At 67.7% G+C, this 55,580-nt stretch carries 57 protein-coding genes (1 of these 57 running past the window's edge); 24 read left to right on the top strand and 33 right to left on the bottom strand.

Features of this window, described 5'->3' with window-relative positions; translation table 11 throughout:
• Positions 1-238: 238 nt before the first annotated feature.
• Positions 239-970, bottom strand: coding sequence for a hypothetical protein (locus tag ATO6_RS19040; RefSeq protein WP_176441013.1), 732 nt, complete (start codon positions 968-970; stop codon positions 239-241).
• 128 nt (positions 971-1,098) lie between these two features.
• On the opposite strand from ATO6_RS19040, the gene ATO6_RS19045 reads away from it, so the two are divergent.
• The gene (locus tag ATO6_RS19045) at positions 1,099-2,469 is read left to right on the top strand and encodes a cytochrome P450 (protein WP_088625633.1); all 1,371 of its coding nucleotides are present in this window, start codon (positions 1,099-1,101) and stop codon (positions 2,467-2,469) included.
• A 16-nt stretch (positions 2,470-2,485) separates the two neighbouring features.
• On the opposite strand, the gene ATO6_RS19050 is transcribed toward ATO6_RS19045, so the two are convergent.
• From ATO6_RS19050 to ATO6_RS19090, 9 genes are all read right to left on the bottom strand, one after another.
• On the bottom strand, positions 2,486-3,391 hold the full coding sequence (locus ATO6_RS19050) for a sulfotransferase domain-containing protein (protein WP_088625634.1): 906 nt from the start codon (positions 3,389-3,391) through the stop codon (positions 2,486-2,488).
• Positions 3,392-3,537: 146 nt separating this feature from the next.
• The gene (locus ATO6_RS19055; protein ID WP_088625635.1) at positions 3,538-3,846 is read right to left on the bottom strand and encodes a Na+/H+ antiporter subunit E; all 309 of its coding nucleotides are present in this window, start codon (positions 3,844-3,846) and stop codon (positions 3,538-3,540) included.
• Positions 3,847-3,943: 97 nt separating this feature from the next.
• Positions 3,944-4,426 (bottom strand): transcription antitermination factor NusB, encoded by a 483-nt coding sequence (gene nusB, locus ATO6_RS19060; protein WP_088625636.1) that lies wholly within the window; start codon positions 4,424-4,426, stop codon positions 3,944-3,946.
• A gap of 15 nt (positions 4,427-4,441) precedes the next feature.
• Positions 4,442-4,996, bottom strand: coding sequence for a 6,7-dimethyl-8-ribityllumazine synthase (locus tag ATO6_RS19065; RefSeq protein WP_088625637.1), 555 nt, complete (start codon positions 4,994-4,996; stop codon positions 4,442-4,444).
• Positions 4,996-6,132, bottom strand: a complete 1,137-nt coding sequence (ribB, locus tag ATO6_RS19070; RefSeq protein WP_088625638.1) for a 3,4-dihydroxy-2-butanone-4-phosphate synthase — start codon at positions 6,130-6,132, stop codon at positions 4,996-4,998. Before ribB ends, ATO6_RS19065 begins: the two co-directional genes overlap by 1 nt.
• Positions 6,133-6,242: 110 nt before the next feature.
• On the bottom strand, positions 6,243-6,890 hold the full coding sequence (locus tag ATO6_RS19075) for a TetR/AcrR family transcriptional regulator (RefSeq protein ID WP_088625639.1): 648 nt from the start codon (positions 6,888-6,890) through the stop codon (positions 6,243-6,245).
• 158 nt (positions 6,891-7,048) lie between these two features.
• Entirely contained in the window at positions 7,049-8,194 is a 1,146-nt protein-coding gene (locus ATO6_RS19080) for a hypothetical protein (RefSeq protein ID WP_088625640.1), read from the bottom strand.
• A 98-nt stretch (positions 8,195-8,292) separates the two neighbouring features.
• Positions 8,293-8,823: a hypothetical protein gene (locus ATO6_RS19085; RefSeq protein ID WP_088625641.1), complete on the bottom strand. Its 531-nt coding sequence runs from the start codon at positions 8,821-8,823 to the stop codon at positions 8,293-8,295.
• Between the two features lie 53 nt (positions 8,824-8,876).
• Positions 8,877-9,473, bottom strand: a complete 597-nt coding sequence (locus tag ATO6_RS19090) for a riboflavin synthase (RefSeq protein WP_088625642.1) — start codon at positions 9,471-9,473, stop codon at positions 8,877-8,879.
• Positions 9,474-9,602: 129 nt separating this feature from the next.
• Between ATO6_RS19090 and ATO6_RS19095 the strand changes: the two genes are divergently transcribed.
• The 8 genes from ATO6_RS19095 (at position 9,603) to glnT (ending at position 19,780) form a co-directional block, all read left to right on the top strand.
• The gene (locus ATO6_RS19095) at positions 9,603-10,331 is read left to right on the top strand and encodes a gamma-glutamylcyclotransferase (RefSeq protein WP_176441014.1); all 729 of its coding nucleotides are present in this window, start codon (positions 9,603-9,605) and stop codon (positions 10,329-10,331) included.
• Positions 10,332-10,423: 92 nt separating this feature from the next.
• On the top strand, positions 10,424-11,716 hold the full coding sequence (locus tag ATO6_RS19100) for a capsule biosynthesis protein (protein ID WP_088625644.1): 1,293 nt from the start codon (positions 10,424-10,426) through the stop codon (positions 11,714-11,716).
• A gap of 150 nt (positions 11,717-11,866) precedes the next feature.
• Positions 11,867-12,958 (top strand): polysaccharide biosynthesis/export family protein, encoded by a 1,092-nt coding sequence (locus tag ATO6_RS19105; protein ID WP_088625645.1) that lies wholly within the window; start codon positions 11,867-11,869, stop codon positions 12,956-12,958.
• 1 nt (position 12,959) lies between these two features.
• Positions 12,960-14,987, top strand: coding sequence for a capsular polysaccharide biosynthesis protein (locus tag ATO6_RS19110; protein WP_088625646.1), 2,028 nt, complete (start codon positions 12,960-12,962; stop codon positions 14,985-14,987).
• A gap of 507 nt (positions 14,988-15,494) precedes the next feature.
• Positions 15,495-16,367 carry a glutamine amidotransferase family protein gene (locus ATO6_RS19115; protein WP_088625647.1) on the top strand — a complete coding sequence of 291 codons (873 nt, stop codon included), beginning with the start codon at positions 15,495-15,497 and terminating at the stop codon, positions 16,365-16,367.
• Positions 16,367-17,050 carry a GXGXG domain-containing protein gene (locus ATO6_RS19120; protein ID WP_088625648.1) on the top strand — a complete coding sequence of 228 codons (684 nt, stop codon included), beginning with the start codon at positions 16,367-16,369 and terminating at the stop codon, positions 17,048-17,050. Before ATO6_RS19115 ends, ATO6_RS19120 begins: the two co-directional genes overlap by 1 nt.
• The gene (locus tag ATO6_RS19125) at positions 17,050-18,375 is read left to right on the top strand and encodes an FMN-binding glutamate synthase family protein (protein ID WP_088625649.1); all 1,326 of its coding nucleotides are present in this window, start codon (positions 17,050-17,052) and stop codon (positions 18,373-18,375) included. The genes ATO6_RS19120 and ATO6_RS19125 overlap by 1 nt, the downstream gene beginning before the upstream one ends.
• Before the next feature lie 97 nt (positions 18,376-18,472).
• A complete protein-coding gene (gene glnT, locus ATO6_RS19130) occupies positions 18,473-19,780 on the top strand; it encodes a type III glutamate--ammonia ligase (protein ID WP_088625650.1) in 1,308 nt (435 codons plus the stop codon).
• Between the two features lie 184 nt (positions 19,781-19,964).
• Here glnT and ATO6_RS19135 read toward each other — a convergent pair whose 3' ends face one another.
• On the bottom strand, positions 19,965-20,753 hold the full coding sequence (locus ATO6_RS19135; protein WP_088625651.1) for an inositol monophosphatase family protein: 789 nt from the start codon (positions 20,751-20,753) through the stop codon (positions 19,965-19,967).
• A gap of 103 nt (positions 20,754-20,856) precedes the next feature.
• Between ATO6_RS19135 and ATO6_RS19140 the strand changes: the two genes are divergently transcribed.
• Positions 20,857-21,156, top strand: a complete 300-nt coding sequence (locus ATO6_RS19140) for a DUF3303 domain-containing protein (protein WP_088625652.1) — start codon at positions 20,857-20,859, stop codon at positions 21,154-21,156.
• A 117-nt stretch (positions 21,157-21,273) separates the two neighbouring features.
• Here ATO6_RS19140 and ATO6_RS19145 read toward each other — a convergent pair whose 3' ends face one another.
• The gene (locus tag ATO6_RS19145; protein WP_088625653.1) at positions 21,274-22,179 is read right to left on the bottom strand and encodes a LysR family transcriptional regulator; all 906 of its coding nucleotides are present in this window, start codon (positions 22,177-22,179) and stop codon (positions 21,274-21,276) included.
• A 92-nt stretch (positions 22,180-22,271) separates the two neighbouring features.
• On the opposite strand from ATO6_RS19145, the gene metF reads away from it, so the two are divergent.
• The 4 genes from metF (at position 22,272) to ATO6_RS19165 (ending at position 24,488) form a co-directional block, all read left to right on the top strand.
• Positions 22,272-23,138 (top strand): methylenetetrahydrofolate reductase [NAD(P)H], encoded by an 867-nt coding sequence (metF, locus tag ATO6_RS19150; RefSeq protein ID WP_088625654.1) that lies wholly within the window; start codon positions 22,272-22,274, stop codon positions 23,136-23,138.
• A 66-nt stretch (positions 23,139-23,204) separates the two neighbouring features.
• Positions 23,205-23,678 carry a PaaI family thioesterase gene (locus ATO6_RS19155; RefSeq protein ID WP_088625655.1) on the top strand — a complete coding sequence of 158 codons (474 nt, stop codon included), beginning with the start codon at positions 23,205-23,207 and terminating at the stop codon, positions 23,676-23,678.
• Position 23,679: 1 nt separating this feature from the next.
• The gene (locus ATO6_RS19160; RefSeq protein WP_088625656.1) at positions 23,680-24,087 is read left to right on the top strand and encodes a PaaI family thioesterase; all 408 of its coding nucleotides are present in this window, start codon (positions 23,680-23,682) and stop codon (positions 24,085-24,087) included.
• Positions 24,084-24,488 (top strand): PaaI family thioesterase, encoded by a 405-nt coding sequence (locus tag ATO6_RS19165; RefSeq protein WP_088625657.1) that lies wholly within the window; start codon positions 24,084-24,086, stop codon positions 24,486-24,488. Before ATO6_RS19160 ends, ATO6_RS19165 begins: the two co-directional genes overlap by 4 nt.
• Before the next feature lie 9 nt (positions 24,489-24,497).
• Here ATO6_RS19165 and ATO6_RS19170 read toward each other — a convergent pair whose 3' ends face one another.
• From ATO6_RS19170 to ATO6_RS19195, 6 genes are all read right to left on the bottom strand, one after another.
• Complete coding sequence (locus ATO6_RS19170; protein ID WP_369597074.1) at positions 24,498-25,472, bottom strand: DUF2235 domain-containing protein; 975 nt, start codon at positions 25,470-25,472, stop codon at positions 24,498-24,500.
• 76 nt (positions 25,473-25,548) lie between these two features.
• Positions 25,549-27,843 (bottom strand): xanthine dehydrogenase family protein molybdopterin-binding subunit, encoded by a 2,295-nt coding sequence (locus ATO6_RS19175; protein WP_088625659.1) that lies wholly within the window; start codon positions 27,841-27,843, stop codon positions 25,549-25,551.
• Positions 27,844-27,916: 73 nt separating this feature from the next.
• Entirely contained in the window at positions 27,917-29,425 is a 1,509-nt protein-coding gene (locus ATO6_RS19180) for a DHA2 family efflux MFS transporter permease subunit (protein WP_088625660.1), read from the bottom strand.
• Positions 29,422-30,576, bottom strand: coding sequence for an HlyD family secretion protein (locus ATO6_RS19185; protein WP_088625661.1), 1,155 nt, complete (start codon positions 30,574-30,576; stop codon positions 29,422-29,424). Before ATO6_RS19185 ends, ATO6_RS19180 begins: the two co-directional genes overlap by 4 nt.
• The gene (locus ATO6_RS19190; protein WP_176441015.1) at positions 30,566-31,015 is read right to left on the bottom strand and encodes a MarR family winged helix-turn-helix transcriptional regulator; all 450 of its coding nucleotides are present in this window, start codon (positions 31,013-31,015) and stop codon (positions 30,566-30,568) included. Before ATO6_RS19190 ends, ATO6_RS19185 begins: the two co-directional genes overlap by 11 nt.
• A gap of 165 nt (positions 31,016-31,180) precedes the next feature.
• Complete coding sequence (locus ATO6_RS19195; protein ID WP_088625663.1) at positions 31,181-32,305, bottom strand: type III PLP-dependent enzyme; 1,125 nt, start codon at positions 32,303-32,305, stop codon at positions 31,181-31,183.
• A gap of 108 nt (positions 32,306-32,413) precedes the next feature.
• Here ATO6_RS19195 and ATO6_RS19200 point away from each other — a divergent pair, with 108 nt between their 5' ends.
• On the top strand, positions 32,414-32,848 hold the full coding sequence (locus tag ATO6_RS19200; RefSeq protein WP_088625786.1) for an Lrp/AsnC family transcriptional regulator: 435 nt from the start codon (positions 32,414-32,416) through the stop codon (positions 32,846-32,848).
• A 15-nt stretch (positions 32,849-32,863) separates the two neighbouring features.
• Here ATO6_RS19200 and ATO6_RS19205 read toward each other — a convergent pair whose 3' ends face one another.
• Entirely contained in the window at positions 32,864-33,304 is a 441-nt protein-coding gene (locus ATO6_RS19205) for a PaaI family thioesterase (RefSeq protein ID WP_088625664.1), read from the bottom strand.
• Between the two features lie 156 nt (positions 33,305-33,460).
• On the opposite strand from ATO6_RS19205, the gene ATO6_RS19210 reads away from it, so the two are divergent.
• Positions 33,461-36,553 carry a valine--tRNA ligase gene (locus ATO6_RS19210; RefSeq protein ID WP_088625665.1) on the top strand — a complete coding sequence of 1,031 codons (3,093 nt, stop codon included), beginning with the start codon at positions 33,461-33,463 and terminating at the stop codon, positions 36,551-36,553.
• Between the two features lie 83 nt (positions 36,554-36,636).
• Positions 36,637-37,527 carry a lysozyme inhibitor LprI family protein gene (locus ATO6_RS25320; RefSeq protein WP_088625666.1) on the top strand — a complete coding sequence of 297 codons (891 nt, stop codon included), beginning with the start codon at positions 36,637-36,639 and terminating at the stop codon, positions 37,525-37,527.
• Positions 37,528-37,584: 57 nt separating this feature from the next.
• Here ATO6_RS25320 and ATO6_RS19220 read toward each other — a convergent pair whose 3' ends face one another.
• Together ATO6_RS19220 and ATO6_RS19225 are read right to left on the bottom strand one after the other, a co-directional pair.
• Positions 37,585-39,546 carry an acetoacetate--CoA ligase gene (locus ATO6_RS19220; RefSeq protein WP_088625667.1) on the bottom strand — a complete coding sequence of 654 codons (1,962 nt, stop codon included), beginning with the start codon at positions 39,544-39,546 and terminating at the stop codon, positions 37,585-37,587.
• Between the two features lie 193 nt (positions 39,547-39,739).
• The gene (locus ATO6_RS19225) at positions 39,740-41,170 is read right to left on the bottom strand and encodes a Glu/Leu/Phe/Val dehydrogenase (protein WP_088625668.1); all 1,431 of its coding nucleotides are present in this window, start codon (positions 41,168-41,170) and stop codon (positions 39,740-39,742) included.
• Positions 41,171-41,503: 333 nt separating this feature from the next.
• On the opposite strand from ATO6_RS19225, the gene ATO6_RS19230 reads away from it, so the two are divergent.
• Genes ATO6_RS19230 through ATO6_RS19240 form a run of 3 tightly spaced genes read left to right on the top strand, consistent with a single transcriptional unit; the run spans position 41,504 to position 44,067 of the window.
• A complete protein-coding gene (locus ATO6_RS19230; protein WP_088625669.1) occupies positions 41,504-42,919 on the top strand; it encodes a Tad domain-containing protein in 1,416 nt (471 codons plus the stop codon).
• An 18-nt stretch (positions 42,920-42,937) separates the two neighbouring features.
• Complete coding sequence (locus ATO6_RS19235; protein WP_088625670.1) at positions 42,938-43,480, top strand: TadE/TadG family type IV pilus assembly protein; 543 nt, start codon at positions 42,938-42,940, stop codon at positions 43,478-43,480.
• A gap of 8 nt (positions 43,481-43,488) precedes the next feature.
• Positions 43,489-44,067 (top strand): TadE/TadG family type IV pilus assembly protein, encoded by a 579-nt coding sequence (locus tag ATO6_RS19240; protein WP_088625671.1) that lies wholly within the window; start codon positions 43,489-43,491, stop codon positions 44,065-44,067.
• 34 nt (positions 44,068-44,101) lie between these two features.
• On the opposite strand, the gene ATO6_RS19245 is transcribed toward ATO6_RS19240, so the two are convergent.
• Complete coding sequence (locus ATO6_RS19245; protein ID WP_088625672.1) at positions 44,102-44,587, bottom strand: hypothetical protein; 486 nt, start codon at positions 44,585-44,587, stop codon at positions 44,102-44,104.
• Positions 44,588-44,755: 168 nt separating this feature from the next.
• On the opposite strand from ATO6_RS19245, the gene ATO6_RS19250 reads away from it, so the two are divergent.
• On the top strand, positions 44,756-45,667 hold the full coding sequence (locus tag ATO6_RS19250; protein WP_088625673.1) for a pirin family protein: 912 nt from the start codon (positions 44,756-44,758) through the stop codon (positions 45,665-45,667).
• 132 nt (positions 45,668-45,799) lie between these two features.
• On the opposite strand, the gene ATO6_RS19255 is transcribed toward ATO6_RS19250, so the two are convergent.
• From ATO6_RS19255 to ATO6_RS19305, 11 genes are all read right to left on the bottom strand, one after another.
• On the bottom strand, positions 45,800-46,336 hold the full coding sequence (locus tag ATO6_RS19255) for a DsbE family thiol:disulfide interchange protein (RefSeq protein ID WP_088625674.1): 537 nt from the start codon (positions 46,334-46,336) through the stop codon (positions 45,800-45,802).
• Positions 46,326-46,481: a heme exporter protein CcmD gene (ccmD, locus tag ATO6_RS19260; protein WP_088625675.1), complete on the bottom strand. Its 156-nt coding sequence runs from the start codon at positions 46,479-46,481 to the stop codon at positions 46,326-46,328. The genes ATO6_RS19255 and ccmD overlap by 11 nt, the downstream gene beginning before the upstream one ends.
• Positions 46,478-47,209 carry a heme ABC transporter permease gene (locus ATO6_RS19265; RefSeq protein ID WP_088625676.1) on the bottom strand — a complete coding sequence of 244 codons (732 nt, stop codon included), beginning with the start codon at positions 47,207-47,209 and terminating at the stop codon, positions 46,478-46,480. The genes ccmD and ATO6_RS19265 overlap by 4 nt, the downstream gene beginning before the upstream one ends.
• Positions 47,210-47,250: 41 nt before the next feature.
• Positions 47,251-47,907 carry a heme exporter protein CcmB gene (ccmB, locus tag ATO6_RS19270; protein WP_088625677.1) on the bottom strand — a complete coding sequence of 219 codons (657 nt, stop codon included), beginning with the start codon at positions 47,905-47,907 and terminating at the stop codon, positions 47,251-47,253.
• On the bottom strand, positions 47,904-48,521 hold the full coding sequence (gene ccmA, locus ATO6_RS19275; protein WP_088625678.1) for a heme ABC exporter ATP-binding protein CcmA: 618 nt from the start codon (positions 48,519-48,521) through the stop codon (positions 47,904-47,906). Before ccmA ends, ccmB begins: the two co-directional genes overlap by 4 nt.
• A gap of 247 nt (positions 48,522-48,768) precedes the next feature.
• The gene (locus ATO6_RS19280) at positions 48,769-49,122 is read right to left on the bottom strand and encodes an Mth938-like domain-containing protein (protein WP_088625679.1); all 354 of its coding nucleotides are present in this window, start codon (positions 49,120-49,122) and stop codon (positions 48,769-48,771) included.
• A gap of 16 nt (positions 49,123-49,138) precedes the next feature.
• The gene (locus ATO6_RS19285) at positions 49,139-49,891 is read right to left on the bottom strand and encodes a sulfite exporter TauE/SafE family protein (RefSeq protein WP_088625680.1); all 753 of its coding nucleotides are present in this window, start codon (positions 49,889-49,891) and stop codon (positions 49,139-49,141) included.
• A complete protein-coding gene (gene secF / locus ATO6_RS19290) occupies positions 49,884-50,852 on the bottom strand; it encodes a protein translocase subunit SecF (RefSeq protein ID WP_088625681.1) in 969 nt (322 codons plus the stop codon). The genes ATO6_RS19285 and secF overlap by 8 nt, the downstream gene beginning before the upstream one ends.
• 1 nt (position 50,853) lies before the next feature.
• Positions 50,854-52,485 (bottom strand): protein translocase subunit SecD, encoded by a 1,632-nt coding sequence (secD, locus tag ATO6_RS19295; RefSeq protein WP_088625682.1) that lies wholly within the window; start codon positions 52,483-52,485, stop codon positions 50,854-50,856.
• 28 nt (positions 52,486-52,513) lie between these two features.
• A complete protein-coding gene (gene yajC / locus ATO6_RS19300) occupies positions 52,514-52,801 on the bottom strand; it encodes a preprotein translocase subunit YajC (RefSeq protein ID WP_088625683.1) in 288 nt (95 codons plus the stop codon).
• A 224-nt stretch (positions 52,802-53,025) separates the two neighbouring features.
• Positions 53,026-53,295 (bottom strand): hypothetical protein, encoded by a 270-nt coding sequence (locus ATO6_RS19305; protein WP_088625684.1) that lies wholly within the window; start codon positions 53,293-53,295, stop codon positions 53,026-53,028.
• A 100-nt stretch (positions 53,296-53,395) separates the two neighbouring features.
• Here ATO6_RS19305 and ATO6_RS19310 point away from each other — a divergent pair, with 100 nt between their 5' ends.
• From ATO6_RS19310 to ATO6_RS19320, 3 genes are all read left to right on the top strand, one after another.
• The gene (locus ATO6_RS19310) at positions 53,396-53,944 is read left to right on the top strand and encodes a pseudouridine synthase (protein WP_088625685.1); all 549 of its coding nucleotides are present in this window, start codon (positions 53,396-53,398) and stop codon (positions 53,942-53,944) included.
• A 102-nt stretch (positions 53,945-54,046) separates the two neighbouring features.
• Positions 54,047-55,252 carry a glycosyltransferase 87 family protein gene (locus ATO6_RS19315; RefSeq protein ID WP_088625686.1) on the top strand — a complete coding sequence of 402 codons (1,206 nt, stop codon included), beginning with the start codon at positions 54,047-54,049 and terminating at the stop codon, positions 55,250-55,252.
• 59 nt (positions 55,253-55,311) lie between these two features.
• Positions 55,312-55,580: the 5' portion of an XRE family transcriptional regulator gene (locus ATO6_RS19320; RefSeq protein WP_088625787.1), read on the top strand. Its footprint extends 373 nt past the window's final position; 269 of the gene's 642 nt are visible here — the first part of the coding sequence; its start codon is at positions 55,312-55,314; the stop codon falls past the right edge of the window.

Genomic DNA, 55,580 nt, shown 5'->3' on the forward strand with positions numbered 1-55,580 from the left:
CGATCGTGCCGATGTTGCAGTGCGGTTTGTTCCGCGCAAACTTTTCCTTTGCCATTGGCTAGGGCGCCTCGTCGTTGGGGGGCATCGCCTGCGTCTCAGGCCGGGCCCGTTTCGTCTCCGCGCGCCGTTTATTGACTCGCGCGGGGAAAATCAAGCGCCCGCGGGCTGAAATGGCCTGCGGGCGACGTGGTTTGCGAGCGATCGAAACCGCGCGAAACCGCGCGGTGCGTGTTGGCCGTCAGCCCGGCGTCACGGCCACGGGCGACAGCGTCGTCGCACCGGCCGGCGGGGGCGTGGTGGTCCGGCGCTGCGGCGTGGTCGTCCGCGCCGGCGTCGTGGCCTGAGCCGGAGGCGTGGCGGTCGTCGTGGCGGCGGGCTGCGTCGCCTCGGGCACCCGGCGGACGACGGTCCCCGGACGATACCCGGCGACCGAGGTCGGAGCCCGCCCCTCTCCGAACCATTCGCGATTTTCCAGCAGGTAGTTCTCGATCAGCTTGGCGCCGTTCGCGGCGAGGTCGGCCAGCTGCTCTTCCTTGCTCTTGGTCAGGCCGGTGCCGATCATGAACTCGCCGCCCAGCGTTTCCCAGACGGTGATCTCGGCGGGCTTCTCGGTCAGCTTCACGCCCTTGGCGTCGTCCCAGACCGTCAGGCGCAGGATGATGACCGATTTCGGCGCGGCCACGACCGGCACACCGGCGACGGCGACGTTGTAGCCTTCGATGCTGACGCCGAGGTGATAGTAGTGGTCGCCGTCATACCGGCTGAACCGCTCGTCGATCGCGGATTTGAACGCGGTGACCAGTTCCTGTTCGCTGACGTCGCGCGACAGCGGACCCTTGGCGGCCTTGGAGGCCACCACGACATTGTGCCCGAGCAGGAAGTTGCCCAGATCCTCGGTCGGCTTGTTCAGATCATCGGCGATGGAACAGCCGGAAAGGGCCATGACGGCGGCGAGGACGAGTTTGCGCAAGGCTCGGGGCTCCCTTGGATTGGACCGGGTTACCGGATAACTCAGCAACCCCTGCGGCGCAACAATCCCTCGGTTTGAAGCGGCGATTGTTTGCACCTATATCGAAATCGAGACACGGAGGAACAGCCATGCCCCGCGACCTCGAGCCGTCCGGACCGGCGCTGCCGGTGCACGTGCCGCTGGTGACCCAGCCGATGGGGTTCTTCGGCAGCTTCCGCGCCGCGCGACGGAACATCCTGTCGATCATCCCCCGCATCGCCACCACGCAGCCCATCGTCTCGGGCCGCAGCGGGGTGCGGTGGCACATGGTGATGGACCCCGGCGCGCTGCGGCATATCCTGCTGGAAAAGCTGGATAATTACCCGAAGTCCACGGTGACGAAGAACCTGCTGAAACCGGCCATCGGCGAGTCACTCTTCATCGCCGAGGGCGCGCACTGGCGCTGGCAGCGCCGCGCCGCCGCGCCCGCCTTCAGCCATCGCAATGTCGCCAACCTCGGCCCCTTCATGACCCGCGCGGCCGAGGCGGCGGCGGACCGCATCGCGGCCGCCGGACCCCGCGCGGTCAACCTGCATGACGAAATGGTGAGGGCGACCTTCGACGTGATCTCGGACGTCACCTTCACCGGCGGCGGCGGTTTCGACCGGGATGGCGTCCACCGCGCCATCGACGCCTATATCGACGAGGCCGCCCGCATCTCGCTGTTCGACATGCTGGGCCTGCCCGACTGGGTGCCCCGTCCGGGGCGCGTGTTCTCGGGCCAGGCGCTGAAGCAGATGAAGAGCGTGGCGGACGAGGCCGTGCAGGCGCGCCGCGACCGGCCGCATGACGGGGTGCCCGACCTCCTGGACCTGCTGCTGGCGGGCGAGGATTCCGAGACCAGGCGAAAGATGAACACCGCCGAGCTGCGGGACAACCTGCTGACCTTCATCGTCGCGGGGCACGAGACGACGGCGCTGGCGCTGTCATGGGCGCTCTACCTCTGCGCCTTCGCGCCCGAGGAGCAGGACAAGGCGGCGGAGGAGGCGCGCGCGGTCCTTGGCGACCGTGCGGCCACGGCGGCGGATGTGGCCGCCCTGCCCCTGACCCGCCGGATCGTGGACGAGGCTTTGCGTCTCTACCCGCCTGCCGCGCTGGTGTCGCGGACGGCGCTCAAGGCCGACACGCTGTGCGGGCGCGAGGTTCGGCCGGGCGACACGGTGATGATTCCGATCTACGCGCTTCACCGGAACCACCTGCTTTGGGAGGATCCTGACAGCTTCCGCCCCGACCGCTTCGCCGATCCCAAGGCGATCGACCGCTACGCCTACCTGCCCTTCGGCGACGGCCCCCGGATCTGCATCGGTGCCAGCTTTGCCATACAGGAGGCGGTGATCATCCTCGCCACCCTGCTGGCCCGGTTCCGGTTCCGCACCGTGCCCGGACGCACCCCCGACCCGGTGATGATCATCACGCTGCGCCCCGAAGGCGGCGTCTGGCTGGAGGCCGGGGCGCGCTGACCCGGCCTCCGCCGCGTCAGGATGTGGCGAGGTTGCCGCCCTCGAACCACGCCCGCGCCTCGGGGTCGGGCACCAGTTCGTCCATCCTGGCGTCGTAGGCGGCCAGTTCGTCCTCGGTCAGCTGGCCTTTCCACTTCTGCGAGCTGGCGGAATCGAAGAACCCCGCGTCCGACCGCCAGAAACCCGTCCCCGCGACCGGGGCAAACCGGTCGGCATTCGCCTTCATCGCCCCGAACGAGGTCGCGGCGGCCACGCGGTCGACCAGCGCCGGATCGTCGATCCCGATCGCCTGCGCCAGCCGCTCCACGGCGGCGCGACCGTCACGCACCATGCCCGCGTAATGGAACAGGACCATGTCCGTCCGGCGGCCCGAGCAGACGGTTTCCGTGTAGTGCAGGCAGAACTTGGCCAGCGTGTCGTGGCCGAAATCCTCGCGATCCACGCCGCCCTCGACGAAGGCGCGGAAGGACTCGGGCACCGGGGCGAGGTAGATGCGGTCGATCTCGTGCACGTTGGCGGTGTTGGCGACGTGCTTGCGGAGCGAAAAGAAGATGTCGAGCGGATGGCGATAGACGGCGATGACCGGTATCCCCTCCCAGATCGGAAAGCCGTCGCCGGGGGTGTGGGTCTTGAGCACGCGCCGCCCGGTCTGCGCGGCGATGGCCGCCGTCACCTCGTCCGCCGGCACGCCCAGATCGGCGTCGACCCAGGGCGAGATGACGGGCACCGGCGCGGACAGGTCGGGGCCGCCGTTGACCAGCATGCACAGCATGCTCTGCGTCCAGGTGGTCCCGCATTTCGGCGGGGTGCAGACGACGATGTCGCCCTGCCTCGGCTGCCAGGTGTTCCACCGCTCGGGCGTGGTGACGCCCCCGCGATACGTCCTCAGTCCCGGCGCAAGGACCTTGGCCTCAGTCAGCATCGCAACTCTCCCCCTCGTTACCCAGTGACACAGGGAAGCCTAAACGCTGAACCGGTCCGGCACGAAGCGCAAACTTGTTGCAGGAAAGGAAGGCGCCGCGATCTTCCCCAAGATCGCGGCGCCGGAATGTCGCGTGAGTGGCGACCTCAGCGCCTCGGGGCCCGCGCCTCTGCACGGACCGGCGCCAAGCCTCGGAGCGTCACCGGGGCACGGGTGCCGCCGCGCGGCCCCTCCGGCTTGTCGGCCATCCGCATGATGCGGTAGGCGAACTGCACGCCCGCAAAGACGATACCGTTGAAGAACCACAGCAGGAACACGGCCAGCACGCCGTCCGGGCCCTGCGCCAGATGCCGCAGGTGGCCCACGTCGAACCAGATCAGCAGCGCCGCGAAGACGGCGGCGATGGCGAAACCGGTGAGAACGCTGGAAATGTAGAGACGGATGAGCTTGGGCATCACGGGCACCTGATGGGTTATACCCTCAGGCTAGGGCAAGCGGACCCGTATGTCACCCACGGCATGCTGTCGCGGGGCGGAACAGGCCGGTGGCCGCTCAGAACGCCTCGGGCCGGGCCTCGCGCGCCATGTGGTCCAGCACCGCGTTGACGAACTTGGATTCCTTCCCCTCGGGGAAGAACGCCTTGGCCACGTCGACGTATTCCACGATCACCACCTTGGGCGGTGCGTCGCCCTCGACCAGCTCGGCCCCGGCGGCGCGGAACAGCGCGCGCAGGGTCGGGTCGATCCGGGCGATCGGCCACTTGGCCACCAGCGCGCGGTCGGTCATCTGGTCGATCTTGGCCTGCCAGTTGACGGCATCCCGCATCACCTTGCGGAAATGGTCGACGTCGCCCTCCAGCATCTCGTCCTCGTCGTAGACGGCGCCGAAGCGGTGATCCTCGAACTCCGCGATCACCCGGTCGACGGTCTGGCTGGCCGCCTCCATCTGGAACAGCGCCTGCACGGCATAGAGCCGCGACGCGCTGCGCATCTTGCGCTTCTGGTTGCCGGATACGGCCGGGGCTTTGTCGGTCATCGGATGCCTGCGGGATCAGGGTTTCGGGTCGGTGAGCGCCGCGATGACCGTGTCCTCTCCCATGGGTCCGACTGGGCGGAACCCGACACCTGCGCGCGGCGCGCCCCACTTGCGCGAAAGCGCGAGCAGATGCAAGGCCGCCGCTGCGGCACCGCCACCCTTGTTCTGATCCGCCACCCGCGCCCGCACCAGCGCCTGGTCGCGGTTCTCGACCGTCAGGATGCCGTTGCCGACCGGATAGCCCGACAGCCCCAGCAGGGTCAGCCCGCGCGAGCTGTCGTTGCAGACCGTCTCGTAATGCGTCGTCTCGCCCCGGATCACGCAGCCAAGCGCGACATAGGCGTCGTAGTTCGACATCCGCCCCGCCATCGCGATGGCCGTCGGCACCTCGAGAGCACCCGGCACCTCGATCAGCTCGTGCGTGGCGCCCCATGCCTCGATCTCGGCCTTGGCGCCCGCGATCAGCTCGTCCGCGATGTCGCGATAGTAGGGCGCGACCACGATCAGGACCTTGGCCGCCTTGCCCAGTTCGCCGCGCGGCAGGGTGTAGTGCAGTTCGTTCCCGGCCATCAGGCGGCTCCCGTGATCTTGCGCGTGCCCGTGATCTCCAGCCCGTAGGCGTCGAGCCCGACGATGGAGGGCTTGGGCGAGTTGGTCAGCAGCACCAGCTTGTGCAGCCCGAGCGACGACAGGATCTGCGCGCCCAGCCCGTATTGCTTCAGCACCTGCGGGCTGACCTCGGCCCCGGTCGCCAGCCGCATGTGCGTATCGCGAAGCAGGACCAGAACGCCGCGACCCTCCTCGGCGATCAGGCGCATCGCGTCGGCGAACTCCGCCGTGCGGCCCTTGCCGCCCAGCCCCGCCACGTCCTTGAGCGGGTCGAGCGCATGCATCCGCACCAGCACCGGATCGTCGCCTTCCACGTCGCCCTTGATCAGCGCGATATGCTCGGCGCCCTGCGTCGAGTCGGTGTAGATCCTGAGCGTCCACTCGCCGCCGAATTCGGACTGGACCGTCTGCTCCTCGCGCACTTTCACGAGGTTGTCGTGACGGCGGCGGTAGGAGATCAGGTCGGAGATCGTGCCGATCTTGAGCCCGTGCATCTGGGCGAAGGCCACCAGTTCCGGCAGGCGGGACATGGTGCCGTCCTCGTTCATGATCTCGCAGATCACGCCCGAGGGGTTCAGCCCGGCCAGCCGCGAGATGTCGACGGCGGCCTCGGTGTGCCCGGCCCGGACCAGCACCCCGCCCTCGCGGGCGCGCAGCGGGAACACGTGGCCCGGCGTGGCGATGTCGGCGGCCCCCTTGGCGGAGTCGATGGCGACGGCGACGGTCCGCGCCCGGTCATGGGCGGAAATCCCGGTCGACACGCCCTCGCGCGCCTCGATCGAGACGGTGAAGGCGGTCTCGTGCCGCGACGAGTTCTGCGAGGCCATCAGCGGCAGACCCAGCTGGTCCACACGCGTGCCGGTCATCGACAGGCAGATCAGCCCGCGCCCGTGCTTGGCCATGAAGTTGATCGCGTCCGGGGTGCACATCTGGGCGGGGATCACCAGATCGCCCTCGTTCTCGCGGTCCTCGTGATCGACGAGGATGAACATACGCCCGTTGCGCGCGTCGTCGATGATCTCCTCGACGGACGAGATCGCGTCGCGCCAGTTCTCTTCGACCGGACCCGGCGTTTCGTAGGTGGCACTGTCGGGCATGGGACCCTCCCCGTTCAACGTGTGGGGCCGAGATAGAGCACCCAAGTCAGTTTTGCCAGAGGGACGCCGCGAACAACGGGTGTGTGAACCTGCGGGAAACGGATCGCCGTTCAGTCCGCCCTGCCCCACGGCTTTTCCACGATGGCCTTCGGCTCCGGCTCGTCGACATAGGACCGGATCAGCCGGTCGATGGCGTTCCGGGTCAGGCGGCTGTGCTCGCGCGAATAGCCCAGCGTCGCAACGAAGCTCCAGTGCGCATGCATCATCGAGACGAAGAGATAGGACAGTTCCTCGCACCGTTTGCCGCCAAGGTCGGGATAGGCGATGGCAAGCTCATGCACGATCACCTGCCCGAGGGTCAGGTATTGCGCGCAGAGCCGGTCCTTGAGCCGGTCCGACCCCACGGCGAAGGCGACGAATGAATCGTAGACCTCCAGATCGTCCGGCATCGGATGGTCGTCGAGCAGGTCGAAGAAGAAATCCAGAAAGAAATCCAGCCGCTCGACCTGGTTGGTGTTGATGATTCCCTCGACCAGCAGGTCGCGATAGCGGCTGGCCAGATAGTCGCACAGGTCGACAACGATACTTTCCTGATCGGGGTAGTAGTACCGCAGCAGCTGGCGCGACAGACCGGCCTGGTGCGCGATCCGGTCATAGGTCAGCCCCTGCAGGCCATGATCGCGGATCACGTCCTTGGCCGCACTCAGGATCTCGGCTTTCCGCGCCTGCGTCACTTCGGTGTCAGTCGTGCGTGCCATGATGCAGGTCCGGCCTCCGCTGCAGTCGTCCGGTTGCAATCATGCCCCAGCGGGTGCGCGTTGTGTAGGCGTTACCGGCCGCTGCAGGGCACGGCCACGGACATGAAGACAGCCGCCGGAGGTCCGGCGGCTGTCCGTGTTTCCAAGGGCCCGGAGGCTTACAGGATGGCCCGCGCGATGCGGATCATCTGCAGGATTTCATATTCCGGGTCATTCAGCTGCACGATCTGACCGTTCACGACCGAGTAGTTCTGGCCGGCCCCGAGTTGCGGCAGCCGGTACAGGCTCATCAGCTCACTCTGCGACAGCGCCGCCGTCGGCGAGATCGGGACGCCCGGCGCGATGTTCGCCACCTGCGCCATCTGGTTCACCAGCAGCAGCGAGGTGTAATCCTGCTCGTCCAGCAGGACCGGCAGGCCGTCGATCAGGCCATAGCGCTGCCCGGCGGGCGCGGGGGCGAGGTTGAACAGCGATGCGATCTGGTCGGACTGAAGCAGCAGGTAGTCCGGATCCGGATCGAAGCCGAAATCCGAGCCCAGCCAGCTGTCGCGCCGCTCCAGCCAGATCTCGTCATAGCGGTCGCGGTCGTAGGACACCCAGTCGTCATAGGTCACGCCCTTCTTGGCCAGCCCCGGCGGGACGCAGGGCGGGTCCTTCTTGGCAAGGCCCGGCGGGCAATTGCTGTAGGCGATCAGCTGATCCTCGGGAATGTCGCTCCAGACCATCTGGGGCGTCAGCAGGGCGAGCGAGGTCGCGCCGATGATCCGTGTCATGTCGCGGCCCGCGGGCGCCGGGGTGCCGACGATGCGGGTCACCACTTCTTCGCGCTCGGCCGCGCTGTAGGGGCCACGGGCCTTGGCGGCCTTGCCATTGCCGTTCGACGCCTTTTCGACGCCGTTGCCGTTGGCCTTGGGCTTCGGCCCGCCCGCATGTTCGGGCTTGCCGTTGCCCTTGCCGTTGCCGCCATTGCCGTTTCCGGCATTGGCCTGCCGTTCGGCCTTGTCGGGCTTGCCTTTCGCCTTGCCGGCATTGGCGTTTCCGTTGCCATTGCCCTTGCCGTTGCCTTTTCCGGCATTGCCGTTGGCCTTGCCTTCCTTGATCAGCTTGCCATTGCCGCCCTTGTTGCCATTGCCATTGCCGCCGCCATTGCCATTGCCGCCGCCATTGCCCTTGGCGAGCCAGACCTGCGCGTCATGCGCCGGGGCGAAGCCTGCAATCTCGCCTTGTTTGTGGGTCGGAGCGGCAGACAGGGTCGTCGTGCCGAGGGCAAGCGCAACGGCGCTGCCGAGGAGAAATTTGTACATAACGGTCACCTTTGATTTGGAAAGGTAACGCCGCACGTCCCCCGAGTGTTCCACGCCACCGCCTGTCCCGCGCCGCGGGCCTGCCGCGAGCCGCTCCGTCAGGCGCGGTCGAGCGCCCCGCCCAGATAGGTCCCGGCCGCGAGGTAGGCCCCGAGCCGGCCCGCCGCGACCCAGCCCTCTTCCCACGGGGCACGACCGACCAGCACGAAGGACGACGCCGGCCGCCCCTCCTGCACCCGCGCCAGCGCCGCGCGCAGCGCGGGCCACGAGGCATGGGCGGGCGGTGCGCGATAGACCCGGTCCAGCGGCAGGACCTCGGCCATCTCCACCGGATCGAGCGGCGCGGACAGCAGACCGATCCGCAGGCACCGCCGGATCCCGGCGAGCCGCTCCGCCCAGGAGCGGTCGAGCGGCCCGCCCCCCTGCAGCCCGAGCGCGTTCGACGTGAAGACCAGCGCATCCACGTCCCGCCCTGCCGTCGCGCGGACCGAGGCATAGGTGGCATAGCTCATCCCCAGCTCTGCCGCGCGCGTGCGGCGGCGGCGGACCTGTTCGACCGTCAGGCTTTCACGGCGCGCGGCCTGCGCGTGCTTCCATGTGTAGATGCGTACCGCGCGCCCGTCGTCCATCGACGGGCCGCGGTTGTGCCCGATGCCGGGCAGCGGGACAGCGGCGCGGTCGCTCAGTCCTCGAACTCCCGCAGGCGTGCGACGTAGCGGGCCATCGTGTCGATCTCGAGGTTGATCCGGTCGCCGACCTTCACGTCACCCCATGTCGTCACGGTCTTGGTGTGCGGGATCAGGTTCACCCCGAATTCCGACCCGTTCACGTCGTTCACCGTCAGCGAGGTCCCGTTCAGCGCGACCGATCCCTTGGGCGCGATGAACCGCGCCAGAGCGTCCGGCGCGCGGAAGGTCACCCGCGTGCTGTCGCCCTCGTCGTCCATCGCGATCACCTCGGCCATGCCGTCGACATGGCCCGACACGATATGCCCGCCCAGCTCGTCCCCGACCTTGAGCGCACGTTCGAGGTTCACCCGACGCCCGCCTTCCCAGCCGTTGTGGCCGATGGTGGTCTTGTCCTGCGTCTCGGCGCTGATCTCCACGTCGAACCAGTCCGGCCCGGTCTCGATCGCGGTCAGGCAGACCCCGTCGCAGGCGATCGAGGCCCCGATCTCGATGGTCGAGGTGTCATAGGCCGTCCCGATCCGCGCCTTCAGGTCGCCGCGCTTTTCCACGCTGCGCACGATGCCGACATCGGTGATGATCCCAGTGAACATGGCCGCCTCCGTTTGCTGCATCGGACCTACCTGTGCGGAGGCGCGCGGACAAGGGGGCTTCCCATTCCGGCAGGGGCCGTCATGCTGGCCGCGCCCAATCCGACAGCGCCCCCAATCCGAAAGCGCCCCATGCCCATCGACCCCGCCGCCTTCCGGCACCATCCCCGCCTGCAGGGCCAGATCACGGACCCCGACACCTCGTTCTTCCGCACCTTCAGCCCGGCGGAATTCGACAACGTGATCCGCGAACAGGGCGGGCGGGCGGACTGGCGCTATCCGGACGAGGTGCGGACGGCGATGATGGCCGAGACGCTGGGCGACCGGCTGAACGACGACATCTGGGTCTTCGGCTACGGCTCGCTGATGTGGGATCCCGGTTTTCACTTCTCGGAAATCCGCCGCGCCCGGATCACCGGCTACCGCCGCGCGATGGCGCTCTACGACGCGCAGGGCGCCCGTGGCACGGCGGAGGCGCCCGGCCTCATGGCCGCGCTGGTCGAGGGCGGGACGGTCGACGGCGTGGTGTTCCGCATCGACGCGGCCCATGCGGCGGACGAGGTTGAGGTCGTCTGGCGGCGCGAGATGGTGGGCCCCGGCTACCTCGCCCGGTTCCTGCCCGCCGAGACGGATCAGGGCAGGGTCGAGGCACTGGCCTTCGTCGGCGACACCACGCAGGAGGACATCCGCCCCGACCTGCCCCGCGCCGACATCGTCCGCTACATCGCGACGGGCGAAGGCATCCTCGGATCCAGCCTCGATTACCTGCGCAACATGCTGATTCATTTCCGCGAGATGGGGATCCCCGATCCCGACCTCGAAGCGCTTATGGACGAAGTCCTCGCCTATCGGGCGGATTGATCCCCCAGCGTCGACAATCACCCCCTTGTGGTCACATTTCTGCCCCCCTCCCCATCTAGTCCGATGGGCAGGCAATCGGGTAAAGCAGAACCATGGCTGCGATCACGGGACATAACCGCACTTTCCTTTTCCTTCAGGGACCTCACGGGCCGTTCTTCTACCGGCTCGGACGGATGCTGCGGATCGCGGGCTCCGATGTCTGGCGCGTCGGCTTCAACGCGGGGGACCGGGCGTTCTGGTTCAACAGCAAGAGCTACATACCCTATCGCGGCCGGGTCGAGGACTGGCCCGACACCTTCGACGCGCTCTGCGCCGAGAAGGGCATCACCGACATCGTCCTCTACGGCGACACCCGCGCCATCCATGCCGAGGCCGTGACCCGCGCCCGCAAGCGCGGCCTGTCGGTGCACGTGTTCGAGGAAGGCTACATGCGGCCCTACTGGGTCACCTACGAACGCGGCGGCGCGAACGGGCATTCCCGGCTGATGGACATGAGCGTGGACGAGATGCGCGTGGCGCTGGAAAACTCGGACATGGACACCCCGCTGCCGCCCGCACGCTGGGGCGACATGCGCCACCACGTCTTCTACGGCGCGCTCTACCACTGGTTCGTGATGTTCCGGAACGGCGACTACCGCAACTTCCGCCCGCACCGGTCGCTGACCGTGACCAAGGAATTCCAGCTCTATCTGCGCCGCCTGCTGCTGATGCCGTTCCAGGCGCTGGACCGCTGGTGGTCCAGCCTGCGCATCCGCCACGGCGGCTTCCCCTATCACCTCGCCCTGCTGCAGCTGGAACACGACAGTTCGTTTCAGATGCATTCGCCTTTCGACACGATGACCGACTTCCTCGACGTCGTCATGAAAGGCTTTGCCGAGGGCGCGCCGCAGCACCATCACCTCGTCTTCAAGGCGCATCCGCTGGAAGACGGCCGCGTGCCGCTCCGGCGCGAGATCCGGCGGCTGAAGAAAGCCTACGGTCTCGGCGGCCGCGTGCATTACGTCCGCGGCGGCAAGCTGGCCCAGCTTCTGGAAGACGCCCGCACGGCGGTGACGGTCAATTCGACCGCCGCGCAGCAGGTGCTGTTCCGCGGCATACCGATCAAGGTCTTCGGCCGCGCGGTTTACGCAAAGCCCGAATTCGTCTCGACCCAGCCCCTGCCCGACTTCTTCGCGGGCGCCAGCCGCCCCGACCGCCGCGCCTATCAGGATTACCGCCGCTACCTGCTGGAAACCAGCCAGATCGCCGGCGGCTTCTACTCCTCGCGTGCGCGCCGCCAGCTGCTACGACAGGTTGTGGATATGATGCTGTCGGACGAAGATCCCTATGACGCGCTGCAATCGGGCACCGCGGCCCCAAGGCAACAGTTGCGCGCCATCACCTGACGAACAAAAAAAGCCGGACTGGCGTTTTCGGACCTATTCCGATAACTTGCCGGAAAAAGCTGAGGCATAAAAACAGGTCGAGGAGACCGGGCAGTGACTTCAAAGGCAAACCCATGGGCGAGATCCGTCGCCCTTCTGGCCATTGCATCCATGGTCGGAGGGTGTTCGCTCCTTCCCCGTGTCGGGCCGAACAAATCCGAAATCTTCGCAGGGTCCGTGCAGCGCGAGGGCGACGCCTTCATCGTGTCGGTCAATGACCGCGTGACACGCGCCACCGCGATCATCCCCGCGCTTGGCTTTTCGCAGGATTTCATCAACGCCGTGGTCATGGGCTCCGACGTGATCCGTCCCGGCGACACGCTGGGCCTGACGATCTGGGAAAACGTCGACGACGGCCTGCTGGCCGGCGAGGGCACCAACGCCACCGTCCTGCAGGAAGTGCAGGTCGACGGCTCGGGCTTTGTCTTCGTCCCCTACGCGGGCCGGGTGAAGGCCGCGGGCAATACGCCGGAAAGCGTGCGCCGCGTCATCACCAACAAGCTCAAGGAACAGACGCCGGACCCGCAGGTCGAGGTGCGCCGCCTTGCCGGCGACGGCTCGACCGTGTCGCTGGTCGGCTCCATCGGCGGCCAGGGCGTCTATGCCATCGAACGTCCGACCCGCACGCTGTCGGCGATGATCGCCCGTGCGGGCGGCATCACCGTGTCGCCCGAAATCGCCAAGATCACCGTGCTGCGCGGCTCGCACAAGTCGACCATCTGGTTCCAGGACCTCTACGAGAACCCGCGCTACGACATCGCCCTGCGCGGCGGCGACCGCATCCTGATCGAGGAAGACACCCGCGCCTTCACCGCGCTCGGCGCCACCGGATCGCAGCGCCGCATGGTCTTTGAAACCCAGACGCTCTCGGCGCTCGAAGCCATCGCGCAGGTCGGCGGCCTCGTCTCCACCGCCTCCGACCCGACCGGCGTCTTCGTCTTCCGCAACGAAGCGGCGGAAATCGCGAACTCCGTCCTCGGGCGCACTGACCTCGTCGGCGCGCAGCGGATGGTCTACGTGCTGAACCTGACGGAACCCAACGGCATGTTCGTGGCCCGCGACTTCGTGATCCGCGACGGCGACACGCTCTACGTCACCGAAGCGCCGTTCACCCAGTGGAACAAGACGATCTCGGCCCTGACCGGCACGCTCGTGTCCGTCGGCAGCGTGACCGACGCCGCCAACACCCTGTCCGGGAACTGATATGACCGGGCGCGATGGCGCCCGCGACGCCGCCGGGGCCGAAGGGTCCCGGCGGCTTTATTATTTCAACGCCGGTTTCCTGCGCCAGCGCCGCCTGCGCCGCATCCTGTCGCTGGCAGGCTACGACCTGACGATCGGCCGCCCCGGCGAGGACGACCTGATCGGCGTCTGGGGCCGCTCGCCCTATGCCGCGCGGGGCGAGGCGATGGCCGCCCGCACCGGGGCCGCCCTGATCCGGATCGAAGACGCCTTCCTCCGCTCGCTCCACCCCGGCCGGGCGGGCGAGCCGCCGACCGGCCTGATCATCGACCGGACGGGGATGCATTTCGACGGCGACGGCCCCTCCGACCTCGAAACCCTGCTGGCCACCCATCCGTTCGACGACACCGCCCTGCTGAACCGCGCCCGCGGCGGCATCGCCCGCCTGCGCGAAGCGCATCTGTCGAAATACAACGCCTTCTCGCCCGAGGCTCCGGTGCCGGAACCGGGCTATGTCCTCGTCATCGACCAGACGCGCGGCGACGCCTCGGTCCGCTTCGGCGGCGCGGACATGAACACCTTCCGCGAGATGCTCTATTACGCGCAGGAGGAGCACCCGGCCGCCCGTGTCCTCATCAAGACGCATCCCGAAACCCGCGCGGGTTTCCGACCCGGCCATTTCGGCCCCGAGGACGCCACCGGCAACGTCCAGCTCCTGACCGACCCCGTCTCGCCCTGGGCGCTGATGGAGGGCGCGATAGCGGTCTACGTCGTCTCCTCCCAACTCGGGTTCGAGGCGATCCTCGCCGGCCACCGCCCGCGCGTCTTCGGCCGTCCGTTCTACGCGGGCTGGGGCCTGACCGACGACCGCCACCCCCTCGCCTATCCGCGCCGGGGCCGCACGCTGACCCGCCCGCAGCTCTTCGCCGGTGCGATGCTGCTCTACCCGACATGGTATGACCCCGCCCGCGACCGCCTTGGCACGTTCGAGGACGCGATGGAGCAACTCGCCGCCCGCGCCCGCGTCTGGCGCGAGGACCGCGACGGCTGGACCGCCTCGGAGATGCGCCTGTGGAAGCGCCCGTTCCTGAACGCCTTCTTCGGCACCGAACGGCGGGTGAAGTTCTCCGAAATCGCCGCGCCCCCGCGCCGCCGGATGATCTGGGCGAGCAAGGCCGCGCCCGAGGACGACGGCGTCCGGGTCGAGGATGGCTTCCTCCGCTCCCGCGGGCTGGGGGCGGAACTGGTCCCGCCGCTGTCGCTGGTGCTGGACGATCTCGGCATCTACTACGACCCGACCCGCGAAAGCCGCCTCGAACGCCTGATCGCGGCCCGCGCCGAGTTGCGCCCGGACCAGACACACCGGGCCGAGGCGCTGATCCGCCGCCTCGTCGCGCTCGGCCTGTCGAAATACAACCTCGCCGGTCCCACGCCCGACCTGTCGGACCTGCCCCCCGGCCGCCGCATCCTCGTGCCCGGACAGGTCGAGGACGACGCCTCAATCCGCCTCGGCGCCGGTCAGGTTTCGACCAACCTCGCCCTGTTGCGCGCCGCGCGGGGGGCGAACCCGGACGCGGTGATCCTCTACAAGCCGCATCCCGATGTTCTGGCGGGCCTGCGCACCGGCGCGGTCGATCCTGCCGACCTCGTCGGTCTCGCCGACGCGATCCCCACCGGGACCGACCCCGCCGCCCTGCTGGAGCAGGTGGACGAGGTCTGGACCATGACCTCGCTCATGGGGTTCGAAGGGCTCCTGCGCGGCAAGCCCGTCACGGTTACCGGCGCGCCCTTCTACGCCGGCTGGGGCCTGACCCGCGACATGGGCCGTATCCCCGACCGTCGCCGCGCGCAGGTCACGCTGGAGGGGCTCGTACACGCCGCGCTGATCGACTACCCGCGCTACCGGGATCCCGTCACCGGGGCCGCCTGCCCGGTCGAAGTCGCGGTGGACCGTCTCGCCACCGGCACGGTCGCCAAGCCCGGCCCCGGAATGCGCCTGCTGAGCAAAGCGCAGGGCGCGCTGGCGGGGTATGCGCACCTTTGGCGGTAGCCCCAGGGTAAAGGTCAGGCCCGCCAAACTCTCCCTCTGCCGAAGGTCCGCGCGCATCGCCTGATCGGGCAGACCAACCGTCCCTGACCGTAATCCCAAGGCCGGGCCACCTGCCCGTGGGTTGGCGCTCCCGACGATTGAGCGAGGCGCTTGATCCCCGCCACACCCCTCCTCTGCCAAAGGTCATCGCGCGGGAGGCAAAGCGCCTACCCGCCGGGACGGGCAGGCGCCAGGCGCGGCGGCTTCGCCTTGATTCCGCGCCCGGTCGGACAGAGCACCCGGCCAACAAAACCGCGCCCTGTGCGCCCTGGGTCAACCAGCTACCGAACGGACGTGAGACCGACCACCTGTTTCGACACTCCCCCCGACCGATCACCCTTTCATCCACCTCCGCCCAATTTCTGACCGCACCCGCCCATCATTCCCTGAAAGAAACATTTTCCCCTGTCAGTAATCTCACCACCAAGCTACGGTCCCCTCAACCCACCACGATTCGAGGACCCACCCATGTGCGGCATCGTCGGCATCTTCACCAAGACCGAAGCCCTCCGCCCCACCCTCGGCCAGCACCTGTCGGACATGCTCATCACCATGTCCGACCGCGGCCCCGACAGCGCCGGGATCGCCGTCTACGGCAGTGATACCCCCGGCATGACCAAGATCACCGTGCAGGCCGACGACCCCGCGCGCCTCGCCGCGCTGGACCTGCCGGGGGCGGAGATCCGGACGATCTCGACCCATGCCGTCATCTCAATGCCCGATGGCAAGGCCGCGGAAACACTCGCCAAACTCCGGGCCACGCCGGGCCTCCGGATCATGGGCAGCGGCGCACGGATCGAGATCTTCAAGGAGGTCGGCCTGCCCGCCGACGTCTCCCGCCACTTCGCGCTGCCCGCGATGTCCGGCACCCATGGGATCGGCCACACCCGCATGGCGACCGAAAGCGCCGTGACCACCGACGGCGCGCACCCGTTCTCCACCGGCCCGGACCAGTGCCTCGTGCACAACGGATCGCTGTCCAACCACAACTCCGTCCGTCGCCGCCTCGCCCGCGACGGCGTGACCGTGAGCTCCGAAAATGACAGCGAAGTCGCAGCGGCTTACCTGACCCACGCGATGTCCAGCGGCAGGAACCTCGGGCAAGCCCTTGAGTCCGCCCTGAAAGACCTCGACGGCTTTTTCACCTTCGTGGTCGGCACGCGCGACGGCTTCGGTGTCCTTCGCGACCCGATCGCCTGCAAGCCCGCCGTTATGGCCGAGACCGCAGACTACGTCGCTTTCGGTAGCGAATACAGGGCTTTGGCGCCCCTTCCTGGCATAGAACATGCAAGGATCTGGGAACCGGAACCGGCGAAAGTCTACTTCTGGGAGGCCGCGTGATGCAGAGCGTCGACCTTTCCTCCAGCGATCTCCGCAGCTTGAACGCCGCCCTTCAGGCACAGGCCGAACAGACCAACCAGACCGTCTGGGAGGTGCTGAATCCCCGCGGCGCCCATGCGATAGCCGTCGGCCTTGATGCACCGATCGAAGTCACCGTGAACGGCTCCACCGGCTACTACTGCGCCGGGATGAACAAGCAGGCGACCGTCACGGTCAAGGGTTCCGCCGGGCCGGGCGTGGCCGAGAACATGATGTCCGGCACCGTCATCGTCGAAGGCGACGCCAGCCAGTATGCCGGTGCGACCGGACGCGGCGGCACGCTGATCATCAGGGGGAACGCCTCGTCCCGCTGCGGCATCTCGATGAAGGGCATCGACATCGTCGTCGGCGGCAACGTCGGCCACATGTCCGCCTTCATGGCTCAGAAGGGCAACCTCGTCGTCTGCGGCGATGCGGGCGACGCGCTCGGCGACTCGCTCTACGAGGCGCGGCTTTTCGTGCGCGGTTCGGTCAAATCCCTTGGCGCGGACTGCGTCGAGAAGGAGATGCGCCCCGAGCATCTGCACGATCTCGCGGCACTTCTGGAAAAAGCGGGCCTCGATCACGATCCGGCCAGCTTCCGCCGCTACGGATCGGCCAGAAAACTCTATAATTTCAACATCGACCACGCAGGTGACTACTGATGGACGCCACTCCGCCCACCCTGCCCAAGCAAAGCTGGACCTTCTCGCGCGAGACGAATGCCGACATCCGCCGCGCGGCGGCGACCGGCATCTACGACATCCGCGGCGGCGGTGCGAAGCGCCGGGTCCCGCATTTCGACGACCTGCTGTTCCTCGGCGCCTCGATCTCGCGCTATCCGCTCGAAGGCTACCGCGAAGCCTGCGGCACCGACGTCGTCCTCGGCACCCGGCACGCCAAGACGCCGATCGAGCTGAAGATCCCGATCACCATCGCCGGCATGTCCTTCGGCTCCCTCTCCGCGCAGGCGAAAGAGGCGCTCGGCCGTGGCGCGACGCTGGCCGGCACCTCGACCACCACCGGCGACGGCGGCATGACCGAAGAGGAGCGCGGCCATTCGGAAAAGCTTGTGTATCAGGTGCTTCCGAGCCGTTACGGCATGAACCCCGACGACCTGCGTCGCGCCGATGCGATCGAGATCGTGGTCGGCCAGGGCGCGAAACCCGGCGGGGGCGGCATGCTCCTGGGCCAGAAAATCACCGACCGCGTCGCCGGGATGCGCGACCTTCCGGTCGGCATCGACCAGCGCTCCGCCTGCCGTCACCCGGACTGGACCGGCCCCGACGACATGGAGATCAAGATCCTCGAACTGCGCGAGATCACCGGCTGGGAAAAGCCGATCTACGTGAAGGTCGGGGGGGCAAGACCCTATTACGACACGGCTTTGGCCGTGAAGGCCGGGGCCGATGTCGTGGTGCTGGACGGCATGCAGGGCGGCACCGCCGCGACGCAGGATGTCTTCATCGAACACGTCGGCCAGCCGACGCTGGCCTGCATCCGCCCCGCCGTGAAGGCGCTGCAGGATCTCGGGATGCACCGCAAGGTGCAGCTGATCGTCTCGGGCGGGATCCGCACCGGGGCCGACGTGGCAAAGGCGCTGGCGCTCGGGGCTGACGCGGTTTCCATCGGATCGGCGGCACTCGTGGCGCTCGGCGACAACGACCCGAAATGGGAGGCCGAGTACCAGAAGCTCGGGACGACGGCGGGCGCTTATGACGACTGGCACGAGGGCCGCGACCCGGCGGGCATCACCACGCAGGACCCTGCGCTCGCCGCCCGGCTTGACCCGGTCGAAGCGGGCCGCCGCCTGCGCAACTACCTCGCCGTGATGACGCTCGAGGCCCAGACCCTCGCCCGCGCCTGCGGCAAGAGCCACCTTCACAACCTCGAACCCGAGGACCTCTGCGCCCTGACGATGGAAGCCGCCGCCATGGCGCAGGTGCCGCTGGCGGGCACAGACTGGTGGCCGGGCAAGGCGGGATTCTAGGCGCGGGAGCGGGGTGCAACCGCCTCCGCCAGGCAGCGGGAAACCGAATGTAAATAGCGCGGCCAGGCCGCCAGAGGGACAGAACCGGAGAGACGACATGACGAAAGACCTCGCCAAGTTCGCCGAGAAGAACGGCGTCAAATACTTCATGATCTCCTACACCGACCTCTTCGGCGGCCAGCGCGCGAAACTGGTGCCGACGCAGGCCATCGCCGGGATGCAGACCGACGGCGCGGGCTTCGCGGGCTTCGCCTCTTGGCTCGACCTGACGCCGGCCCACCCTGATGTGCTCGCCGTCCCCGACCCCGCCTCGGTCGCGCAATTGCCGTGGAAGCCCGAGGTCGCATGGGTCGCCGCAGACTGCACGATGGAGGGCGAACTGGTCGCCCAGGCCCCCCGCAACGTGCTGAAGAAGCTGGTGGCCGAGGCCGCGGACAAGGGCTACCGCGTCAAGACGGGCGTGGAGGCGGAGTTCTTCCTGCTCTCCGCCGACGGATCCGAGATCTCCGACGCCTACGACACCGCCGAGAAACCCTGCTACGACCAGCAGGCCCTGATGCGCCGCTACGACGTGGTGGCCGAGATCTGCGACTACATGCTGGAGCTCGGCTGGGGCCCCTACCAGAACGACCACGAGGACGCGAACGGGCAGTTCGAGATGAACTGGGATTTCGACGACGCCCTCGTCACTGCCGACCGCCATTCCTTCTTCAAGTTCATGGTGAAATCGGTGGCCGAAAAGCACGGCCTGCGCGCCACCTTCATGCCGAAGCCCCTGCCCGGCCTGACCGGCAACGGCTGCCACGCGCATATCTCCGTCTGGGACAAGGCAGGCAAGGTCAACGCCTTCGCCGACGACAACGCCGCGCTTGGCCTCTCCGCCGACGGGATGCACTTCCTCGGCGGCATCGTGGCCCATGCCAAGGGCATGACGGCGCTGACCAACCCGACAGTGAACAGCTTCAAACGCATCAACGCGCCCGTCACCCATTCAGGCGCCACATGGGCCCCCAACACGGTGACGTGGTCCGGCAACAACCGCACCCACATGATCCGCGTCCCCGGCCCCGGCCGGTTCGAGCTGCGCCTGCCCGACGGCGCGGCCAACCCCTACCTCCTGCAGGCCGCGATCATCGCCGCCGGCCTGTCCGGCCTCGCCTCCAAAACCGACCCCGGCCAGCGCCTCGACATCGACATGTATGCCGAAGGCCACCTCGCCAAGGACGCGCCCCGCCTGCCGCTGAACCTGCTCGATGCGATCCGCGCCTTCGAGGCCGACGGCGCCCTGACCGCCGCGCTCGGCGCCGAGTTCTCCGCCGCCTACGCCAAGCTCAAGATGCAGGAATGGGACAGCTACATGCACCATTTCTCGGCCTGGGAAAAAGCCAACACGCTCGATATCTGAGCGCGATCCACGGGCTTCATCTTGCCGGAAGTATGCCCGCCGGAGGCATCGGCGGCGAAGGCCTCCCACCGGGAGGCGTGAGGCGACGATTTCCCGCGCGATGCCCACAGGGGGCGCAATCATTCGACTTTCCCTTGGAAAGCCGAAGCCTCCGGCGGGAGTTTATCCGGCCAGATGAAGCGGATCAGTCGTTGCGGATAATCTTGGCGAACTGTTCGAACAGGTTGGCGTTGGCGCAGATCACCTCGCCCTCGGACAGGATATCGCCCTCGGGGTCGATCGCCTCGACGAAGCCGCCCGCCTCGCGCATGATCACCACGCCCGCCGCGATGTCCCATGCGTTCAGCCGCCGCTCCCAGAACCCCTCGTAGCGGCCCGCCGCGACATAGGCCATGTCGAGCGCCGCGGCGCCCCAGCGACGGACACCGGCGCAGACCGGGCTCAGCCGCGCGAGGTCCTGCAGGACCGCAGGCAGATCGGTTCGGCCGGCGAAGGGCAGGCCCGTCGCGAAAAGCGACTCGATCATCCGGCTGCGGCCCGAAACGCGGATCCGCTGGTCGTTCATCCACGCGCCCTCGCCCTTCTCGGCAAAGAACATCTCGTCCTTGGCGGCGTCATAGATCACGCCCGCCACGACCTGCCCCTTGTGCTCGAGCGCGATCGAGATCGCCCAGTGCGGCAGGCCGTGCAGGAAGTTCGTCGTTCCGTCCAGCGGATCGACGATCCAGCGCCGGGTCGGGTCCTGACCGTCGATCTCCTTCTCCTCCTCGGCCAGCCAGCCATAGGTCGGCCGCGCCCCGAGAAGCTCTTCCTTGAGGATCGCCTGCGCCGCGAGATCGGCCTTGCTGACGAAATCCCCCGCGCCCTTCATCGAGACCTGCAGGTTCTCGACCTCGCGGAAATCCTTCACGAGGCTGCGGCCGGCCTTGCGGGCGGCCTTGAGCATGATGTTGAGATTGGCGCTGCCGGGCATGTCGGGCTCCTGTTCGGTCGAGGGGCGCGTATAGACCCGCGCCCCGCCCTTGCCAAGTGCCCCCCGCCATGCCTCCCTGACAAGGGTGAAACGGAGACAGACGATGCGATTCATGGTGATCGAGCATTTCCCGCCCGGCGACCCGCTGCGCGTCTACCGCGCGCTGGCCGAACGCGGCCGCGGCCTGCCGGACGGCCTGAGCTATGTCGACAGCTGGGTCGAGGCCGGGTTCAACCGCTGTTTCCAGATCATGGAGACGGAGGACGCCGCCCTCTTCCACCAGTGGGCGCTGCACTGGTCCGGCGCTGGCGTGAGGCTGGAAATCACGCCGATCCTGACCAGCGCCGAGACGCAGGCGCTGGTCGCGCCGTATCTCGCCGATCCGCCTGCTTCCTCTGGCTGAAATTACTTTCGGGGGTCCGGGGGCAGACAGCCCCCGGGACTATCCATCTGCACAACGGTGGTGAATCCAGCGCCACCGCAGCGAGGCCGGCGCGCAAGGGCCGGATGAGCGGCCCGCTCAGGCCCGCTGCAGCTTCACCGCCTCGGTCCGCGCCAGCCGGACCACATGGGCCATATAGGGCTTCTCCAGGTCGCCCTCGCGCATCGCCGCGAACATCCGCCGGGTCAGCCCCGTCGCGGTGATCGGCCGCGTGATGTAGTCGCTGTGATACTTCACCTCGCGCAGCACCCAGTCGGGCAGCACCGCGACGCCGCGCCCCGAAGCGACCAGCAGCAGGATCATCTCGGTCAGCTCGACCCTGCGCACCGCCCCCGGCTCCACCCCGGCGGGTTCGAGCAGCATGGTGAAGACGTCCAGCCGCGAGCGGTCCACCGGATAGGTCAGCAACGTCTCGCCCCGGAAATCCTCCGGCTCCACGAATGGCTTGTCGGCCAGCGGATGCCCCGCCGCCGCCACGAAGACAGGCGAATAGTCGAAGAGCGGCGTAAAGGTGATCCCCGGCACATCTTCCGGATCCGAACTGATCACCAGGTCGACCTGCTCCTTGTCCAGCGCATCGAGCGCGGTAAAGGCCAGCCCCGGCCGGATGTCGACATCCACGTCGCCCCAAGCCCGGCGGAACTGCTCCAGCACAGGCAGCAGCCAGTCGAAACAGGCGTGGCACTCGATGGCGATGTGCAGGCGTCCGGCGGACCCGTCGCGCAGGCCCTCGAATTCCTCCTCCAGCGCGGCGATCTCGGGCAGCACCCGTTCCGCCGCCCTGAGAAACCGTTCGCCCGCAGCCGACAGGCGCAGCGGCTTGGACCGGCGCACGAAGAGCTCGATCCCCGTCTGGTCCTCCAACCCCTTGATCTGGTGGGACAAGGCCGATTGCGTGATGTTCAGACGATCCGCCGCACGGGCCAGCCCCCCGGCCTCGTGAATTGCCTTCACGGTCCGCAGATGCCGCAGTTCGATATGCACGATGTGAACGCGCCTCATATTGTGAATGAGAATGTTGAAGTTGTCTCACATCGCCCCATCTGCCACAAGTGGTGAAACTCAGGAGCCACCCGATGTCCGTCCCCGCTGTTTCGTTCGAATTCTTCCCGCCGCAGACCCTCGAGGCGTCGTTCCGTCTGTGGGACACCGTGCAGGTCCTCGCGCCCCTCAAGCCCCGCTTCGTCTCCGTCACCTACGGGGCCGGCGGCACGACCCGCGACCTGACCCGTGACGCCGTGGCGACGCTGCACAAGCATTCCGGCCTGCCGGTTGCCGCGCACCTGACCTGCGTGAACGCGACCAAGGAGGAAACGCTCGCCATCGCCGAAGGCTTCGCCGAGGCCGGCGTGACCGAGATCGTGGCGCTGCGCGGCGACCCGCCCAAGGGCGAGGGCAAGTTCAGCGTCTATCCCGGCGGCTTCGCCCATTCGGTCGAGCTGATCGAGGCGCTGGCGGCGACCGGCAAGTTCACCATCCGTGTCGGCGCCTATCCCGAGAAACACCCCGAGGCCGCCTCCGGTGCCGCCGACGTGGAGTATCTCAAGCGCAAGTTCGACGCCGGTGCGGACGAGGCGCTGACCCAGTTCTTCTTCGACACCGATCACTTCCTGCGGTTCCGCGACGCCTGCGCCAAGGCGGGCATCGACAAGCCGATCGTGCCGGGCATCATGCCGATCGAGAACTGGAAGGGCATCCGCCGCTTCGCGCTCAACACCGGCACCAGCGTCCCCGCCTGGCTGGACGAGGCGTTCGAGAAGGCGATCCGTGACGAGCGTCAGGATCTCTTCGCCACCGCGCTCTGCACCGAGATGTGCACCAAGCTGATGGCCGAGGGCGTGGAAAAGCTGCACTTCTACACGCTGAACCGCCCCGAACTGACCCGCGACGTCTGCCACGCGCTTGGCGTGACGCCCGAGGTTCAGCTCGAAAACGTCGCCTGAAAGCCGCTCTAGGCCTCTGGACCCTCTCCTTGCCGCACACTAACCTGTCGGCAAGGAGGACCTTGGATGAGTCAGCTCAGCAACGTCGCGGCCACGGCACCCGGCATGACCGGGGTGGAACGGCAGCAGGAAACCATCGCGGGACGCCGACAGGGCCCCGGCATCTGGCAGGTGCTGGGCTTGCGGCTGGAAAGCGCCGAGGTCGGGCGCGCGACGCTGGTCGCCACGCCAGGCGCGGAGCTGGCCAATCCCGGCGGCGGCCTGCACGGCGGCTTCTACGGCACCTTCCTCGACAGTTGCATGGCCAGTGCGGTCAGTTCGACGCTGGCCGCCGGACAGGGCTCCACCACGCTGGAATTCAAGGTCAACATCATCCGCCCGATCATGCCCGGCACCCCGGTCCGCGCGATCGGCGTCGCCCAGCACGTGGGCCGATCGACCGGGATCGCCACCGGCGAGATCCGGGGGATCGAGGACGACAAGCTTTACGCCACCGGCTCCACGACCTGCATGGTCTTCCAGATACCGGCGAACGCCTGACATGAACGACAGCGTCTTCGACCGCTTCCCCGCGCCCCCGATCGCCGAGTTCCTCGGCTGGGAGCTGATCTCGGAAAACCCCGAACGGGGCGAGATCGAGGTGGCCTTTCACCCGACCGACGAGATGACCAACGTGCGCGGCGACGTGCAGGGCGGCATGATCGCCGCGATGCTCGACGACACGATGGGCCCTGCCCTACTGTCGATGACCGGCGGCAAGTGCATCGCCTCGTCCATCGACATGAACGTCAGCTACATGCGCCCTATGAAGGCCGGGCGGGTAACGGCCAAGGGCCGCGTCGTCCGCAAGGGCCGCACCATCGCGTTCCTGGAGGCCGAGCTGTTCGGCCCCGACGGCAAGATGATCGCCCGCGCGACCTCCTCGGCCATCCCGGTGGACATGCCATGACCAAGCCTTTCGAGACCCGTTCCAACATCACCAGGCTGCTCGGGATCGAGTTCATATCCTCGGACCCCGAGGCCGGGACCATCGAACTGGCCTATCACCCCGAACAGCGCATGACGAACCCGCGCGGCGATGTGCAGGGCGGTGTTCTGGCGGCGCTGCTGGACAATGCGATGGCCCGCGCGCTGGCGACGGCGAACGAGGACAAGATCGTTGCCTCGACCGTCGACATGAACGTCAGCTTCCTGCGGCCCGTGAAACCGGGCCGGGTCATCGGCATCGGACGGGTGATCCGGCAGGGGCGCACGATCTGTTTTCTGGAAGCGGAACTGTTCGACGTCGCGGGCACCCTGCTCGCGCGCGGCACCTCGACCGCGATCCCGGTGCCGATCCCCGGCACCTGAGCGCGGAGCCTAGACCCGCCAGCCCATCCGCGCGGCATGCGTGTGTAGCCCGCGTTCCACCGTCGTCTCGTGCAGCCGCTCGGACGGGTCGTCGCCCACGGTCCGGCGGTGGCGCAGCAGGAAGAACTTGCCCAGCCCCTGCCAGGTCCCGATGCTCGGCGCCTCGACATCGGTCGGGAAGCGGTCCCGCCACCGGTCCGGCAGGACCAGCCCGCAGGCCTCGGCCTGCGTCAGCATCCACACCAGCGAGATGTTTGACAGCCCGCGCGACCCGTGTTCGCCACCAAGTTGGCCGCCCACATCGCCGTGACTGCCGGGGAACCAGACCTGTTCCAGCCGCCCCGACCACTCCGGGTCGGACGTCCACTTGATCGGCGCATAAGCGTCCCGCGTTTCCTCCAGCGCCAGCGCGTGAAAGCCCGCCCTCACGCAGTGCGACAGGTGCAGGTTATGGAACTCGTGCGCCTTCTCGGTCAGCATCCACACCAGCGGCAGCCGCACCCCGAGCGCCTTGACCGTGTCCCATGCCCCGATCATCTCGACCGTCACATGTTCGTGGCAGTTCGCCCTTGAGAACGCCGCCGACGCCAGACCCGCCGCCCCGGCGCGGTAATGGCGATAGGCCATCTCGACATTGCGCTCGGTCGCCTTGTCGGCCTGCAACAGCCCCACCCGGTCGATGATCCCCGCCAGCGAGCGGACGGCGAAGGCCCCGCGCGAATAGCCGAACAGGAATATCCGGTCGCCGGGCCGGTAACGCGAGGCGAGATAGCCATAGGCGCGCCGGATCTGCCGGTTGATGCCCTTGCCGACCATGACGTCCCACATGTGCCGCCAGCTCTGCAGCTGGATCCCGGCCTCGTAGTAAAGCGACAGGTCCGCCCCGCCCCGGTTCTGGAGCAGGAGGTAAGTCAGGCCAGCGTTGGTCTCGTCCCCCGCGTCCAGCGTCGACATGGTGCCGTCCAGCACGATGACATGCGTCACCGGACCCCGCTGCCGGGATCGCGGCGCGCTGCGTCTTCGTTTCGCGTAGCCCGGAACAAGCCGGGCGAGTAGGTCTCTACTCAGCCGCCTCAGCATGGTTCAGCATCGCCCAGACACGATTGGGTGTGAATGGCATGTCCGCGTCGCGCACACCCCGGTCATAGAGCGCATCGGCCACGGCGTTGTTGACGGCGGCCATCGACCCGACCGTCCCCGCCTCGCCACAGCCCTTCATCCCCATCGGGTTGGCGGTGGAGGGCACCGGTTCGCTGGTGAAGGACACGAAGGGCATGTCCGACGCGCGCGGCATGGCGTAATCCATGAATGTCGCGGTCAGCAGCTGCCCGTCCTCGTCGAAGGCGACGCGCTCCATCAGCACCTGCCCCGCCCCCTGCACGACACCGCCATGCACCTGGCCCTCGGCCAGCATCGGGTTGATCAGGTTGCCGAAATCGTCGACCACCGTGTAGCGCACCAGATCGACCTTGCCGGTGTCGGGATCGACCTCCACCTCGGCCACATGCGCGCCGTTCGGATAGGACCGGCCCGGCAGCTTGGCCGTCGCCTTGTGCTTGAGCAGATCGGCGCGGCCCTTTTCCCGCGCCCATTCCGCGACGTCCAGCATGGTCGGCGCGGCATTCGATCCCTCGACCCGGAAGCTTTCGTCGTCGAAGGTGATCTTGCTCTCGTCGACCTCCATCACCTCGGCGAGGAAGGTCTTGAACGCCGCCGTGATTACGTCGACCGTGGCCAGCGTCGCGTTGGACTGCGTGGTGACGGAGCGCGAGCCACCGGTGCCGCCGCCCTTGGCGATGCGGTCGCTGTCGCCCTGGATCACGCGGATCGCCTCGGTCGGGATGCCGGTCTGGTCGGACAGGAACTGGGCGTGCACCGTTTCGTGCCCCTGCCCGTTCGACTGGGTGCCGACGTAGATGTTCACCGTCCCGTCCTCAAGAAACTCGACTTCCGCGGATTCGCTGGGATCACCGAGGATGGACTCGATGTAATAACAAAGTCCCAAGCCCCGCAGCTTGCCCTGCTTCTCGCTTTCGGCCCGCCGCTCGGCAAAGCCCGCGCGACCGGCCTTTTCCTCGGCCACGTCCAGCAGGCGCTGGAAATCGCCGACATCGTAATGCTCGCCCGAGAAGCTGGTGTAGGGGAAGGCGTCCTTGGGGATGAAGTTCCGCCGCCGCAGCTCCCACGGATCGACACCCAGTTCACGCGCGGCGAAATCCATCGACCGTTCGAGACAGAAGATCGCCTCGGGTCGCCCGGCCCCGCGGTAGGCGTCGGTCTGGGCGGTGTTGGTGTAATAACCCTCGGCCTCCAGATAGATGTTCTGCAGGTCGTAGACCCCGCCGCAGACCCGCGCGAAAAGGTAGGTCTGGATCATCTGGCCGAAGCCGGAGTTGTGCGCGCCGAGGTTGTAGCGCGTCTTCACATGATAGCCGGTCAGCTTGAAGTTCTCGTCGAACCCCATCTCCACGTCATGTTCCAGATCCCGCGCGCCGTTGTCCGACAGCATCGATTCCGTGCGGTCCGCGATCCAGCGCACCGGCTCGGCCAGCTGCTTGGCCGCAAAGCAGACCGCGACATACTCGGGATAGGTCTTGGCCTTCATGCCGAACCCGCCGCCGACGTCGGGGTGGGTGACGCGCACGTTTTCCTCGGCCAGTTCGAACAGCTTGACGAGGTTGCCCTTGGCGCCCCAGACACCCTGCCCGCCAAAACTCAGATGCAGGCGCGTGCCGTCCCATTCGGCGTAGCAGCCGCGCGGCTCCATCGCATTGACCATGCAGCGGCTGTCGACGATATGCGCGCTGACCTTGTGGGCCGCACCCGCGATGGCCGCCTTGACCGTGTCGCCGTCGCCTTCGGCCCAGTCGACGCCGAGGTTGCCGGGCGCTTCGGGATGAATGTCGACCTCGCCCTTCTCCAGCGCCATCTGCGCGGGCAGTTCCTCGATTTCCAGTTCCACCAGTTCGGCCGCGTCGCGGGCCTGCGCCAGCGTTTCGGCCACGATCAGCACCACCGGCTGGCCGACAAAGCGGACACGCCCCTCGGCCAGGATCGGATGCCGGGGATTCGCGGACCGCTCGCCGTCGCGGTTCTTCTGCAGTGTCGCGGCCAGACCGCCGGTCAGCCCGCCCTCCAGCAGATCGTCATTCGAGATCGCCAGATGCACGCCGGCCGCCTCGCGCGCGGCGGTCAGGTCGATGCTCTTGATCTCGCCATGCGCGATGTTGGAGCGCAGGAAATAGCCGTGCAGCGCACCTTCGGGCGCTATGTCGTCCACGTAGCCGCCACGCCCTGTCACAAAGCGCGGATCCTCGACCCGTTTGACCGGTTGGCTCTTGCCGAACTTTTCCATCGCGCGCCCTTTCCTGCTGCCTTAACCCGGACCCTAGCTGCTGCATCCCCCGTGTCCAGTGCCGAACCGGCGATCAGCCCCGTCCGGGTCGTCGCAGGAAAAACACGATGGGAACGACAGCAAGCGTCAGCGCCATCATGAGTACGAAGTTGTCGATGTAGCCCAGCATCGCCGCCTGCTGCGTCACCAGCCCGTCCGCGATCGAGGCCGACAGCGGGTTGCCGATCAACAGACCCGGCATGTCGTGCCGCACCGGATGCGACGCGGCGGTCAGGCGGCTGGCGATTTCCTCGTGGTTCACACTGGTCATCCGCGACAGAACGACCGTCACCATCGAGATGCCGACGCCCGAGCCCACGTTCCGCACGAGGCTGAACATCGCCGTCGCATCGCCCCGGAACTTCGTGTCGATTGTGGCAAAGGTCAGCGTCGACAACGGCACGAAGACGAAGCCCAGCCCGAATCCCTGCAACACGCCCGACCAGATGATCGGCTGCGCGTCCATCCCCGGCTCGAACCCCGACATCATGTGCAGCGACCACGCCGTCACGGCCAGCCCGAACAGCACCAGCCCGCGCGGATCGAACCGCGCCACAAGCCGCCCGACCAGCAGCATGGACACCATCGTCCCCACGCCGCGCGGCGCCATGACGAGGCCGGTCTCGATCACCGGATACCCCATCAGCCTCTGCAACAGCGGCGGCAACAGCGCCAGGCCGGAAAACAGCGTCATCCCGATCATGAAGATGAACAGCAGGCCCATGACGAAGTTGCGGTCCCGGAACATCTTGAGGTTCACGAATGGATCGTCAGAACCCCAGCAATGGATGACGAAGGCCCAGAGCCCCGACACCGCCAGCCCGGCATAGAGCCAGATCTCCACGCTCTCGAACCAGCCCGCCGACTGCCCCCGGTCCAGCATCAGTTGCAGCGCGCCGACCGCGATGGCGAGCATCGCGAAGCCGGTGAAGTCAAACCGCCGCACCTTGGTTTCCTCGCGCGGCATGAAGGCCGCGACGCCGAGGAACGCGATGATCCCGAGCGGCAGGTTGATCAGGAAGACATAGCGCCAGTTGAACACCTCGGTCAGGTAGCCGCCCAGCGTGGGCCCGATGATCGGCCCGACCATGATCCCCGCGCCGTAGATCGCCATCGCCTGGCCGATCTTCTCGCGCGGGTTGATGTCCAGCAGGATCGCCTGTGCCAGCGGGATCAGCACAGCCCCGCAGATGCCCTGCAAAATGCGGAAGACCACCATCTCGGGCAGACCGGTCGCGATCCCGCAGAGCAGCGAGGCCACTGTAAAACCGGCGATCGCGCCGCTCAGCAGCTGCCGCCGCCCGATTCGGTCCGAGGCCCAGCCGGTCAGCGGAGTCGCGATGGCCGAGGCGACGATGTAGCTGGTCAGGACCCAGGTGATTTCCTCCTGCGTCGCGCCGAGGCTGGCCGCCATGTGCGGCAGGGCGACGTTGGCGATCGTGGTGTCCAGCACCTGCATCACCGTCGCCAGCATGATGGTCGCCGTCAGCCAGACCGGCGCCGCCACCACCACGTTGGGTTTGGACAGCGCGGGGGTACTCATCTCAGGGCGTCCAGCCGGTTGTGCCCGGTGTCCACCGCGACATGCACGCTCATCCCGCTGGCCAGTTCGCGGGCGGGGGCGTCGTCCAACGTGATCCGCACCGGCACGCGCTGCACGACCTTGACCCAGTTGCCGGTCGCGTTCTGTGCCGGAATCAGCGAAAACTGCGATCCGGTCGCGGCGCCAAGGCTGTCGAGATGGCCGCGCAGTTCCAGATCGGGATAGGCATCGACCTCTATCCCCACGCTTTGCCCCGGCACCAGCCCCGCCAGCTGTGTTTCCTTGAAGTTCGCCTCGATCCACGTATCCGCGCTGTCCACCAGCGTCGCAACCTCGGTCCCGGCGGTCACGTATTGCCCGACATTCAGGCTGCCGAGCTGAGACACGGTGCCCGCGCTGGCCGCCTTGACCGTCGTCTTGTCCAGATCGCGCGCCGCCGCGTCCCGCGTGGCGATCGCGGCCTTCACGGCGGGCAGCGCGTCCGTCTCCGTCGCCGGATCACCGCCGAGCGCGGCCGCGGCCGCCTCGACCTGACGTTCCGCCACGGCCACGGCGTTGTGCGCCTGACGCGCCTGCATGGTCGCATCGTCCAGCGACGCCTGCGATCCCACGCCCCGCGTGGTCAGCTGCTGCTGGCGCTCCAGTTCCTTGTCCTGCACCGCCGCAATTCCCCTGGCGGCCTCGAGCTGTGCAACAGCCGTCGCATGGGCGGCCCGGCTCTGCGCGATCTGAAGCCGCGCGGTGTCCAGAGCGGCCTCGGCCTGTGCCAGCTTGATACGGTAGGTCTCGTCGTCCAGCCGGAACAGCGGCGCGCCCTGCGCGACCTTCTCGTTCTCGTGGACGTAGACCTCGGTGATCCGCCCGCTTACGTCGGGTGACACGGCCACCAGCGGCAGGTGCACATAGGCGTTGTCAGTCGTCACATAGCGCCCGCCATAGAGCCAGTAGCCGCCGCCCCCGATCAGCAGGATCAGCGGCAGCGCGATCATCAGCAGCCGACGGCGGCGCTTGCCCTGCTTCCCTGCGGCGGGCGACGGCGCATCCGTCGCAGCGGCTTCCGGCACGACACGGGGCTGGGCAGGCGCGGCGCCCGGCAGTTGGGAGGGTTCGGCGCGCCCCTCGGGGGTCGCGCGCTTGGGTTCAGCGGTCATCGTCTCTGTCCTTGTCGCCCGGGATTTCCCCGTGCAGGTTTTCCATCATCCGGGCCATCACCCGCTCCGCCACGTCCAGTTCGGCGGGGTCGATCCCGGCAAAGACCTCGGCGAAGACCGCCCCGGCCACATCACGCATCTGCGCCACCTTGCGCCGCCCCTCCCCGGTCAGCGCCACGTCCTTGGCGCGGCTGTCCTCCACGGAGGCCTCGCGCGTCACCAGCCCCGCCTTCTCCAGCCGGTCGCACAGGTCGCTGACCGTCATCGGCGAGGCTCTGAGCGCCTCGACCAGCGCGCCCTGCCGGAGCGGGCCGCGATCGGCGAGGATGCCGAGCGCCTTCCACTGGTTCAGGGTCAGGCCAAGCGGCTTCGCCGCCTGCTCGAACCGGCGCCGCATCACGGCTGTGGTCTCGTGCATGAGGATGGCGATGCGTTTCACGGGCGGCTCCGGGACTCGATTCATACGGGCTTATATAATATAAGTCCGTATCATTGTAACCCCCGATCGGCGCTCCGGTTCCGCAGCCGCGCACATGGCAAAAAAAGGCGGCCGGGTATGTCCCGACCGCCTTCATATTCCCAGGGATGTCAGATGGTTAACCCATCACAGACGCGCCACCGTCACCGGCTCGCCCAGCCCGTAGCCGTTGAAATGCGTGGCGATGGCCAGCGAATAGGCCCCCATCCCGGCGAAGACCAGGTAATCCCCCTCCTCCGTATCCGACGGCAGTGACAGCCCCCCCGGCAACCGGTCGAGGCTGTCACAGGTCGGGCCGAAGACCACCCGCGTCTGTGCCGCGCCTGTCCGCGCGGCCCCGTCGGGCGCGATGACCCGCAGCCGGTCGGTCGGCCCGATGTCCCGCAATTCGGACAGCCCGCCGTAGATCCCGTCATTCAGGTAGACCCGTCCGTCCGCGCGCAGCGACTTCACCCGGACGGCCAGCGTGAAGGCCTCGGCCACCATCGCCCGCCCCGGCTCGCACACCAGCGCGGGGGCCTCCATGCCGAAGCTGTCGCGCACCGCCGCGCCGATGGCGGCAAAGATGCCCTCCAGATCGGGCGCGCCGCCGTCACGATGCGCCGGGAACCCGCCGCCGACGTTCAGCCGCGCGAGCCGGACCCCCGCCTTCCGCGCGACCTGCGCCGAGGCGCGGATGTAGCTGACCCATGCCGCCGGATCGGCGCATTGCGTGCCCGGATGGAAGGTGATCGCCGGACTCAGCCCCAGCTCGACCACCCGCCGCAGCAACATGGCGGCCTCCTCTGGCCCGACACCGAATTTGGAGCCGAAGTCATAGGCCGCGCCCTTGACCGGCAGCTTCAGCCGCACCGCGACCTCGCCGCCCAGCGCGGCGTCGGCGATCTTCTCCAGCTCGCCCGCATCGTCCACCGACCACGACACGACGCCATGCCGCCGCGCCGTCTCAATCTCCACCCGCGACCGCACAGGGTTGTTGTAATGCAGCGCCGCGTCGGGGGCCGCTCGGCGGACCGCCTCCATCTCAGCCGGGCTCGCCACATCGAACGCCTCCAGACCGGCGGCCACGAGGTTCGCCAGCACTTCGGGCCGGTCGTTCGCCTTGACCGCATAGGTCACCAACCCCGGAAACCCCGCCCGGAACCGCGCGGCGGTGGCCTGCAGCACGTCGGGGCAGAAGTAGATCGCCGGATGATCCGGCTGCATCCGCCGGATATGGCTGACCGGATCGGTCATGGAGAAGTCGCGCATGTCACCTCCGTTCGCTGGATTTCCTCCAGCGTGACCGATTTTCCGGTCGATTTAACGCGTCAACCTGCCCAAACTGACACGGAGATTCGTCATATCGCCGAGATGACCATGCAGATCGACGACACCGACCGCGCGCTTATCGCGATCCTTTCCGACAATGCCCGCCTGCCGGTGATGGATATCGCCCGTCGCGTAGGCCTCGCCCGGACCACGGTTCAGGCGCGGATCGAGCGGCTGGAACAGCGCGGCGTGATCGCGGGCTACACGATCCGCCCCGGCCGCGCCATGTCGCCGCCGCTGCGCGCGACCGCGCTGGTCACCGCCGAGGCGCGGCAGACGCCGGGTCTGCTGACCCGCCTGCGCGCGATGCCCGAGGTTGAGAAGGTGCACACCCTTTCGGGTCGCTTCGACCTGCTGATCCAGATCGCCGCACACGACACCGAGACGCTGGACCGCGTGCTGGACGCGATCCACGAGGCGCCGGGTGTCCGGTCGTCGGAAAGCCTGATCCACCTGACGACCAAGATCGACCGCGCGACCTGAGCGGCGTTCAGGCGATCAGCCCTTCAGCGCCTTTTCCGACGCCGCCCGCGCCCGCGCCGACGACCCCAGCCGGATGGTCGAGCTGGCCTTGGCCACCACCTCGCCGCTTTCCGACTTCAGGTGCCCCTCGGCGAATACCGTGCTGCGCCCCGCCCGTTCCAGCCAGGCCTCGGCCAGCACCAGACCGGGCCGCGCGGCGGAGAAATAGCTGACCTTCATCTCCAGCGTCAGCGGCACAACATCCGCCTGCCCGAGCGAGCGCACCGCATGGGCCATCGCGGCGTCGATCCACGCGGCGACAAAGCCGCCCTGAACGATCCCGCCCGAATGGCACATGTGCATCCCGGCCAGATATTCGACCGACGCGCGGCCATCCTTCATCTCCACCACCCGCTGCAGGCCGAGGGTCTTGGATACCGTGCTCGCCTCGGGGTCGGTCCTGACGTCGTCGCTCATTCGCTGCCTCTCATCATCCAGTCCCGCGCAACCTTCCGCACCGCGGCACGTTCCGCAAGCCACCACCCGCATCGCCCAAGGATGCGCAGGCCACCCGCCCCCTTCCCCTTGCCCCCCGGTTTCGTTATCTGACCCCGGACCGCAGGAGACACGTCGATGGCCATGGAAAAGACCTTCAACGCCGCCGAGGCCGAGGACCGCATCTACAAGGCGTGGGAGGCCGCGAATGCCTTTGCCGCCGGTGCGAACGCGCAGCCCGGCAAGCCCGCCTTTTCGATCATGATCCCGCCGCCGAACGTGACCGGCTCGCTGCACATGGGTCATGCGTTCAACAACACGCTGCAGGACATCCTGATCCGGTGGAAGCGGATGCAAGGCTTCGACACGCTCTGGCAGCCCGGCACCGACCACGCGGGCATCGCGACCCAGATGGTGACCGAACGCGAGATGGCCGCGAACCAGGAACCGTCGCGGACCGAGATGGGGCGCGAAGCCTTCCTCGACCGCGTCTGGCAGCAGAAGGTCAAGTCGCGCGGCACCATCATCGGGCAGCTCAAGCGCATCGGTGCCTCCTGCGACTGGTCGCGCGAGGCGTTCACCATGGGCGGCGCCCCCGGCGATCCGGAGCCGACGCAGCAGAACTTCCACGACGCGGTCATCAAGGTCTTTGTCGACCTCTACAACAAGGGCTTCATCTATCGCGGCAAGCGGCTGGTGAACTGGGACCCGCATTTCGAGACGGCGATTTCCGATCTGGAGGTCGAGAACATCGAGGTCGCGGGCCACATGTGGCACTTCAAGTATCCGCTCGCGGGCGGGGCGACCTACACCTATGTCGAGAAGGACGAGGACGGGAACATCCTGTTCGAGGAAGAGCGCGACTATATCTCCATCGCCACCACGCGCCCGGAAACCATGCTGGGCGACGGCGCGGTCGCGGTTCATCCGTCGGATGAGCGCTATGCGCCAATCGTCGGGAAACTCTGCGAAATTCCGGTCGGCCCGAAAGAGCACCGCCGCCTGATCCCGATCATCACCGACGAATATCCCGACCCGACCTTCGGTTCGGGCGCGGTGAAGATCACCGGCGCGCACGACTTCAACGACTACGGCGTCGCCAGCCGCAACGGCATCCCGATGTACCGCCTGATGGACACCACGGCCAAGATGCGGGACGACGGCCAACCCTATGCCGAGGCTGCGGAAATCGCCCAAGCTGTTGCAAAGGGTGAAAAGACGCTGAGCGTGGCCGAGGCTGACGCGCTGAACCTCGTCCCCGACCACCTGCGGGGCCTCGACCGGTTCGAGGCGCGCAAGAAGGTGGTCGAGGAGATCACCGCCGAGGGCCTCGCCGTGATGACCGAGGCGACCGATCCCCGGCTGGGCAAGGCCGCGATCAAGGCCCCGCTGGAACCCTCCGAGGGCGGCGAGATGCGGACCGAGGAGGAAAACCTCGTCCCGCTGGTCGAGTCCAAGCCGATCATGCAGCCCTTCGGCGACCGCTCCAAGGTCGTGATCGAGCCGATGCTGACCGACCAGTGGTTCGTGGATGCCGCCAAGATCGTCGGCCCCGCGCTGGACAAGGTCCGCGACGGGGCGGTCAGGATCATGCCCGAGAGCGGCGAGCGGACCTACTACCACTGGCTCGACAATATCGAGCCCTGGTGCATCTCGCGCCAGCTGTGGTGGGGGCACCAGATCCCCGTCTGGTATGCGCCCGACCCCGCCGGCGATGACTGGATGTATGTCTGCGCCGCGACCGAGGCCGAGGCGCTGGACAAACTGCGCGCGCATCATGGCGAGGATGCCGATTTCCGTATTGTCGACACCGCACAGGATGCCGCCGCGATCCTCGCGGATGACCTCGACGCGATGAACACCCGGACCGAGGGCAAGATCCGCCAGCCGCAGGGCCCGATCTCGATTCCCGTCTTCCGCGACCCCGACGTCCTCGACACGTGGTTCTCCTCCGGCCTGTGGCCGATCGGCACGCTCGGCTGGCCGGAAAAGACGCCGGAGCTGGAGCGCTACTTCCCGACCTCGGTCCTCGTCACCGGGCAGGACATCCTGTTCTTCTGGGTCGCCCGGATGATGATGATGCAGCTGGCCGTCGTGGGGGAAATCCCCTTCCACGAGGTCTACCTGCACGGGCTCGTCCGCGACGCCAAGGGCAAGAAGATGTCCAAGTCCGTCGGCAACGTCATCGACCCGCTCGACATCGTGGATGAATACGGCGCCGACGCCCTGCGCTTCGCCTCGGCCGCGATGGCGGCGCTCGGGGGGACGCTGAAGCTCGATATGCAGCGGATCGCGGGTTACCGGAACTTCGGCACCAAGCTGTGGAACGCCTCGCGCTTCGCCGAGATGAACGGGGTGTGGGAGGGGCACGCAACACAGGCCACCCCGCCGCAGGCGACCGCCACGCTGAACCGCTGGATCATCGGCGAAACCGCCCGCGTCCGCGAAGAGGTGGACGCGGCGCTGACCGCCTACCGCTTCGATGACGCCGCCGCCGCGCTCTACCGCTTCGTCTGGGGCAAGGTCTGCGACTGGTATGTCGAGTTCTCCAAGCCGCTGCTGCAGGAGGACGCGCCCGAGAAGGCCGAGACGCAGAAGGTCATGGCATGGGTCCTCGACCAGTGCATGATCCTGCTGCAACCCATTATGCCCTTCGTCACCGAGGAGCTGTGGCAGACCACCGGCCAGCGTCCCAAGATGCTGATCCACGCCGACTGGCCGACCTACACCGCCGCCGACCTCGCCGACGCCGCAGCCGACCGCGAGATGTCCTGGGTGATCCAGCTGATCGAGGACATCCGCTCGGCCCGCGCGCAGGTGCATGTGCCCGCCGGTCTGCAGCTGCCGGTCGTCGTCACCGCCATGTCGGACGAGGCGAAGACCGCGTGGGACCGGAACGAGACTCTGATCAAGCGCCTCGCCCGGATCGACAGCCTCACCGCCGTCGACGCCTTCCCCAAGGGCTGCATCACCGTCCCGTCCGAGGGCGCGACCTTTGGCATCCCGCTGGAAGGCGTGATCGACGTGGCCGAGGAAAAGGCGCGGCTGGAGAAATCGCTGCAGAAGCTGGGGAAAGAGATCGGCGGGCTGGAAGGCCGGCTGAAGAACCCGAAGTTCGCCGAAAGCGCGCCGGAGGAGGTGGTCGAGGAAGCCCGCGACAACCTCGCCGCCCGCCAGGGCGAGGCGGCGCAGATCGAGGCCGCGCTGAAGCGACTGGCCGAGATCGGCTGACCCAGCGGGCGGCGCGGTGGCTTTACGCCCCGCGCCGCAGCGCTACACTCGCCTGCATTGATCCCGTGCATTGCGAGCCGCCCATGTCTTTGTCCCGCGCCCTGCCCTTCGCCCTCGGCCTTGCCCTGCTCGCGCCGCCCGCGATGGCCGCCTCCCCCAGTTTCGACTGCACCAAGGCGGGCACACCGACCGAATACGCGATCTGCGACAACGACGAACTGGCCCGCCTCGACGTCGCGCTGGCCGAGGCCTATGCCCGCGCCCGCGCACGGGGCGAACCGGGGCTCAGGGACCGTCAGCGCGCGTGGATCAAGGAGCGCGACCGCTGCGGCGCGAATGTCGCCTGCCTGGCGGGGTCGATGCGCCAGCGCCTCGCGGAACTGGGCGCGCCGGTCCCCGGACAGGGCACGCCTCCGGGTGGCGGCGTTCAACCTCCTCCGGGGGGCGGCATCCAGCCTCCGCCGGGTGGGGGGATCCAGCCCCCGCCGGGTGGGGGGATCCAGCCTCCGGGCTTCAACCCGCAGCCGCCGGGAGGGGGCATCCAGCCCCCCGGCGGCAGTTTCCCCGTCTTTCCCGGCGGCAGCCTGCAGAGCGGCGGCCAGTCCGCGCCCGGCGCGTTCGGCCTGACCGGGCTCTACTGTGTCGGCTCGGCGGCGCTGGCCTTCCGGGACGAAGGCGACCGCGCCACGTTCAATGTCGCGTTGTTCCTGGAGAACGGCCACGCCTGCGGCACGCCGGACCTGAGCGCTACCTTCGAGAACGGCGGCTGGACCGCGCGCGACGGGGCCTGCACCCTGCGTGTCGCGCGCACCGACACCGGCCTGAGCCTGTCGGCGGAACCGATGCTGGACTGCCGGCAGCTCTACTGCGGGGCGCGGGCGATGATCCCGGACCTTGAATTCCCCTATGGCAGCCGGGCCCCCGCCGTGGCCGACCCGCTGGCGTGGAACTTCATGGAACAGGGCTGCGGCTGACACCCCGGCACGGCGCGGCGCCGCGCGCCGTCAGGCGGGACGAGCGCGCCCGTGCCGTCACGCCTGTCCGGCGCGCGATGCCGCATAGGCGAGATAGGCGTCGAAGCTCGCCGGGTTGGCCATGCTGTCGCGATTCACCACCTTCGCCGGATCGCCGCCCAGAAGCAGCTTCTTCACCGGAACCTCCAGCTTCTTGCCGGACAGGGTGCGCGGCACCTCGGCCATCTGGACCATCTCGTCCGGCAGGAACCGGGCCGAGACGCTGTCGCGGATCGCCTGCGCGATCTTCCCCTTGAGCGCATCGTCCAGCGCCACACCTTCGCGCGGGACGACGAACAGCACCATGAAACTGTCCCGCCCGAGGAATTCGAGGTCGATGACGAGACTGTCCATCACCTCGTCCAGCCCCTCGACCGCGCGGTAGATCTCGGACGACCCCAGACGCAACCCGCGCCGGTTGATCGTGGCATCCGAGCGGCCATAGATCACAGATCCGCCCTCGGGGGTGATCTCGATCCAGTCGCCATGCCGCCAGACACCGGGATAGGTGTCGAAATAGCTCTCGTGCAGGCGCGATCCGTCCTCGTCACCCCAGAAGAACAGCGGCATCGAGGGCAGCGGCTCGGTGCAGACCAGTTCGCCGACTTCGCCGATCAGTTCCTTCCCGGCCTCGTCAAAGGCCCGGACCGCGTTGCCAAGCGCCCGGCACTGCATCTCGCCCGCCCTGACGGGCAGCATCGGGTTGCCCAGCACGAAGGCCCCCGCGATGTCCGTCCCGCCGGAAATCGGGGCGAGCCAGAGGTTGCGCTTCACCTCGCGATAAATCCAGTCGTAGCCCTCCTGGCTGAGCGGGGACCCGGTGGAGCCGAGCGAGCGGAGCGCCGAGAAATCCAGTTCCGCGCCGGGTTTCACGCCCGCCTTCTCGCAGCCCATGAAGAAGGCCGCGCCCGCGCCGAAGTAGGTCAGCCCCTCCTCGGCCACCATGCGCCAGACCTGCAGCATGTCGGGATGGTTCGGCGCCCCGTCGAACATCGCCACCCGCGCGCCGCGGCCAAGCGCCATCCACTGGCAGTTCCACATGATCCAGCCGGACGAGGTCATCCAGCAGAACCGGTCGCCGTCGCGGATGTCCATGTGCAGCGCCTGCTTGGTGCCCTCCAGCACCGCGCCGCCATGGCCGTGGACGATGGGCTTGGGGTTGCCGGTGGTGCCCGAGGAATAGACGATCCACAGCGGATGCGAGAACGGCACCATCTCGGCCTGCGGGGCATGGTCGCCCTGCTGCATGTCCTCCCACGCCGACCAGCCCTCGGGCAGGCCGAAGAGCGCTGGCACCATCACCCGGTGCGCCAGCGTCGGCAGCTGCGCCGCGATCTCCTCGGCCGAGGCGCGGCGGTCGTAGGTGCGGCCGCCGTGGACGTAACCGTCCTGCGCGATCAGCACCTTGGGTTCGATCTGGCGGAAGCGGTCGACGATCGCGGCCTGGCCCATGTCCGGGGCGCAGAGCGACCAGACCGCGCCCAGCCCGACGGTGGCGAGGAAGGCGATCAGCGCCTCGGGCGCGTTCGGCAGGATCGCGACGACCCGGTCGCCCTGCCCCACGCCCATGCCCCTCAGCGCCGCCTGCGCCGCGCCGATGCGGGCCGACAGTTCACCCCATGTCATCCGGGTCCGGCCAAAGGTTTCAGACCACAGGACCAGCGCGGTTTCGTCGGATTTGTCGGCGAAATGTCTGAGGAAGGGCGCGAGGTAGCTTGTCGTCGCGCCGGGAAACCAGTCGGCGCCGGGCATCTTGCGCTCGGGCAGCACCTCGGACCATCCGGCGACGGGCAGGTCGAAGAATTCGATGATCGAGGTCCAGAATCCCTCCAGATCGCTGACCGACCAGTCCCAGAGCGCCGGGTAATCCGCGAAGCTCAGGCCGCGTTCTGTTTCGAGCCAGCGGATGTAGTCGGCCATCACGGTGGCCTCGGCGCGCGCGGGCGTCGGGCTCCAGAGTATGGGGCGCGGGTCTGTCATGATGTGGTCCTCCCGGCGGGAAGGTTTCCATGCGGCGCGGGCGGGTGCAAGAGCGGGCGTGCGGCGCGCGTGGCGGGCGGGATTGCGGGGGCTCTGCCCCCGCCGTGGCTGCGCCACGGCTCCCCCGAAGTATTTGTGACCAGAAGAAGCAGGGGACCGGCGCGTGGTCCGCCGGTCCCACCGCGTGGCGGGGTCAGAGGCCCTTGGCGCGGTAGCTGGCCGCGACCTTGCCGATCGACACGAGGTAGGCCGCGGTGCGCAGGTCCTCGACATCGTCGCGACCGTGCCAGACCTCGCGCATCGACTGGTAGGCGCTGCGCATCGTGTCGTCGAGGCCGGAGCGCACCAGCTCGAGCTCGTCGGCGCCGCGCAGGTATTTCTCCTTGAAGCCGGGCGACAGTTCCCAGCCGAGGCCCCGGTCGGCCGACAGGCGTTCTAGTTCGTGCACGATCAGTTCGTGGCGCGCCTCTTCCTGCCGCCGCTGCATCCGGCCGAAGCGGATGTGGCTGAGGTTCTTGACCCATTCGAAATAGCTGACCGTCACACCGCCCGCATTGGCATACATGTCGGGGATGATCACCGTGCCCCTTGCGCGCAGGATCTCGTCCGCGCCCGCCGTGACCGGGCCGTTTGCGGCCTCGATGATCAGCGGCGCCTTGATCCGAGGCGCGTTTTCCATCGTGATCACGCCTTCCAGCGCGGCGGGGATCAGGATGTCGCATTCGGTTTCGAGCAGCGCCGCGCCGTCGACCGAATGGGTCGCGTCGGGATAGTCCGACACGCCACCATGCCGGACGATCCAGTCGCGGACCGCGCGGACATTGAGCCCGTCGGGATTGTGGAGGGCGCCGTCGCGTTCCACGATGCCGGTGATCCGCGCCCCGTCCTCCTCGCTGAGGAACAGCGCGGCGTGGTAGCCCACGTTGCCGAGGCCCTGCACGATGATCCGCTTGCCGTCCAGCGAGCCGGTCAGGCCCGCCGCCGCCATGTCCTCGGGGTGGCGGAAGAATTCGCGCAGGGCATACTGGACCCCGCGGCCCGTCGCCTCGACCCGGCCCTGGATGCCGCCCGCGTTGATCGGCTTGCCCGTCACGCAGGCGCGGGAGTTGATGTCGGCGGTGTTCATCCGGTTGTACTGGTCCGAGATCCACGCCATCTCGCGTTCGCCCGTGCCCATGTCCGGCGCGGGCACGTTCTGGGCCGGGTGGATCAGGTCGCGCTTGATCAGCTCGTAGGCGAAGCGGCGGGTGATCTGTTCCAGCTCGTGCTCCTCCCATTCCCGCGGGTCGATGCAGAGCCCGCCCTTGGAGCCGCCGAACGGCGCCTCGACCAGCGCGCATTTGTAGGTCATCAGCGCCGCCAGCGCCTCGACCTCGTCCTGGTTCACCTCGGGCGCGTAGCGGATGCCGCCCTTGACCGGCTCCATGTGTTCGGAATGGACCGAGCGGTAGCCGGTGAAGGTCTGGACCCGGCCACGCAGGCGGACGCCGAAGCGCACGGTGTAGGTGGCGTTGCAGACGCGGATCTTTTCCTCGAGCCCGGCGGGCAGGTCCATCAGGGCGACCGCCCTGTTGAACATCAGGTCCACTGACTGACGGAATGACGGTTCGGCTGTCTTCTGCATCTCGGCGTTCCTCCCTTGCCGGTCGCGTATCTTTTCAGCCTCCACCTTAATGCCGCAATTTCAACCAATGGATGACCGTTTCTTTAAGGAAATGTCGGAAAAGAACGAGAAACCGGGGCCTGAATTGACGGGATTTTCCGGAAGTGCGGCACCAAGTGCCCCGATTACGACCCAAAGGCATGTCCCCGGTGACATTGCAGCCGCGCTGGAAACGAAACCCCATTTTCGGTCTCGCCGTGGCCGCATTTCGGCCACGTTCCGAGTCTATCCCTTTGGACAAATTCAATAACCGGCGTCCGAGCCGGACCGCGACTTTCGCGAGGTAAGGTAGAGATGCGCAGACCGCGTTCCCTGAGCAGCCTTCAGGCCATTCGTCCCGCCGTCCGGCGGCACCTGTTCCGTTTCGCCCGCGAAGAGGACGGCGTGATGATCGCGCTGGTCATCTTCCTGCTGCTGATCCTGCTGACCGTGGGCGGCGTCGGCGTGGACGTCATGCGGCAGGAAATGAACCGCGCCCGCCTGCAGGACGTGCTGGACCGCGCGATCCTCGCCGCGGCGGACCTCGACCAGACCTATGCCCCCAAGGACGTGGTGGAGGACTATTTCGAAAAGTCCGGCATGAAGGACTTCCTCACCAACGTCTCGGTGGATCAGGGATCGACCTACCGGATCGTGAACGCGACCGCGTCCACCCAGATGAAGACGCAGTTCCTCGGCAAGATCGGCTTTCCGACCTTCACCGTGAACGCCTATGGCCAGGCCGAAGAGAGCATCGGCGACGCGGAAGTCGCACTGGTGCTCGACATCTCCGGGTCCATGGGGTCGAACCAGCGGCTGCAGCGGATGCAGACGGCCGCCAAGGACTTCGTGGACACCGTGATCCTCGACGAGTCTCTGGACGCCGTTTCGCTGTCGGTCGTGCCCTACACGTCTCAGGTGAACGCCGGCGCCAAGATCATGGACCGCATGAACGTCCTGCGGAAACACGCCTTCTCGAACTGCATCATCTTCACGGATGAGGATTACGACCGCACCGATATCGGCACCACCCGGTTCTACGAACAAGGCGAACATTTCGAACTGACCGGCCACCTGAACGGGACGATCACGAACCCGAGCTGCCCGATGCGCAGCTACGAGGAAATCGCGGCGTTCAGCAACAACCGGCAGCAGCTCAAGCAGCAGATCAGCCAGTTCAACTCCCGCGCCAACACCTCGATCCACATCGGGATGAAATGGGCGACCGGCATGCTCGATCCGTCCTTCCGTCCCGTCGTGACCTCGCTCGTCAGCTCCGGCGACGTTCCGGAGGCCTTCCTCGGCCGGCCGACCGCATGGACATCGGGTGCGCTCAAGACAATCATCCTGATGACCGACGGCGAGAACTTCACGACCTACGGCATCCGTCCGCAGGCCTACGGCACGCCCTCGCAGCGCTATCACTGGCACCAGCATTCGCTGATCGACTGGGTGCAGGCCAATGTCGACCAGAGCCTCTGGAACGATTTCTACTTCGTGCGCTCCACGCCGGCGAACTCGGACTCGCTGCTGGACAAGATCTGCACAAGGGCGAAGGAGGCCGGAATCCTCGTCTGGACCGTCGGGTTCGAGACCAGCAACCACGGCGCCAGCGTCATGGCCAAATGCGCGTCGTCCCCCAGCCACTTCTTCCGGGTGGAAGGCGTGGAGATCAGCGAAGCGTTCAAATCCATCGCACGTCAGCTGAACAAGCTGAAGCTGACGCAGTAAGCGGAGGGACGAGAGACCATGACACCGCCCCGCTTCCAGTTCCTGCGCCGTTTTGCCCGCGACACCCGCGGCGCCGTGGCGATCGTGGAATTCGCCATCATGTTCCCGATCTTCCTGACGATCTTCCTGTCGGGGGTCGAGATGGGGATGATGACGGTCCGGCAGACGATGATGGAACACGCGCTGGACCGCTCGGTCCGCGACCTGAGGATCGGCCTGCAGGAAGAGGTGACGCACGACACCCTGCGCGACCGGATCTGCGGCTATGCCGGGCTGCTGCCCGACTGCAAGAACAACCTGCGGCTGGAACTGCGGTCCTCGGACATGCGCGCGGTGGCCACGACACTCGGCGACACGCCGGACTGCATCGACCATTCCGAAGACGTGAACCCCGTGATCGCCTTCAACCCCGGCAAACGCAGCGAAATGATGGTGATGCGGGCGTGCTTCGTCTTTTCGCCGGTCTTCCCGAACATCGGCTTCGGCTTCAGCGCGCAGAAGAACGGCGCCGGGGACATCGCCCTGTACGCCACCACCGCATTCGTCAACGAACCGAGCTGAGGCGCGCCATGTCCAACCGCATCATATCCCGCATCCGGACACGGCTGGCCATCTTCCGGGCCGAGACCGGCGGCAGCGCGGCCATCGAGGCGGTCCTGCTTCTGCCGCTGCTGTTCTGGGCCTACCTGGCGATGTTTTCCTTCTTCGACATGCTCCGGCAGCAGTCGCTGAACTACAAGGCGTCGTCGACCGTGGCCGACATGCTGTCGCGCGAGACGGATTTCATCAACGACACCTACATCTCGAACGCGCACAAGCTCTACAAGTCGATGATCCGGTCGGACAACAATTCGGCGATCCGCATCTCGGTCCTGAAATGGTCCGGCTCGCAGAACCGGTTCACGGTCGACTGGTCCAAGACCGGTGGCCCCGCCACGGCGCTGAGCAATGCCATGGTTGCCGGCTGGCAGACCAAACTCCCGCTGATGCCCTCGGACGAACGCATCATCCTGGTCGAAACCTGGAGCGATTATCACATCCCCTTCAAGATCGGGATGGATGATTTCAAGATGAACACCTTCACCTATGTCCGGCCGCGTTTCGCACCGCAGCTGCCCTTCTCGAACGACGGCGGCGGCAGCGTCTGACACGGCACCATGCGACGCGTCATGGCACCGGGCCTCAGAGCCCGGTGTTGCGTTTCACCAGCATGACCGACAGCGCGTCCGCCATCGCCCGGCACTCCGCCGCATGGGCCACGCCGCCGATCCCGACACGGCGCCCGAAACGCCAGTAGAGGCCGGGCGCCCAGAGGCGGGGCTTCTTTTCCGACAGACGCAGGACAAAGCCGTTCGACGGACGGAAGGCGAAGAGGCCGCGATCGACCGTCTCGATCTCGGCCACCCGCGCGATGACAAGGCCGCTGCCTGTGCGCAGTTCGGTCTCGGTCAGCTCCAGACTGTCGGCCGAGGCCCGGTGCATGACCACCGCGACCCAGAGGACCAGCAGACCGAGCACCGCCATGCCGATCCGCACCGGCACCGCCCCGCCCGGCCCCGCAAGGCCCAGCCACAGCACCATGGCGCCCAGCCCCGACAGCATGACCAGCCCGAAGACCCGCCGCGCGCCCGAGGCCTCGATCCGCGCCACAACCTCCGTGTCGTCCATGTGTCCTGCCCTCCCGCCCGGAATCCTCGCGCCGGAGTAGCGCCTTTGCCCGGACTTGGCCACCGCGAAGCCTGCAGCGGTGCACAGGACTTCCCCCGCCCGCGAACCGAGGCGTATCTTCCGGAACATGCACCCCGCGCCTATCTTCGGGTGCAAAGGAGAACAGCCATGTCCCTCAGACCTACGCTAGAGACCCGCCGCGCCATGCCCACGATGGAAGGCGCCGGGGTGAAACTGCACCGCGCCTTCGGCTTTCAGGACCCGTCCGAACTGGACCCGTTCCTGCTGTTCGACGACTTCCGCAACGAACGGCCCGAGGATTTCATGCGCGGCTTTCCGTGGCACCCGCACCGTGGGATCGAGACGATCACCTACGTGCTGTCCGGCACCGTCGAACATTCCGACAGCCTCGGTAACACCGGGCGGCTCGGCGCGGGCGACGTGCAGTGGATGACCGCCGGTTCGGGCATCATGCACCAGGAGATGCCGCAGGGGAACGCCACGGGGCAGATGCACGGCTTCCAGCTCTGGGCGAACCTGCCGTCGAACCTGAAGATGACCGCGCCGCGCTACCAGGACGTCAAGGGTCGCGACATTCCCGAGATCACGGATGACGACGGCACCATCGTGCGGGTCATCATCGGTTCGTTCTGGGGCAAGACCGGGCCGGTCGACGGCATCGCCGCCGATCCGCAGTATCTCGACATCACCATCCCGCCGGGCGTGAAGAAGACACTGCCGGTCGACACCTACCGCCGCGCCTTCGCCTATGTCTTCGAAGGATCGGCCGCCTTCGCCGATGCCTCCAAACCCTCCGGCGTGCTGCTGGAGAAGGAGGTCAGGGGTGAAGAGGTGAACATCCGCGATATGTCCGGCAACCGGACGCTGATCCGTTTCGGCACCGGGGACGAGATCACCGTTCAGGCGGGCGAACAGGGGGTCCGCTTCCTGCTGATCTCGGGCGCGCCGATCGAGGAGCCGGTCGCATGGCACGGGCCGATCGTGATGAACACGCGCGAGGAACTGATGCAGGCCATGACCGAGCTGCGCAACGGGACCTTCGTGAAGCCCGCGCACTGATCGCGCTGAATACGTGTTGCGCCGCCCCTGCGGGCGGCGCCCAAGAGAACGCGCTGGCCGGGGATCGACCCCGGCCAGCGCGTTGCCTCCGGCGGAAGTATTTTCGGCCAGAGGAAGAAGGGGAACCTGCGCCTAGTTTCCGCGGGCCTGCTCGATGGCCGGGCGGATCGTGCTGGCGATGACACGCTGGGTCACGGGGCCCGCGAACCGGGTGACGACGCGGCCCTCGCCGTCGATGACGTAGGTTTCGGGCACGCCATAGAGACCCCAGTTCAGGCCCATGCGGCCGGCGGCGTCCTGTCCGACCGCCGCGTAGGGATTGCCGAGCTCCTCGAGGAAGCCGAGCGCCTTGGCGGGCTGGTCCTTGTAGTTCACGCCGTAGATGGTGATCCCCTCCTGCGCCAGCGCGTCGAGGTTCGGATGCTCGACCCGGCAGGGCGCGCACCAGCTGGCCCAGAAGTTCACCAGCTTGACCTCTCCGTCCTTCAGCATCGCGCCTTCGAAGACCGGCAGGTCGCCGAGCGGTGTCACCGCCACCTCGGGCGCGGGCTGACCGGCGATGGCGGAGGGCAGCTGGTCAGGATCCTCGCGCTGCATCCCGACGTAGAAGGTGACCGCCAGCACGGCGAAGATCGCCGGCGGCAGCAGCATCAGCGGTTTAACGGCCATCGCGGCGTCCCTCCACCTCGTCCAGTTGCGCCTTGACCCGGCGGGCGCGGATCAGGCTGACCGCCACCAGCGCGACCAGCAGCGCCAGCGAGACGCCGTAGGCCGACAGCACGGCGCCCGCGTATTTGCCCAGATCGGGGATCATGCCATCCGCTCCCGCGCGATCAGGGCGCGCATCCGGCGGGCCCGGATCTCGGTCCGGGTGCGCAGCAGCACCAGCGTCACGAACAGCAGGACGAAGCCCGCGATCGCGACCAGCAAAGGGTAATAGAACACGTCCGCCACGTTCTCCTCCTTGTCCAGCGACAGCGAGGCGCCCTGGTGCAGGCCCTGGTTCCAGAAGTTCACCGCGTAGCGGCTGAGCAGCGCGAAGACCGATCCCACGAGGCAGAGCACCGAGGTCAGGTCGGCCGCCGTGTCGTCATTCTCGATCGCGGCCCAGAGCGCCATGTAGCCGAGGTAGAACAGGAACAGGATCAGGAAGGAGGTCAGCCGCGGATCCCAGGCCCACCACGTGCCCCACATCGGCTGGCCCCAGATCGCCCCCGTCGCCAGCGCGATCAGCGTCATCGTCGCGCCCACGGGGGCTGCGGCGCGGGCGGCCAGCGCGCTGACGTGGTGCCGCCGGACGATCCAGATCAGCGAGGCGACCAGCATCATCAGCCAGGCGTTGATCGCCATCAGCGCCGCCGGTACGTGAAGGTAGATGATCTTGACGGTCGAGCCCTGCTTGTAATCGTCGGGGGTGAAGAAGAACCCCCAGACCAGCCCCACGACCAGCGCCAGAACGGCAGCCACGGAGATCCACGGCAACACCCGGTCGGTGGTCGCCATGAACTTGCGCGGATTGGCATATTCCCAGATCGAGGCCATGTCGTTTCCTTACCGCTTACCCGTCCCGCGCGCCATTCACATCACCGCAGGTTGACCCGCAATACAGCAGCCGAGGCGAAAGGCAAAAGCGCGATCGTGCCGCAGGTCAGCCCGCCGAGCATCAGGAGCGGCGTGACAGGGTCCATGCCCTCGGCCCCGCGCCGCGCCACCTCGGCGCCGAAGATCAGCGTGGGCACGTAAAGCGGCAGGACCAGCAGCGACATGAGCAGGCCCCCGCGCTTGAGCCCAACGGTCAGCGCCGCGCCGAAGGTGCCGATGACCGACAGCGCCGGGGTGCCGATGGCGAGGCTCAGGACCAGCCACAGGTATCCGGGCCCCGGCAGGTTCAGGAGCAGCCCAAGCACCGGGGCGGCGGCGACCAGCGGCAGGCCGGTGGTCAGCCAGTGCGCCAGGGCCTTGACGCTGACGGCGGCCTCCAGCGGCAGCGGCGCGGTGGCGATCAGGTCCAGCGACCCGTCCTCCCAGTCCAGCGCGAGGATGCGGTCGAGCGACAGCAGGCAGGCCAGCAGCGCGCCGAGCCAGAGGATGCCCGGCGCGATCCGGGTCAGCAGCGCTGTTTCCGGCCCCACGCCGAAGGGCACAAGCACCACGACAATCAGGAAGAACGCGAGCCCGAGGCCGAAGCCGCCCCCCGCCCGGACCGCCAGCCTCAGGTCACGCAACAGCAGCGCCCTCACAGGAACGCCTCGTCGAAATCGTCCGCCACGGCCCGGCGCACGGCCCGGAACGGCGCCAGTTCCAGCACCTCGGCCTCGATCCCGAGGTCGATATGCGTGGCGATCACCGCCATGCCGCCGCCCGCCAGATGGCCCCGCACCGCCGCCCCGAACCAGCCGACCGCCTCACGGTCCAGAGACACCGTCGGCTCGTCCAGCACCCAGACCCGGCGCCCGGTCACGATCAGCCGCGCCAGCCCCAGCCGCCGTTTCTGCCCCGCCGACAGCGATCCCGCCAGCCGCCCGGCAAGATCGCCCAGCCGGAACGCCTCCAGTGCGCGCGCGATGTCCCGAAGCCCGTGCAACTCGGCCCAGAAGCGCAGGTTCTCCTCGACGCTCAGCATGGCCTTGATCCCGTCCGCATGGGCGGCATAGGCCATCTCCTCGCGGTCCAGCGAGACCCGCCCGCTCAAGGGCGGCTGCAGCCCGGCCAGCGTGCGCAGCAATGTCGTCTTGCCGATGCCGTTCGGCCCGCGCAGCACCAGCGCATGACCGCCCGTCAGCCGCAGGGACACCCCCTCCAGCACCGGCACACCGCCGCGCGCGACGGCCAGATCCTCGACCACAAGTTCCATGCAATCGCCCCTAGCCGAAAACCCGATGCGGGAAAAGCGCTCTCCCCTGCTTCATCTTGCCCTAAATATGCCCGCCGGAGGCATCACGGGCGAAAGCCTCCCCTTCAGGGGAGGAATTCGATCGTGATTTCCTGCGCGACGCCCACAGGGCGGCGCAACCTGTTCGGGTAGGAATGATTTCGCATTGCCATGCAATGCGAAGCCTCCGGCGGGAGTTTTTCGGGCCAGATGAATGGAAGATCAGCGCTCAGACCGGCAGCAGAGCGACAGCCACCCGGCGGCCTTCCGAGAGCAGGACGTTGTAGGTGCGGCAGGCAGTCGGAGAGGCCATCGGCTCAACCCCGATCCCGGCCTCGTCCAGAGCGCGGCGCAATCCGGCGGGAATGGGGGTGATGTCTGGGCCGGTGCCGAGGAACAGGACGTCGATCTGCCCCGCCAGTGCCAGCAGCGGCGCGGGATCGTCGTAGCCAGACCAGTCGCGGACAGCGTCCGCGGTGACGAGCAGAGGCGCCGGCATGGCCTCGCCGCCGATGCGGAAGAAGCCGGGGCCGTAGCCGTCGATGGGGCGGGCGCGGCCGTAGTCGATCTCGGTCAGTTTCATCGCGTCCTCCGTCGGATCAGTCGAAAACCGGCAGACCGGTCAGGATGGCAAGGCCGATCACCGCGTAGGCCAGTGCACGGAAGGTCCGTTCGCGGGCCGGGTCGAACAGCCTCTGGCCGATGGTGATGCCCACGAGGTAGGGCATGGCGAGGATCAGGCCAAGCCAGATTGCCTCCACCGTCACCAGATCGCGGGCGAAGAGGTTGACCACGATCCCGACCTCGAGCGCCGCGAGGAAGAGGATCGTGTTGGCCCGCACCGCCTCGGCCCCCGAGGGACCGGCGAGGTAGAACAGGATCACCGGCGGACCGGTCAGCCCGGTCGTTCCGCCCAGCACCCCCGCCGCGCCGCCGATCGCGCCCAGCCCCGGCCAGCCGACGCGGCCCCGGTAACGCCAGCCGGACACGAGCGCCGCCAGCGTCACAGCCGCCGCCACCGCCACCAGCCAGCGCAGAAGGTCGCGCGGCAGGATCGTCAGCAGCCAGATGCCGAGCGGCATGGTCAGCAGCGCTGCGCCCGCCAGCACCGCGACCTGCCGTTTGTCCGCCCCGCGCCACGCGCGTGGCAGCATCGCGGGCCACGAGAAGACACCGGTTACGGAGAGCAGGAGTATCGCAACCGGCACCGGCAGCAGGACCGCTGCCACCGGCATCACGATCAGCCCGGTGCCGAAGCCGGTGAACCCGCGGACCAGACCGGCGGCCCCGAAGGCCGCCAGCAGCCAGACCAGCCCCGGCGTGCCGAACGCCGAGGCGAGCCCGTCAGGCATCGATGTTCGCGAACTGGTTGCCGCCGGTGTTGCTGGGCTTGGTCCAGTCCCGCTTCACGCCCAGCCACAGAACGATGTTCTTGGCGACGTAAACCGAGGAATAGGTCCCGACGATCACGCCCCAGGTGATGGCGAAGACGAAGCCACGGATGACGTCCCCCCCCAGCACCAGCAGCGCGATCAGCGCCAACAGTGTGGTGCCCGAGGTCATCAGGGTCCGGCTGAGGGTTTCGTTGACCGAAAGGTTCATCACCCCGATCAGCGGCATCGTCTTGTACTTCCGCAAGTTCTCGCGCAGGCGGTCGAAGATCACGACGGTGTCGTTGATCGAGTAACCGATGATCGTCAACAGGGCCGCGATGGTCGCGAGGTCGAAGCGGATCTGAAGCAGCGAGAATATCCCGATGGTCACGATGACGTCGTGGAACAGCGCCGCCACGGCGCCGACCGAGAACTGCCACTCGAAGCGCAGCCAGATGTAGAACAGGATCGCCGCCAGCGCCGCGCAGACGGCGAGGATGGCGGTCTGGATCAGCTCGCCAGACACCTTCGGCCCCACGGATTCCACCTGCGTGAACCTGATCGTCGGATCGACGCCCTTCAGCGCCGCGAGCACCTGGTCGACCGTCTCGCCGCTGACGCTTTCCTGGTCACCCTGCGCCTGGATGCGGATCATCGCGACATGGTGGTTCTCGGCGAAGGAGGGATCGTAGACCTCCGAGATCGAGACATCCCCCAGCCCGAGGGGCGCAATGGCATCGCGATATTCGCCCACCACCACCGCACTTTCGGACTGCGTGCGGATCGTCGTGCCGCCACGGAAGTCGATGCCGAAGTTCAGCCCGACAACGATCCAGATGATGACCGAGGCGATCATAGCCACCACCGAGACGCCGAAGGTCAGGGTCCGGTACTTGAAGAAATCCCACTCGGTGTGGTCGGGAACCAGTCTCAGACGCATGTCACACCTCGATCGTTTTGGGCCGAGCCCGTTCGAACCACATCACGACCAGCAGCCGCGTCACCCAGATCGCCGTGAACACCGAAGTAATGATGCCGATGCCCAGCGTCACCGAGAACCCCCGCACCGGGCCGGAGCCCAGGACGAACAGGATCAGCGCGATGATGAAGGTCGTGATATTCGCATCCACGATGGCCGAAAGCGCGCGCTCGTATCCGAGGTCGATCGCCCGCGCCGGCCCCTTGGCCGTCTTGAGTTCTTCGCGGATCCGCTCGAACACCAGCACGTTGGCATCGACCGCCATGCCGATCGTCAGCACGATCCCGGCGATCCCCGGCAGCGTCAGGGTCGCCCCGATGATGCTGAGCAGGCCGAAGATCAGCCCGACGTTGATGAGCAGCGCGATGTTGGCGAAAATCCCGAACAGGCCATAGGACAGGGCCATGAAGATCAGCACGCCCGCGAAGGCCACGATACAGGCGATCTTGCCCGCCTGGATGCTGTCCGCGCCCAGTTCCGGCCCGATCGTCCGCTCCTCGAGGAAATCGAGCCCGGCGGGCAGCGCGCCCGCGCGCAGCAGAACCGCGAGGTTGGTCGATTCCTCGACCGTGAAATTGCCGGTGATGATGCCGGACCCGCCCGCGATATGGCTCTGGATCACGGGGGCCGAGATGACCTCGCCGTCCAGCACGATGGCGAAGGGGTTGCCGATGTTGGCGGCGGTGTAGTCGCCGAACTTCCGCGCCCCCGAGGGGTTGAAGCGGAAGGACACCGCGGGCCGTCCGTTCTGGTCGAACGAGGGCTGGGCATCCACCAGTTCCTCGCCCGTGACCACGGCGGCGGCTTCAAGGATGTAGAACTGTCCCGGCTCGTCCAGCGAGGGCAGGATCTCCTGCCCGGCGGCGGGGGCGTAATTCTCGTTCGTGGTCCGGTTCACGACCGGCTGGAACGTCAGCTGCGCCGTCGTCCCGATGATCGCCTTCAGCTCGGAGGCCGAGCCGAGGCCGGGCACCTGGATCAGGATCCGGTCGCTGCCCTGCCGCTGGATCGTCGGTTCGCGCGTGCCGACCTCGTCGATCCGACGGCGGATGATCTCCAGCGACTGGCGCACCGTGCGTTCGTCCGTCGCGGCGCGTTCCGCCTCGGACAGGGTCACGACGATCTCGTCGCCCTCGACCGAAACCTCAAGATCGTTCGCACCGGCCCCGGTCAGCGAGGTCACCGGCCGCGCCAGCGCACGCACAGCAGCGACCGCGGCGCTCATCCCGTCGGGATTGCCGATCCGCACCCTCAGCACGTCGGGCGCGCTTTCCTGCAGGCGGATCGTACCGATCTGGTCACGCATGTCGCGCAGGGTGTTGCGCACCTCGGGCCAGAGGCCGCGCATCCGCTGGGCGTAGACGTCCTGCGTCTTGACCTCGGCCAAGAGGTGCGCCCCGCCCCTCAGGTCGAGCCCGAGGTTGACGAGGTTCGAGGGCAGGAACGACGGCCAGCTGGTGTCCGGCATCCCGGCGTCGATGGTGTCGTTATGCACCTCGACGCGGCTGTAGAAGGCGTTCGGTGTCGCGAACAGGAGGCCGGCCAGCACGATCAGCCAGATCAGCACGCGCTTCCAGGTATCGATCTGAAGCATTCAGGCGGCCTCCCGGCCAGAGGTAGGGTCAGGTGTTGGCCGGTTCAGTCTTGGACAGGACCTGTGCGATGGTCGACTTGACCACGCGGACCTTGACGCCCTCGGCGATCTCGACCTCGACCTCGTTGTCGTCGCGGACCTTGGCGATCTTGCCGACGATCCCGCCCTGCGTGACGACCATGTCGCCGCGGCGGACCGCGCTCACCATCGCCTGATGGTCCTTCAGCTTCTTCTGCTGAGGGCGGATCAGCAGGAAATACATGATCGCGAAGATCAGGATCAGCGGCACGAATTGCGCGAGTGCGTTCCCGTCCATGAGGGCTCCTTGTGCAAAAGCGGGGACCCCCCGCGAATTTTGGCGGAACCTATGGTTGCGGCCGTGCGATTGCAAGGCGCGAAAGGGCGGCTCCCCGGCCCTGACGGCCCGTGTCGCGGGTGACGTAGCGGGGGATTGCGGGGCGTGGATGCGGCGTGGGGCCGCAGGACGGGGGCGTTACGGGACGCTCCGGGGATTTTGGCACGCTACAGACATGCCCCGCCCTACCCCGCCGGCAGCACCGCCATGCTCCCGGCGATCATCGCCATCATCGCCAGCGTCAGCCCCCCGAGCACCCGGCGGTCGCGGCGATACTCCGGGCGGCGGAGGAACCAGCCGAACCCCCGCAGCGTCGCGACGGGGCCGGGGAACATCGCCCCCGTCTCCGCCGCCAGATCGCGGCGGATGCGGAACAGCACCCGGAACATCTGCACCGCCCAGAGGGCGAAGATCACCCCCTCCGCCACCAGCCAGATCACCGCCAGACCGCTCATCCGCACCTCCCGGAACCGTCGCCCCGCAAGCATAACCGCGCGCCGCCCCTAGCCAAAGCCGCAGCTTCCCTCCCGCGCGCCTCCGGGCTATGGAACCGGCATGGCCCGCACGATCCTCTTCAACAAGCCCTTCGACGTCCTGTCGCAGTTCACCGACAGCGGCACCGAGGGCTCGCCCCGCCGGACGCTCTCGGATTTCATCGACGTGCCGGGGGTTTACGCGGCGGGCAGGCTCGACCGGGACAGCGAGGGGCTGATGGTGCTGACCGACGACGGACGGCTTCAGGCGCAGATCGCCAACCCGCGCCACCGGACTCCCAAGACCTACTGGGCGCAGGTCGAGGGCATCCCCGACGCCGCCGCCCTCGCCGCGCTGTCGAAGGGGGTGACGCTGAAGGACGGACTGACCCGCCCCGCCCATGTCACGCGGATCGACCGGCCCCCCGCCCTGTGGGAGCGCGACCCGCCGATCCGCGTGCGGCAGTCGATCCCCGACTGCTGGCTCGAGATCACGATCCGCGAGGGCCGCAACAGGCAGGTCCGCCGGATGACCGCCCATATCGGCCACCCCACCCTGCGCCTGATCCGCGCGCGGATCGGGCACTGGCACCTCGGCGGGCTGCGCCCCGGCGAATGGCGGGACGCCTGAGCGGGGCCTGATCCGGGCCCGATCCGGGTTTGCCCGAGGGGCCGCGATCTGGCATTATTCCCGGCAAACAAGGGCCTAACGCCCACCGAGGACAGAGCAGCCATGACCCCGACAGACCCGGCCAGCCCGCCGCTGCTGCCCTTGCGCGCCGCCAGCCTGCGGGTCGTGATCGTGCTGCTGACGGCCCTGTTCCTCATGACGGCGGTGCAGATCGGCCTGCCCGGCATCCCCGGCGCGCGGCCGGGCTTCGTGGATTTCCACGTCTTCCACCTCGCCGGAACGCTGGCGCTGTCGGGCGAGCTGTCCACCGCCTACCACACCGCCGACTTCGCGCCCCTTCAGGCCGCGCAGCCGGGATACGCGGCCTACATGCCCTACACCTACCCGCCGCCCTTCAACCTGCTGGCCGCCGCGCTGGCGCTGCTGCCGCAGGGGATCGCCTATCTCGCCTTGATCGGCGGCAGCTTCGCGGCGCTCCTTCTGGTGCTGCGCCGTCTCTGCGGCACACATGCGACTGCCGTCCTGATGATGCTTCTGCCCGCCGCCATCGTCAGCGCGCGGTTCGGGCAGAACGGATTTCTCACCGCAGCCCTGATCGGCGCGGCCTGCCTTTGGTGGCCACGGGCGCAGAGCGGCCTCCCGCTCGGGGCGATGATCGTCAAGCCGCACCTCGCCCTAGGCCTCGGCCTCGCCGCCCTGCTCCGCTTCCGCTGGCTGATGATCGTTGTCGCGGCGGCGACGGCGCTGACCCTCGCGGCGCTTGCCACGCTCGCCTTCGGCACCGCCGTCTGGACCGATTTCCGGGATGCGGCCCGCGAGTCCGGCCAGTTCCTGAACGACGGCGCCTATCCGATGTTCCGCATGACCTCGGTCTATGCCTGCGCCCGCAGCCTCGGGCTGGCATCCGGCGCGGCGATGAGCCTGCATATCGCGCTTGCCGCCGTCTCGGTTGCCGCGCTCGCGCTGGCATCGGCGCGCGGCTGGCAGCCCCGGCGCATCCTGACCCTCGCCGTGCTGAGCTGCCTCATGATCAGCCCCTACGCCTACGACTACGACCTCACGCTCGGCACCGTGGCGCTGGCCCTTGCCGCGCCGGACCTCGCACGCACGCCAGTTGTGCCCCGCCTCGGCCTGACCGCCGCGCTCTGGTTCGCATCCGGCTGGGGCCTCGCCATGATCAGCTTCGCGACGGCGCCGAAATCCGACATCCCCTCGCTCGGCGCGCCTGGTGTCCTGCTGGCGTCGGCGCTCATCTTCCGGACATTGCACCGGGCGGAAACCGCCGCAACCCGGCTCTTGCCCGCCTGACGCTCGACATCCCAATGCCGATCGGCGACAGTGCCCGGCAGAACACCCCGGCCCGGATAATGAGCAGCAAACCGAAGCCTTCCCCCCTCGGCCAGAACCCCCACAGCGTCCGCGAGCGCCGCGAGAAGTCGCTCGAGGCAGCCATCGGGCGCGAGGTGCGCGTGCTGCGCAAGCGGCAGCGGATGACGGTGGCCGACCTTGCCCAGCAGACCGGGCTTTCTGTCGGCATGCTCTCCAAGATCGAGAACGGAGTCACCTCACCCTCGCTCACCACGTTGCAGACGCTTGCACATGCGCTGTCGGTGCCCCTCACGTCGCTGTTCACCGG

This window comes from Oceanicola sp. 22II-s10i (genome assembly GCF_002210105.1).
Lineage (GTDB): Bacteria > Pseudomonadota > Alphaproteobacteria > Rhodobacterales > Rhodobacteraceae > Pseudooceanicola.

Bases quoted from the DNA above. Each gene is read 5' to 3' on its own strand.
- ATO6_RS19045 (WP_088625633.1), top strand. From the start codon at position 1,099: ATGCCCCGCGACCTCGAGCCGTCCGGACCGGCGCTGCCGGTGCACGTG.
- ATO6_RS19050 (WP_088625634.1), bottom strand. From the start codon at position 3,391: ATGCTGACTGAGGCCAAGGTCCTTGCGCCGGGACTGAGGACGTATCGC.
- ATO6_RS19055 (WP_088625635.1), bottom strand. From the start codon at position 3,846: ATGCCCAAGCTCATCCGTCTCTACATTTCCAGCGTTCTCACCGGTTTC.
- nusB (WP_088625636.1), bottom strand. From the start codon at position 4,426: ATGACCGACAAAGCCCCGGCCGTATCCGGCAACCAGAAGCGCAAGATG.
- ATO6_RS19065 (WP_088625637.1), bottom strand. From the start codon at position 4,996: ATGGCCGGGAACGAACTGCACTACACCCTGCCGCGCGGCGAACTGGGC.
- ribB (WP_088625638.1), bottom strand. From the start codon at position 6,132: ATGCCCGACAGTGCCACCTACGAAACGCCGGGTCCGGTCGAAGAGAAC.
- ATO6_RS19075 (WP_088625639.1), bottom strand. From the start codon at position 6,890: ATGGCACGCACGACTGACACCGAAGTGACGCAGGCGCGGAAAGCCGAG.
- ATO6_RS19080 (WP_088625640.1), bottom strand. From the start codon at position 8,194: ATGTACAAATTTCTCCTCGGCAGCGCCGTTGCGCTTGCCCTCGGCACG.
- ATO6_RS19085 (WP_088625641.1), bottom strand. From the start codon at position 8,823: ATGGACGACGGGCGCGCGGTACGCATCTACACATGGAAGCACGCGCAG.
- ATO6_RS19090 (WP_088625642.1), bottom strand. From the start codon at position 9,473: ATGTTCACTGGGATCATCACCGATGTCGGCATCGTGCGCAGCGTGGAA.
- ATO6_RS19095 (WP_176441014.1), top strand. From the start codon at position 9,603: ATGCCCATCGACCCCGCCGCCTTCCGGCACCATCCCCGCCTGCAGGGC.
- ATO6_RS19100 (WP_088625644.1), top strand. From the start codon at position 10,424: ATGGCTGCGATCACGGGACATAACCGCACTTTCCTTTTCCTTCAGGGA.
- ATO6_RS19105 (WP_088625645.1), top strand. From the start codon at position 11,867: ATGGTCGGAGGGTGTTCGCTCCTTCCCCGTGTCGGGCCGAACAAATCC.
- ATO6_RS19110 (WP_088625646.1), top strand. From the start codon at position 12,960: ATGACCGGGCGCGATGGCGCCCGCGACGCCGCCGGGGCCGAAGGGTCC.
- ATO6_RS19115 (WP_088625647.1), top strand. From the start codon at position 15,495: ATGTGCGGCATCGTCGGCATCTTCACCAAGACCGAAGCCCTCCGCCCC.
- ATO6_RS19120 (WP_088625648.1), top strand. From the start codon at position 16,367: ATGCAGAGCGTCGACCTTTCCTCCAGCGATCTCCGCAGCTTGAACGCC.
- ATO6_RS19125 (WP_088625649.1), top strand. From the start codon at position 17,050: ATGGACGCCACTCCGCCCACCCTGCCCAAGCAAAGCTGGACCTTCTCG.
- glnT (WP_088625650.1), top strand. From the start codon at position 18,473: ATGACGAAAGACCTCGCCAAGTTCGCCGAGAAGAACGGCGTCAAATAC.
- ATO6_RS19135 (WP_088625651.1), bottom strand. From the start codon at position 20,753: ATGCCCGGCAGCGCCAATCTCAACATCATGCTCAAGGCCGCCCGCAAG.
- ATO6_RS19140 (WP_088625652.1), top strand. From the start codon at position 20,857: ATGCGATTCATGGTGATCGAGCATTTCCCGCCCGGCGACCCGCTGCGC.
- metF (WP_088625654.1), top strand. From the start codon at position 22,272: ATGTCCGTCCCCGCTGTTTCGTTCGAATTCTTCCCGCCGCAGACCCTC.
- ATO6_RS19155 (WP_088625655.1), top strand. From the start codon at position 23,205: ATGAGTCAGCTCAGCAACGTCGCGGCCACGGCACCCGGCATGACCGGG.
- ATO6_RS19160 (WP_088625656.1), top strand. From the start codon at position 23,680: ATGAACGACAGCGTCTTCGACCGCTTCCCCGCGCCCCCGATCGCCGAG.
- ATO6_RS19165 (WP_088625657.1), top strand. From the start codon at position 24,084: ATGACCAAGCCTTTCGAGACCCGTTCCAACATCACCAGGCTGCTCGGG.
- ATO6_RS19175 (WP_088625659.1), bottom strand. From the start codon at position 27,843: ATGGAAAAGTTCGGCAAGAGCCAACCGGTCAAACGGGTCGAGGATCCG.
- ATO6_RS19180 (WP_088625660.1), bottom strand. From the start codon at position 29,425: ATGAGTACCCCCGCGCTGTCCAAACCCAACGTGGTGGTGGCGGCGCCG.
- ATO6_RS19185 (WP_088625661.1), bottom strand. From the start codon at position 30,576: ATGACCGCTGAACCCAAGCGCGCGACCCCCGAGGGGCGCGCCGAACCC.
- ATO6_RS19195 (WP_088625663.1), bottom strand. From the start codon at position 32,305: ATGCGCGACTTCTCCATGACCGATCCGGTCAGCCATATCCGGCGGATG.
- ATO6_RS19200 (WP_088625786.1), top strand. From the start codon at position 32,414: ATGCAGATCGACGACACCGACCGCGCGCTTATCGCGATCCTTTCCGAC.
- ATO6_RS19205 (WP_088625664.1), bottom strand. From the start codon at position 33,304: ATGAGCGACGACGTCAGGACCGACCCCGAGGCGAGCACGGTATCCAAG.
- ATO6_RS19210 (WP_088625665.1), top strand. From the start codon at position 33,461: ATGGCCATGGAAAAGACCTTCAACGCCGCCGAGGCCGAGGACCGCATC.
- ATO6_RS25320 (WP_088625666.1), top strand. From the start codon at position 36,637: ATGTCTTTGTCCCGCGCCCTGCCCTTCGCCCTCGGCCTTGCCCTGCTC.
- ATO6_RS19220 (WP_088625667.1), bottom strand. From the start codon at position 39,546: ATGACAGACCCGCGCCCCATACTCTGGAGCCCGACGCCCGCGCGCGCC.
- ATO6_RS19225 (WP_088625668.1), bottom strand. From the start codon at position 41,170: ATGCAGAAGACAGCCGAACCGTCATTCCGTCAGTCAGTGGACCTGATG.
- ATO6_RS19230 (WP_088625669.1), top strand. From the start codon at position 41,504: ATGCGCAGACCGCGTTCCCTGAGCAGCCTTCAGGCCATTCGTCCCGCC.
- ATO6_RS19235 (WP_088625670.1), top strand. From the start codon at position 42,938: ATGACACCGCCCCGCTTCCAGTTCCTGCGCCGTTTTGCCCGCGACACC.
- ATO6_RS19240 (WP_088625671.1), top strand. From the start codon at position 43,489: ATGTCCAACCGCATCATATCCCGCATCCGGACACGGCTGGCCATCTTC.
- ATO6_RS19245 (WP_088625672.1), bottom strand. From the start codon at position 44,587: ATGGACGACACGGAGGTTGTGGCGCGGATCGAGGCCTCGGGCGCGCGG.
- ATO6_RS19250 (WP_088625673.1), top strand. From the start codon at position 44,756: ATGTCCCTCAGACCTACGCTAGAGACCCGCCGCGCCATGCCCACGATG.
- ATO6_RS19255 (WP_088625674.1), bottom strand. From the start codon at position 46,336: ATGGCCGTTAAACCGCTGATGCTGCTGCCGCCGGCGATCTTCGCCGTG.
- ccmD (WP_088625675.1), bottom strand. From the start codon at position 46,481: ATGATCCCCGATCTGGGCAAATACGCGGGCGCCGTGCTGTCGGCCTAC.
- ATO6_RS19265 (WP_088625676.1), bottom strand. From the start codon at position 47,209: ATGGCCTCGATCTGGGAATATGCCAATCCGCGCAAGTTCATGGCGACC.
- ccmA (WP_088625678.1), bottom strand. From the start codon at position 48,521: ATGGAACTTGTGGTCGAGGATCTGGCCGTCGCGCGCGGCGGTGTGCCG.
- ATO6_RS19280 (WP_088625679.1), bottom strand. From the start codon at position 49,122: ATGAAACTGACCGAGATCGACTACGGCCGCGCCCGCCCCATCGACGGC.
- ATO6_RS19285 (WP_088625680.1), bottom strand. From the start codon at position 49,891: ATGCCTGACGGGCTCGCCTCGGCGTTCGGCACGCCGGGGCTGGTCTGG.
- secF (WP_088625681.1), bottom strand. From the start codon at position 50,852: ATGCGTCTGAGACTGGTTCCCGACCACACCGAGTGGGATTTCTTCAAG.
- secD (WP_088625682.1), bottom strand. From the start codon at position 52,485: ATGCTTCAGATCGATACCTGGAAGCGCGTGCTGATCTGGCTGATCGTG.
- yajC (WP_088625683.1), bottom strand. From the start codon at position 52,801: ATGGACGGGAACGCACTCGCGCAATTCGTGCCGCTGATCCTGATCTTC.
- ATO6_RS19305 (WP_088625684.1), bottom strand. From the start codon at position 53,295: ATGAGCGGTCTGGCGGTGATCTGGCTGGTGGCGGAGGGGGTGATCTTC.
- ATO6_RS19310 (WP_088625685.1), top strand. From the start codon at position 53,396: ATGGCCCGCACGATCCTCTTCAACAAGCCCTTCGACGTCCTGTCGCAG.
- ATO6_RS19315 (WP_088625686.1), top strand. From the start codon at position 54,047: ATGACCCCGACAGACCCGGCCAGCCCGCCGCTGCTGCCCTTGCGCGCC.